The following is a 56087-nucleotide window of genomic DNA, read 5'->3' as shown; positions in this document are numbered from 1 at the left end:
CTTCGCCGACCACGCGGTCGAAGTGGCCAGGCGCGTCATTTTCCAGGCGACCGGCAGATTCCCCGAGGACGATGCGGCGTCCGCCGGGCATCAGCCGAAGCGGCCGGAGATGTAGTCCTCGGTGGCTTTCTGAGTGGGGTTGGAGAAGATCTTCTCGGTGTCGTCGATCTCGATCAGCCGGCCGGGCTTTCCTACGGCTTCCAAGTTGAAAAACGCCGTCTGATCGCTTACCCGGGCGGCCTGCTGCATGTTGTGCGTGACGATGACGATGGTGTAGTCCTGCTTCAACTCACTGATCAGGTCTTCGATGGCCATCGTCGAGATCGGGTCCAGCGAGGAGCACGGCTCATCCATCAGCAACACGTCGGGTTGGACGGCGATGGCGCGCGCGATGCACAAGCGCTGCTGCTGGCCACCAGACAACCCGCCGCCCGGCCTGTCCATCCGGTCCTTGACCTCGTCCCACAGGTTCGCGCCGCGCAGTGAGTACTCGGCGGTCTCGTCGAGCAGCTTGCGATTGCGTACGCCCTGTAGCTTCAGGCCGGCGACCACGTTGTCCCGAATCGACATGGCGGGGAATGGGTTTGGCCGCTGGAACACCATCCCGATCGCGCGGCGAACTCCCACCGGGTCGATATTGGCGGCATAGATGTTTTCGTCGTCGAGCAACACGCTGCCCTCGACCCGGGCGCCGGGGATCACCTCGTGCATCCGGTTGAGCGTGCGCAGCACGGTGGTCTTGCCGCAGCCGGACGGCCCGATGAAGGCGGTGACGCTGCGGGGCAGGATCGACAACGACACGTCCGAGACCGCGTGAAAAATCCCGTAGTAGATGTTGACGTCTTTCAGGTCCAATCGCTTGGCCACTAACTACTCCTGCCCACGGCCCGATATCCGCGATCATCAGAATGAGGGTTAACGCGGCACCCCACAACTGGGCCGACGAGTGACTCCGGAAAGGGCGCGGCGGCAACCACACCCGAACCCGCCGGGTGGGTTTCTGTCACTGTGATCCCGTCACAGTTCGCTCCTTAAGCCCATGGCTACTGCAGTGCGTCGATCGCGGCGACCAATCGCTCCTTGACATTATCGGGCAGCGGAACATAGCCGGCCGCCGAGAGCCCGGCCTGACCGTCCTTGGCGGCCACGGTGAGGAACGACTTGATCGCCCGCGCGGTGTCGGGATCGTAGCCTTTCGAGCACACGATTTCGTAGCTGGCCAGCTCGAGCGGGTAGGCGTGCGGGTCTTTGGCGTCGTACATCGGGTTCAGGTCCAGCACCAGGTCGTTGCCGTCGGTCACGAAGCGGGCCGCGTTGGTCGCGTTGCGTGCCGTGTCGGCGCTCAGCGCAACCACGCCGTTGCCGGTGTCGATCCGGGCGTACGGCAGGTGGGCCTGATCGGCGAACCCCTTCTCGACGTATCCGATGGCGCCCGGCGTGGCCAGGACCGCCTGAGTGACGCCATCCGACTTCGTGGCGCCTCTGCCGACACCGCCCTGGAAGTCGGTGCCGACGCCCCTGGTCCAGCTCTGCGGCGCGGCCGCCGTCAGATACTTCTGCACGTTGTCGGTGGTTCCCGACGAATCCGACCGATAGATCGGCGTGATCTTGGTGTCCGGCAGGGCCACGCCCGGATTGAGCGCAGCGAGTATCGGGTCGTTCCACGCCGAAATCCTGCCGCTGAAGATTCTCGCCAGCGCGTCGCTACTGAGGACCAGCCCGCCGACTCCCGGCAGGTTGTAGACCAGCGCAACAGGCCCGAAAACCAACGGCAGATCCCACGCCGGGTTTCCGGCGCAGCGTTTGGCCGCCGGACCGATTTGATCGGCTACCAACGGGGAATCGGCTCCGGCGAAGTCGACATGTCCGGCGATGAACTGATCCCGGCCCGCGCCCGAGCCGCTCGGGTTGTAGGCCACCCGCTTGCCGGGGCAGGACCGGCCCCACACCTGGCTGAACAACTCCATCGCGTGCTCCTGAGCGGTCGAGCCTTCCGCGGTCAGTCCGTCCTTGCCGGCACACCCCGCCGCGCCGGCCGATCCCGGGGTGGCCGCCGAGGCGCCCCGATTGCCGTCGCTGCCACACCCCGCCAGGGCCCCGCCACCGACCAGCACCGCCAACATCGCGGCCGCCAGCGCCCTCCCCACCCTGTCGAGCCTCACGGATCTCGCTTCCTCGCGCATCGCGGATGCTTGTGGCGCCGGCGGCCACTCCCCCAAAGGAAGTTTGCCAAGTCACCGCGAAAGTATGCGTCGCGGGCACCCATACGAGTGGCGAGCATGTGAACGTGCAGTGAATAGTCCGCGGCCGGCGCGGCGTGTACCTGCGCCTCCGGTCAGCCGGCGCGCGACGCGTAGGCAGTGTCGACACTGTAGGTGGTGAAACCCGAGCGCTCGTAGGTCCGCACGGCCGCGACGTTGTCGGACTCCACGTACAGCATCACCGTCGGTTCGGCCGAGTCGGCGAGCCGCCGCGCCAGCGATTCGATGCCGATGGCCGTCAACAGCTGCCCCAGGCCGCGGCCCTGCGCGGATGGGTCGACACCCAGGACGTACACCTCGCCCAGGCCCGGCTGATCGAGGTGCACTTTTGTCCAGTGGAAGCCCAGCAGCCTGCCCGCGTGCTCACTCGCGGCGTCGGCGAACGCCAGGAACAGCCCCGACGGGTCGAACCATGGTTCGCTGCGCCGCTCCGCCAACTCGACTTCGGTCCAGCCACCTTGCTCGGGATGTCCGACGAACGCGGCGTTGTTGACCCGCAGCAACTCGGCGTCGTCGCCGACGCCCGCGTACGTGCGCACCTTGACCCCCGCCACGGGGGCCACGGTGTCGGGGACATCGCGCAGCGAGCGCCGCATCTGAACGAGTTCGCGGACGGGGATCAAACCCAACGCCGACGCCGCTGCCTGCGCGGGCTCGAGGGTGCCGTGCGCCCAAAACTGGTTGCGCCCTGCGGTTTTGGCGAGGGCCGCGCGTGCCAGCGCCGCGCCAATTCCGCGCCGGCGGGCCTGCGGATGCACCACCAGCTCGGCCATCCCCGCGCCGCCATCGCGTGGCGGGCTGAGGTTGAGGTAGCCGAGGAGCGCGGTGTCCGAACCGACGACCAGCAGGTGGTCGGTGCGGTCGTGGCCGAGTTCTCGCAGCACCTGTTCGCCGACGGGTGCGACGCCGTCGAATTCGGTTGCCGCCGAGACGAGTTCGCGCACGCCGTGCTGCTCTTCGGGGGTGAGCGCCGAGCGCCATTCGGGCTCGCGGTCCGACGACGTCACTGAGTGTGTAGCCGGTCGCCCAGCGGGTTCCCCAGGCCGTCTGTGTCGGGCTGGCCCTCTTCGGTCTCCTCGGATTCGGCAACGGGCGCCCGCCCGCGCGCCGGCCGGACGGCCTTGTAGCCCACGTTGCGTACCGTGCCGATCAACGCCTCATACTCGGGGCCGAGTTTGGCCCGCAGTCGCCGCACGTGCACATCGACGGTCCGGGTGCCGCCGAAGAAGTCATAGCCCCACACCTCGTGCAGCAGTTGCGCACGGGTGAACACCCGGCCGGCATGCTGGGCCAGGTACTTCAACAGCTCGAATTCCTTGTAGGTGAGATCAAGCGGACGCCCGCGCAATCGCGCGGTGTAGGTGCCCTCGTCGATCACCAGCTCGCCCAGGCTGACCTTGCCCGCGCTTTCCTGGTCGGCCAGCCCGCCGCGGCGGCCGATGACCAGCCGCAGCCTGGCGTCGATCTCGGCCGGCCCGGTGCTGGGCAGCAGGATTTCGTCCAAACCCCAGTCGGCGCTGACCGCCACCAGGCCGCCCTCGCTGACGACCGCCAGGACCGGGACCGACCGGCCGGCCGTGCTCAGCAAACGGCACAGGCCGCGCGCCGACGACAGGTCCGTGCGCGCGTCGACGAGCACGGCGTCCGCGGTTCCGGCCTCCAACAACGAAGACGGTTCTGGCGGCGCCGTCCGGACGGTATGCGGCAGCAGCGACAACGACGGCAGGACCGGGTCGGGATGCAGCTCCGAGGTCAGCAGTAAAAGCTCCAACAAGCCCCTCCAGCTCGTGGGAAAGGCATCTCCCAAATAGGTAACGCAACGCAGCGTTAGTGGCCAGGTCATCTAACGATAACGTGCCACCAGGCAGTTGGCCCGGCGACGAAGCCCTTCGGAGCGGAGTGTGACGAAGCGCTCTGGCCGCAGCGGGAGCGGTCGGCGCCCGGCGGCTGCAGCGGCCCGCCGATGGACAGGCCACAATATGCGGATGCGCAGGGTGCTGATCTGGATGATCGCGGCCGCCGCGGTAGCCGTGATCGCCATCGGGGCCGTCGGCGTCGACTACGGGGCCAGCATCTACGCCGAATACCGGCTGTCGTGCAACGTGCGCAAAGCGGCGAATCTGGGGTCAGACCCGTTCGTCGCGATCCTGGCTTTTCCCTTTCTTCCGCAGGCGATGCGCGACCACTACGACCAGGTCGAGATCAAGGCCAACGCCGTCGATCACGCGAAGGTCGGCAAGGCCACCCTCGAAGCCACGATGTATTCGGTCGACCTGACCCATGCGTCGTGGCTGATCAGGCCCGATGCGAAGCTCCCGGTGGGCCGGCTCGAGAGCCGCATCATCGTCGACTCGACGCACCTGGGCCGGTATATGGGCATCAGCGACCTGATGGTCGAGGCGCCACCGAAGGAAACCAACACCGCCACCGGCGGCGTCACCGCCTCGGGCATCTCCGACAACCACGGCCTGGTGTTCAGCGGCACGCCGCATTCGGCCGGCTTCGAGCACCGGGTCAGCGTTTCGGTGGACCTTTCCATCGCCCCCGACGACCAGGCGACGCTGCTGATCACGCCGACTGGCGTCCTGACCGGCCCGGACACCGCCGACCAGGCCGTGCCCGACGACAAGCGGGATGCGGTGTTGCGCGCATTCAACACCAGGCTGCCCAACCAGCGGCTTCCGTTCGGCGTCGCACCCACCAGCGAAGGCGCACGTGGCTCCGACGTCATCATCGAGGGCGTCACCCGGGGAGTAACAGTCAGCCTCGACGGGTTCAAACAGTCATGACTCGACGGGTTCAAACAGTCATGAATTGCGCCGACGACGATGCAGAGCGCAGCGATGAGGTGGGGGCACCTCCCGCTTGCGGGGGAGAGTGGCGCACATGAACACCGTCATCGTCGCGATCGTGGCGGCGGTCGTGGTGGCAACCCTCGCGGGATGGTTGCTCAACCGGCGCTCCGGAAACATCCGCGAAGTTCAGTCGGAGTCGGTCGCCGGCGTGGACGCCGCTGACCTAGGCCTTTCTCGCAGCGGACCGACCGTCGTGCACTTCAGCGCGCCGTGGTGCGGGCCCTGTGATCGCGTCCGCCGGGTGGTCGACCAGGTCTGCGATGACCTCGGCGACGTGGCCCACGTCGAGGTTGATTTGGACGCCAATCCGCAGGCAGCAAGCCGATTTTCGGTCCTGTCGCTGCCCACCACGTTGATCTTCGATATCGACGGGCGACAGCGGTACCGGGCCTCGGGAGTGCCGAAGGCCGCCGAGCTGCGGTCGGCACTCGAACCGCTGTTGGCTTGATCACCATGTCATTGGGTAAGCTTGCCGACGTGTCAGCCCGCCTCGAGCCCATGCTCACCAAGCGTCGCGCAGTCGATCTGTGCCGCATCGCGGGTTGTTGTTGTTGCTGTAGCTGCTGAGTAGCCGCGCCCTTCCGCGTAGCTCTCGGAGCAGCCCGGAGCCCCACCGTGGCATGCCTCCACCGTTTCCGTGCAATAGGCGTACCTAGGAGTCGTTCGTGTCAAGCAGCAACACCAGCACCCAGCCGGACCGCGTCGACGTCCGCGGGCCCAGGTTCACCGCCTGGGTCACGACCGCGGTCCTGGTCGTCACGCTGATCGTCTCGGCGGTCAGCGCGCCGGCCGCCGCGCTCATCCTGGCTCTACAGGCCGTGGTTTTTGCCATCGGTGCCGCGGGCGGGCCGCGCCGTCATCCCTATGGGCGGATATTCGCCGCCATCGTGGCGCCCAGGCTGGGCCCGGTCACCGAGCGCGAACCGGTGCCGCCGCTGAAGTTCGCCCAACTCGTCGGACTGATCTTCGCGGGCGTCGGCGTCGCCGGATTCGCGGGCGGCGCGCCGCTGCTGGGCGTCATCGCCACCGCGGCGGCTCTGGTTGCCGCCTTCCTGAACGCGGCCTTCGGCATCTGCCTTGGCTGCCAGCTCTACCCCCTCGTCGCGCGTTTCCGGCCGACCGCCCGTTCCGCGCAACCCGGCTGACCACCTCGTTAGAAGAAACCGAAAGGAACCCCACCATGGCACGCTCCGACGTCCTGGTCTCCGCTGACTGGGCCGAGAGCAATCTCGACGCCGCGAACGTCGTCTTCGTCGAGGTCGACGAAGACACCAGCGCCTACGACGGCGGGCACATCCCGGGCGCGATCAAGCTGGATTGGCGCACCGACTTGCAGGACCCGGTCAAGCGCGACTTCGTCGACGCCCAGCAGTTCTCCAAGCTGCTCTCCGACCGCGGCATCTCCAACGACGACACCGTGATCCTTTACGGCGGCAACAACAATTGGTTCGCCGCCTACGCGTACTGGTACTTCAAGCTCTACGGCCACGACAAGGTCAAGCTGCTCGACGGCGGTCGCAAGAAGTGGGAGCTCGATCGGCGCCCGCTGTCCAGCGACACCGTCAGCAGACCCACGACCTCCTACACGGCGGCCGCGCCGGACAACAGCATCAGAGCATTCCGCGACGAGGTCATCGCCGCCATCAACACCAAGAACCTCGTCGACGTACGTTCGCCCGACGAGTTCTCCGGCAAGATCCTCGCGCCGGCGCACCTGCCGCAGGAGCAGAGCCAGCGGCCGGGCCACATCCCCGGCGCGATCAACGTCCCGTGGAGCAAGGCCGCCAACGAGGACGGCACCTTCAAGTCCGACGAGGAGCTGGCCAAGCTCTACGCCGACGCGGGGCTGGACGGCACGAAAGAAACGATCGCGTACTGCCGAATCGGGGAGCGTTCGTCGCACACCTGGTTCGTGCTGCAGGAATTGCTGGGACACAAGAACGTTAAGAACTACGACGGCAGTTGGACGGAATACGGCTCCCTGGTGGGTGCCCCGATCGAGTTGGGAAGTTGATATGTGCTCTGGACCGAAGCAAGGGCTGACATTGCCCGCGAGCGTCGACCTGGAGAAGGAAACGGTGATCACCGGCCGCGTCGTTGACCGCGACGGCCAGGCCGTCGGTGGTGCGTTCGTCCGCTTGCTGGACTCTTCGGACGAGTTCACGGCCGAGGTCGTCGCATCCGCCACGGGCGACTTCCGGTTCTTCGCCGCTCCGGGGTCCTGGACGGTGCGCGCGCTGTCGGCGGTCGGCAACGGCGACGCCGTGGTGACGCCGTCCGGCGCGGGCATCCACGAGGTGGACGTCAAGGTCGCCTGACGGCGGCCCCGACCGGAAGGTCCCGCACGCCGGGGGACGAATAGACTTGCCCCCGTGGTGCTCTTCTTCGAGATCATCCTGGTCGGGATGACGGTGTTCATCTCATGGTTCGCGCTGTACACGCTCTACCGGCTCATCACTGACGAGTCGTGACGTCCGAGGCCCCTGACGGACCGGCCGGTTCCGCGGGTTCCGGCGATCGTGCCGTGGCCGCCGCTGCCGAACGTGCCAAGGTCACCGCATCCCGCAACATCCCCGCCTTCGACGACTTGCCCGTCCCCGCCGATACCGCCAACCTGCGTGAGGGTGCCAACCTCAATGACACGCTGCTGGCACTGCTGCCGCTGGTCGGCGTGTGGCGTGGCGAAGGTGAGGGCCGCGCGGCCGACGGCGACTACCGATTCGGTCAGCAGATCGTGGTATCGCACGACGGCGGCGACTACCTGAATTGGGAAGCCCGCTCCTGGCGGCTCGACGACGCCGGCGAGTACCAGGAACCCGGCCTGCGCGAGACGGGATTCTGGCGTTTCGTCAACGATCCCGACGATCCGAGCGAGTCCCAGGCCATCGAGTTGCTGCTGGCCCATTCGGCCGGCTACGTCGAACTGTTCTACGGGCGCCCCCGCACCCAGTCGTCGTGGGAACTGGTGACCGACGCCTTGGCCCGGAGCCGATCCGGAGTCCTTGTCGGCGGGGCCAAGCGCCTCTACGGCATCGTCGAGGGCGGCGATCTGGCCTACGTCGAGGAACGCGTGGACGCCGATGGCGGTCTGGTGCCACACCTTTCGGCGCGGCTGTCGCGGTTCGCCGGGTAATTGCGGTTGGCGGCAGTGGATTCCGTAGCCGGCTAAGCCGACCGAGGCCTGACATGGAGCGGCCCCCGAGCGATGCTCCTGGTTGGACAGACCGGAAGCTCGGGGGCCGGGTGGCTACGGGGAATTCGCCAGCGCGCGTTGATCGCTAGCTCTTCCGAGCCAATGCAGCTAGCGCGTAGCCACCTCACATGTCCATGAAGCTATCAATTTCGCGGACCACCTCCTTCCTTGTGTACGGCCGACCGTACCCGCCATTGCGCGAGGCGACAACAGAATTCAGCGCTCAGCGATCGCTGACGATCGCCGCGTCCACCAGTTCGGCGAATTCGGCGGCCAGCGGGGACCGGGGCAGTGACCGGCCGTCAAGCGTGTGCACCCGGGCCGCCAGCGTCATGCTCGACACCAGCCAAATCCCTTGGGCAGCATGCAAATCCGCGACCCGCAGCGCCCGATAGTCGCAGTCGTAGCCCTTGGCCCGGGCGACCTCGAACAGGGCCTGTTGCGTCGTACCCCGCAGGATCGGGTACCACGGCGGCGGCGTCAGCAGGCACGGATCACCCGCCCCGGACTGGGTGGCGATGACCACCGTCGAGCGGGGGCCCTCCAGGATGAAGCCGTCCGAGCTGACGAAGATCACGTCGCCGGCACCCTGCCGGGCGGCATGGCGCAGGGCGGCCATGTTGACCGCGTACGACAGTGTTTTGGCGCCGGCCAGTAGCCACGGCATCGCGTCGGCGCCGGTGGCCGGCAATCCGCGGTCCAGCGTGAGCGCCGACAATCCGTCACGCCGGACCGCGGCGACTCGTTCCGGGACGGGAGTGACCATCACGTACGCCGTGGGAGCTGATCCGCTCTCGCGGCCCCGGCTGCAGATCAACCGCATCGCGCCCTCGTCGGCGGTGTTCGCGACCCACTGCCGCGTCGCCACCTCGATCGCGTGCCGCCAGCCCGTGAGATCGGGCGCGGGCAGATCCATGAATTTCGCCGACTGCGTCAGCCGCTGCAAATGGGATTCGACCAGACACGCGGTGCCGTCGCGGACCAATAGCGTCTCGAAGATGCCGTCGCCGCGAACGGCGGCGAGGTCGTCGGCGTGCAGCAGCGGGGCCTCTGGCGGATGTATCTCACCGTCCAGCGTGACGATCACACCCATGGTGGTGAAGCTTAGCCGCGAGCGTGCGGCTAGCCGCACCGTCGGGGTCGAGCGTGCGGCTAGCCGCACACTCGGCTCCGTAGAGTTGAGTCATGAACGCAGTCCCTGCGCCCGACCCCGGCCCCGACGCGGGTGCGATCTGGCATTACGGCGATCCGCTGGGCGAGCAGCGGGCGGCCGAAACCGATGCGGTGGTCGTGGACCGCTCGCATCGCGCGGTGCTCACCCTGACCGGAAGCGACCGGCAGATCTGGCTGCACAACATTTCGACCCAACACGTCAGCGACCTCGCCGAGGGCGCCAGCACCGAAAACCTCAGCCTCGACGGCCAGGGCCGGGTCGAGGACCACTGGATCCAGAGCGAGCTGGGCGGCACCACCTACCTCGATACCGAACCGTGGCGGGGCGAGCCGCTGCTGAGCTACCTGCGCAAGATGGTGTTCTGGTCCGACGTAACGGCAGCCGCCGCGGACATGGCGGTGCTGTCACTGCTCGGGCCGCGGCTGGCTGACCAGGCGGTGCTGAACGTGCTGGGGCTGGATAGCTTGCCCGCCGAGCTGACTGCGGTCCCGCTCGCCGGTGCCGGCTTTGCGCGGCGGATGCCCGCCGCCATTGCCGGCCACATCGAGCTGGACCTACTCGTAGCGCGTGGCGAGGCGGACGGGTGGAAGGCCCGCCTGCAGCAGGCGGGCGTGCGCCCGGCCGGAGTGTGGGCCTACGAGGCCCACCGAGTCGCGGCCCGTCGTCCCCGGCTCGGTGTCGACACCGACGAGCGCACCATCCCGCACGAGGTGGGCTGGATCGGCGGTCCGGGTGAAGGAGCGGTCCATCTGGACAAGGGCTGCTATCGCGGGCAGGAGACCGTCGCGCGGGTCCATAACCTCGGGAAACCGCCGCGGATGCTGGTGTTGTTGCACCTCGACGGTTCGGTGGAGCGACCCTCGACGGGCGACGCGGTGCTGGCCGGCGGTCGCACCGTCGGACGCCTCGGAACGGTCGTCGACCACGTGGACCTGGGGCCGGTGGCGCTAGCGCTGCTCAAGCGCGGGCTGCCCGCCGTCACCGAGCTCGCGATAGGCGACCAAGCCGCGGTCATCGACCCCGACTCGCTGCCGGCCGTCGAACAGATCGGCGCGGGCAGGCTGGCCGTTGAACGGTTGCGGGGAGGTACGCGATGATTGGCGATATGGTCCGCCACGGCGGGCAGGGGGCACCGGCGCCCAACCGTGCGGCACGGTAAACTGTCGGCAGGACAATAACGACACCAAGAGATCGGAGCCGCCTACTCGTTAGGCCGCTCCGTTATTGCGCGAGGGGGTTCCCCCATGGGCCGCGGCCGGGCTAAGGCAAAGCAGACCAAGGTTGCTCGAGAACTTAAGTACAGCTCCCCGCAGACCGACTTCCAGCGGCTCCAGCGCGAGCTGTCAGGGACGAGCGCAGACGATTCCGACGAGCCGAACGGCGAGGCCGCTGACGACTCGTGGGATCACGAGGACGACTGGCGCCGCTAGACCACTCTTGTATGCCGATGCGTTTCGCGTCGGCATCGTGCTTGTCGTAGTCCCTTAGAACCGCGGATGTTGTCCGACCAGCCGGGCCCGCGGGCCCGCTTTGCCACCCTTGCAAACGGTTCCCAACACCCAGCTGTCCAAGTGCCGTGCGGTCAGGATCGCCAGGGCGCGGTCGGTGTCTTCCGGGGCCACGACGGCGATCATGCCGACGCCCATGTTGAACGTCTTTTCCATCTCCTCGCGCGTAACCCGGCCCCGCTGGGCGATCATCGCGAACACCGGCGCGGGCGTCCACGTGCCGCGGTCGACCTCGGCGGTCAGGCCATGCGGGATGACGCGTTGCAGGTTTCCGGCCAGCCCGCCGCCGGTGACGTGGCAGAACGTACGGACGTGGGTTTCGGCGGCCAGCGCCAGGCAGTCTTTGGCGTAGATCCGGGTGGGCTCCAGCAGTTCCTCGCCCAGGGTGCGGCCGAACTCCTCGACATAGCCGGCGAGGTTCATCCGGTCGATTTCGAGCAGGACGGTGCGCGCCAGCGAGTACCCGTTGGAGTGCAGGCCCGATGAGCCCAGCGCGATGATGGCGTCGCCGGGCTTGACGCGGTCAGGCCCCAGCACGTCGTCGGCCTCGACGATGCCCACACCAGTGGCCGAGATGTCGTAGTGATCGGGTTCCATCAGACCGGGGTGTTCGGCGGTCTCACCGCCGAGCAGCGCGCATCCCGCCCGCACACATCCCTCGGCGATGCCGCTGACAATCGCGCTCAGTCGCTCCGGCACGGTCCGGCCGACGGCGATGTAGTCCTGCAGAAAAAGCGGTTCGGCGCCGCAGACCACGAGGTCGTCGACGACCATCGCCACCAGGTCGAGCCCGACGGTGTCGTGTTTGTCCATCGCCTGAGCGACGGCGAGCTTGGTGCCGACGCCGTCGGTGGAGGCCGCGAGCACCGGTTCGCGGTAGCCGCCGCGCAACGCGAACAGTCCGGCGAATCCGCCCAGCCCGCCGCGCACCTCGGGCCTGGTGGCCTTGGTGGCCAGCGGCTTGAACAATTCGACAGCGCGGTCGCCGGCCTCAATGTCCACCCCGGCCGTCGCGTAGGTGATGCCCTGGCCGCCCGGGCTGCGTCCGGGGCTCTTTCCGGGATCCGTCATCGCGATAAAGGCTACCGGGCGGCGCTCCCCGCCGGTATCAAACGTCGTCAGTGCGCGACCGGTAGTTCGGGTACGTCGCCGGGCGCCAGATCGTCGAGCCCGGACCCCCGCGCCGCGTTGGCGAGCATGTGCTCGATGACGTTCTTGCCGAGCGCGGTTTCGCTGGGCAGTTCGATCGGATACTTGCCGTCGAAGCAAGCGGTACACAGCCGCGAGGCCGGCTGCTCGGAAGCCGCGACCATGCCCCGCAGCGAGACGTAGCCGAGGGTGTCCGCCCCGATCGCGTGCCGCACCGCTTCGAGCATTTCCGCCTCGTCCTCGACGGCGTTGGCGATCAGCTCCGCCGGTGACGGGAAGTCGATGCCGTAGAAGCACGGCCACTTCACCGGCGGCGAGGCGATGCGCACGTGGACCTCGACGGCACCGGCCTCGCGCAGCATTCGCAGCAAGGCGCGCTGCGTGTTACCCCGAACGATCGAGTCGTCGACGACGATGAGCCGCTTGCCGCGGATCACCTCCCGGAGCGGGTTGAGCTTCAGCCGGATGCCGAGCTGGCGGATGGTCTGCGACGGCTGGATGAAGGTGCGCCCGACATAGGCGTTCTTCATCAGGCCCTGGCCATACGGGATGCCGGACTCCTGCGCGTATCCCACCGCGGCGGGCGTGCCGGATTCCGGCACACCGATCACCAGGTCGGCCTCGACCGGGCATTCGCGGGCCAGCCGGCGCCCGATCTCGACGCGGGTGGCGTGCACGGACCGGCCGGCGATCGTGCTGTCCGGACGCGCGAGGTAGACGTACTCGAACACGCAGCCCTTGGGCGTGGGGTTGGCGAAACGAGTGGAGCGCACCCCGTCGGCGTCGATGGCCAGCAGTTCACCCGGTTCGATGTCGCGCACGAACGAGGCACCGACGATGTCGAGCGCAGCGGTTTCGGAGGCCACCACCCAGCCGCGATCCAGCCGTCCGAGCGACAGCGGGCGCACCCCGTAGGGGTCGCGGCACGCATACAGCGTGTTCTCGTCCATGAACGTCAGGCAGAATGCGCCGCGCACGGTCGGCAGCAGTTCCAGCGCCGCCTGTTCCAGCGTGGAATCGGCCGCACCGTGGGCCAGCAGCGCGCCCAGGATGTCCGAGTCGGTGGTCGCCGGCGCGGGGCAGCGCTTGGCGATCAGCCCGGCATCGCGGGCGCGGGCCGCAAGCTCAGCGGTGTTGACCAGATTTCCGTTGTGCCCCAAAGCAACTCCGGTGCCCGCCGCGGTGTTGCGGAACACGGGCTGGGCGTTTTCCCACGTGGTGTCGCCCGTGGTGGAGTAGCGGCAGTGCCCGATGGCGACGTGGCCTTGCATGGCGCCCAGCGTCTGCTCGTCGAACACCTGACTGACCAGGCCGAGGTCTTTGAACACCAGCACCTGCGAACCGTCGGCGACTGCGATGCCCGCGGCCTCCTGGCCGCGATGTTGCAGCGCGTACAAGCCGTAGTACGTGAGCTTGGCGACTTCTTCACCGGGGGCCCAGACCCCGAATACGCCGCACTCTTCACGGGGCGAGTTCAGGTCCTGCTGGGGTTCCTGGACGGTCACGGGTTGGCGGCTCCCTGGGGAACGGTTGGTGACGTAACGGAGTCTACGGGCACGGTGGCCTCAGCGACGAATTCAGCACGCGTGTTGGGCACCGAAATATGCATGTTTAAGTCTAAACCTGCAGTTCAGGGTGATGTTCAGCCGACAGCTATCAGGGGCAGCCAGTGGTCGATTTCACCCGCCCGGGAGCCCGATAACGTCAGCGTGCCGGCGCTCTTCGCCTGCGCCAGCGACGCCATCCCGGTGGCGAGCAGCAGCCATGTCCGTGGATCGGCCTCCACCACATTGGGTGGGGTGCCGCGGGTGTGCCTGGGCCCGGCGACGCACTGCACCGCGACGAACGGCGGGATCCGGACCTCGACGCTGGCGCCGGGCGCCACAGCGGCCAGGGTGCGTGCGGTGAGGCGCACCGCGGTCGCCAGGGCATCGCGGTCGGGCGCCGGACGGGTTTCGTCGCGCAACCACTCGACGACGGCCAACACGGCCTGCCGGGTCTTGGCCGGATCGACTTTCTGACGGACGGCCATACCTCAGGGTGCCATCAAGCCCCCAGATCCTTCGCGCCGAGCGTGGGTTTGACGCGTTATCCGAAGAATCGCGGCAACACCGACTCGGAGGTCTCGCGCAGTTCCGCCAGCGAGACCGTGAACAGCCCCTGCACCTCCACGGAATCCGAGGCCTGATCGACGACGCCGATGCGGACGGCGGGCAGTCCCCGCACCTCACACATCGACCGGAATCGGCTCTCCTCGGTTCGCGGCACGGCCACCAGCGCCCGGCCGGCCGATTCGGAAAACAACGCGACGAACGGATCGGCGCCCTCGGGAAGTACTATGCGGCAACCGGTTTCACCGGCCAGGGCCGATTCGACGATGGCCTGCGCCAGGCCGCCCTCGGACAGGTCGTGCGCGGCGGACACCAGCCCGTCCCGCGACGCCGAGCTCAGCACCTCGGCCAGTAGCTTCTCGCGCGCCAGGTCAACCGCCGGCGGCCGCCCGCCGAGATGGTTGGCCGTCACCTGCGCCCAGATCGAACCGTCGAATTCGTCGCGCGTGTCGCCCAGCAGCAGCAGGGTCTCCCCCGGTTCGCTGCCGAAAGACGTGTGGAGACGTCGGCTCACGTCATCTAAGACACCCAGCACCCCGACGACCGGCGTGGGCAGGATTGCCGCCGTCCCGGTCTGGTTGTAGAAGCTCACGTTGCCGCCGGTGACCGGAATCCCCAGGGCCGCACAGCCATCCGCCAGACCCCGCACCGCCTGGGCGAATTGCCACATCACGCCGGGGTCCTCGGGTGAACCGAAGTTGAGGCAGTTGGTCACCGCGACCGGCGTCGCACCGGTGACCGCGACGTTGCGGTACGCCTCGGCCAGCGCCAGCTGGGCGCCGACGTAGGGATCCAGCAGCGTGTAGCGCCCCGACGCGTCGGTCGACACCGCGATGCCGCGGCCTGTCGTCTCGTCGATGCGCAGCACGCCGCCGTCGGCGTGCTCGGCCAGCACGGTGTTGCCCCGCACATAGCGGTCGTACTGCTCGGTGATGAACGCCCGGCTGCACAGGTGCGGGCTACCCAGCAGCGCAAGCAAAGTCGCGCGCAGCTCGTCGCCGGTTGCCGGCCGCGGCAGCCCGCTCGAGGTGTCGGCATTCAAGGCGTCCTGCGATTCGGGGCGGGCGACCGGGCGCTGATACACCGGACCTTCGTGGGCGACGGTGCGCGGTGGCACGTCGACGACCGTCTCGCCGTGCCAGGTGATCTGCAGCCGGTCGCCGTCGGTGACCTCGCCGATGACGGTGGCCAGCACCTCCCATTTGCGGCAGACCGCGAGGAAGGCATCGACATTCTCGGGCGCGACCACCGCGCACATCCGCTCCTGCGATTCGCTGGACAGGATCTCGGCGGGCGTCATGTTGGCGGCGCGCAGCGGCACGTTGTCCAGCTCGACCCGCATGCCGCCGTCGCCTGCCGACGCGAGTTCCGATGTGGCGCAGGACAATCCGGCCCCGCCGAGGTCTTGGATGCCGATCACCAACCCGCCCGCGTACAGCTCGAGGCAGCATTCGATGAGCACCTTCTCGGTGAACGGGTCGCCCACCTGCACCGAGGGCAGCTTCTTGCGGCCGGGGCCTCCGCCCTCGTCGCCGCCGAAGGTCTCCGAAGCCAACACCGACACGCCGCCGATGCCGTCGAGGCCGGTGCGCGCGCCGAACAGGATGATTTTGTTTCCGGTTCCGGACGCGAAGGCAAGGTGGAGATCCTCCTTGCGCAGCGCGCCGACACACAGCGCGTTGACCAGCGGGTTGCCCGCATACGAGGCGTCGAACACGGTCTCGCCGCCGATGTTGGGCAGTCCCAACGAGTTTCCGTAACCACCGATGCCGCGAACCACGCCGTCGAGCACGCGGCGGGTGTCGGGCGCGTCGGCCGCACCGAAGCGAAGCTGATCCATCACCGCAACGGGCCGCGCGCCCATGGCCATGATGTCGCGCACGATGCCCCCGACGCCGGTGGCGGCGCCCTGGTAGGGCTCCACGTACGACGGGTGGTTGTGCGATTCCACCTTGAAGGTCACCGCCCAGCCGTCGCCGATATCGACGACCCCGGCGTTCTCGCCGATCCCTGCCAGCATGCCGGCGCGCATCTCGTCGGTCGTGGTCTCACCGAAGTAGCGCAGGTGAACTTTGGAGGACTTATACGAGCAGTGCTCGCTCCACATCACCGAGTACATCGCCAGCTCGGTGTCGGTGGGCCGGCGGCCCAGGATCTCGCGTATCCGCTGGTACTCGTCGTCTTTGAGGCCGAGCTCGCGAAAGGGTTGCGGCTGGTCGGGAGTGGTCGCGGCGTGCTCGACGGTATCGATCACCTGGACGCGCTCGCCGGTTCCGGAGACGGTCACGCAGACAGTCTAGGGTGGCCCCGCCTCCGACGCCGCGACGTGCGTTTGTGCCCCGAATCGGGGGGTAGCCGACTGTCGTCCGGCAAGTGACGACAGGGAGGAACGAGATGACCGCCGAAACGGGAAACGTCACCGGCACCAAAGACAAGAACTACAACCTCATTTGGTACACCGAGAAGTGCCTCGACAACGCACTGCGGCTGGAAACCTACATTCAGGATGCGGAACGCGACGGCGACGACGAAGTCGCCGACCTTTTCCGCAAGGCGCAATCGGATAGCCGCAAGGGCGCCGAGATGGCCGAGCACCTGCTCGCCAAGCGTTTGTAGGCCAGCGAGCCGCGTGCGTGCTACCCGCGGAGCATGCGCGCGCTTTCCGTGTCCGCCGGGTAGAACAGTTCGACGGCGAGCTCGGCGAGGGTGACGTCGAGCGGGGTTCCGAACGTCGTGAGCGTCGTGAACATCGACAGCCGCTTCCCGCCGCCGGCGTCGAGCACCAAAGGAATCAGCAGCGAGGCGTTGTCGGCGGGCATGCCCCGCGCGGCCGCGGCGGCCGCGACTCCCGGGTAGCCGCGCACCTCCTCGTCGATCGCCAGCAACACCGGGTCGCCGGTGAGCGCGATCGTGCGCCGGAGCTGACTCAGCAGATAGCCCGCCCATTCGTCGAAATTCAGGGTCCGCGGGGCGAGGCCGTCGGGATGCAGGCACAGCCGGTACACGTTGGGCGGCGGGCCGAGCAGATGCTCGGGCAGACCGGCGGTCAGCGCGGACGCCGCCGCATTGGTCCCGACGATGTTCCAGCACCGGTCGATGACGATGCCCGGGTAGGGGTCGTGCGCGTCGAGCAGGCGCTGGATGGCATCGCGGGCCGGGGACAGCGCGGCATCCTCGAGCGGGCGCGACTGGTAGCGCGGCGCAAACCCGGCTGCGAGCAGCAGCGAGTTGCGCTCCCGCAACGGAACGTCGAGGCCCTCGGCGAGCGCGAGCACCATCTCGGGACTGGGCCGCGAACGCCCGGTCTCGATGAAGCTCAGATGCCGCGCCGACACACCCACGCTGAGCGACAGGTCGAGCTGACTCACCCGACGGCGAGCCCGCCATTCGCGCAACAGGACACCCACCGCGGCATCGCTCACGAAGCAACGGTAACCACGTCGCGCGCACCGCGGCGATGACCTCCGAGGTAATTGTGCCGCCGCACGGCGACGGACACGCTTGCCCTAACGCGCTCGATCGAAGCGCCTTACCCAGGGAGGAACCATGACCGACGTCAAGACCACTGCCCCGAAGTTCAGTGCGGAGCTGTGGGCCGCGTACTGGGCCGCGCCCACCATGTCGCGCGGCTTCGACATTCTGGCCGACGACATCGTCGGCTACTGGCCGGGTGACCCGGAGCCGGTGCGGGGAGTCGAGGCGTACACGGCGAAGATCGCCGAAATACTGGACGCCGCACCGGATCTGCGCCTCGAATTAGTCGACAGCGCAACCGTTCCCGGTCCCACCGAGGGCGAGGAACTGGTGTACTTGCACTACGTCGGTGAGGGCACCGGCCCCGCCGGACCGTTCCGGATTCGCGGCCTCGACCGGGTCCGCAGCCGCGACGGGTTGGTCGTGGAGAACGTCATCCGCTACGACCCGCTCTTCCTCGATCAGCGCTGACGCGCGGCGGCCCGCCTAGAGGGCGGGATTGCCGACGATGCAGAACACGTTGCCCTCGGGGTCGGCCAGCACCACCCAGCGGAAGTTCTCGCCGAAGTTGTGCCGGCCGACCTCCTTGGCCCCGGCGGCCGTCAGCCGCGACACCTCGGCGTCGATGTCGCCCGCACTCAAATCGAGGTGCACCCGGTTCTTTCCCGGGGTGGGATCGGGCACTTTCTGGAACCCGAGCCGCAGCCCTTCGGGGAAGGTCACGGCGGTGAACTCGTCGGCGAGGATGACGTGTGTCTTGCCACCGAACTGCTCGGCCCACCAGCCGGCCAGGCTCGCGGGGTCGCCGCAGTCGAAGGTGACCATTTCTACGTTGAAGGTCATGCCCGGATCGTAGGTCAGCGCGGCGACAAAAACGCTTGCAGTGCGGCCGAATACGCGGCCACGTCCTGCGCCCCCATCAACTCGCGCGCCGAGTGCATCGCGAGCTGGGCAGCGCCGACGTCGACGGTGGGGATGCCGGTCCGCGCCGACGCCAGCGGCCCGATGGTCGACCCGCACGGCAGGTCGGCGCGGTGCTCGTAGCGCTGCAGCCCCACACCGGCCTGCCGGCAAGCCAGTGCGAACACCGCGGCCGTGCGTCCGTCGGTGGCGTAGCGCAGGTTGGGATGCACTTTGAGCACCGGTCCACCGTTGACGTCGATCGGATGCCCCGGCTCGTGCCGCTCCGGGTAGTTGGGGTGGGTGGCGTGTGCCATGTCCGCCGAGGCCAGCAGCGACGCCGGCAGGCGCCGCAAGTAATCTTCCCGCCCGCCACCGGCGGCGAGCACGATCCGTTCCAGGACGGTGCTCAGCAGGTTGGATTGTGCGCCGCGGTCGGAGGACGAACCGACCTCCTCGTGGTCGAAGAGCACCAGCACCGGGAGGAAACCGCGCGGCTCCGCGGCCAGCAGGGCCTCCACTCCCGCATAGCAACTGGCCTGGTTGTCCAGCCGCGGCGCGCTCACCAGGTCACCATCCGCGCCGATGACCGCGGACGGGGTCAGATCGTGCGTCATCAGGTCGGCCGACAGCACGTCGACCGCAGCCACCCCCGAGCGGTCGGCGACGTAATCGACGAAGGACGCGGCGCCGTCGCCGACTCCCCATACCGCGTTGACGTGTCGTTGCGGGTCCAGCGTGAGCGACTTGCGGTCCTCGGCCAGGTGGATGGCCAGCTGCGGCACCCGCAGGATCGGATCGTCGATCCGCACCAGCCGCTGCACGGCCCGGTCGCCGTCGCGGACCGACAACCGCCCGCTGATGCCCAGGTCTCGGTCCAGCCAGGAATTGAGCCACGCGCCCCCGTACGGCTCCAGCGCCACCACCCGCCAGCCGGCGACCACGCGATCCGGATGCTGCTTGACCCGTAGGTTCGGGCTGTCGGTGTGGGCGCCAACGATCCGAAACGGCCCGTCGGCGCCGGCCGAGTTCCAGGCGGCTAGCGAGCCGGCGCGGACGATGAAGTAGCGACCGGGCTGCGCGGGCCAGCTGTCGGCTTCGCTCAGTTCGGTGTATCCGGCGTCGACCAGCCGTCCGGCCACCGTGGCGCAAACATGAAACGGCGACGGAGAGGCGTCGATGAATTCGCAGAGGCCTGCGGCGCTTGCCGACATATTGAACATCATGGCTGTCGGCGACGGCGCAGTTCCCGATAGGGTCGCCCATGTGCCTCCGGTACAGCCGCAGCCCATCCTCGCGCCGTTGACGCCCGCGGCAATCTTTCTCGTGGTCACCATCGACGACGGCGGCGAAGCGACCGTGCACGACGCGCTGCCGGATCTGTCCGGGCTGGTGCGCGCCATCGGCTTCCGCGATCCGACCAAACGCTTGTCGGTCATCGCCTCGATCGGCTCTGACGCCTGGGACCGCTTGTTTTCCGGGCCGCGACCCGCCGAGCTGCATACCTTCGTCGAGCTGACCGGCCCGCGGCACACCGCCCCGGCCACGCCCGGCGATCTGCTGTTTCACATTCGGGCCGAGACGATGGACGTGTGTTTCGAGCTGGCCGGGCGCATCCTCAAGTCGATGGCGGGTGCGGTCACCGTCGTCGACGAGGTGCACGGCTTCCGGTTCTTCGACAACCGCGACCTGCTCGGCTTCGTCGACGGCACCGAAAATCCGGATGGCCCAATTGCCGTCAGCGCCACCGCGATCGGCGACGAGGACCCCGACTTCGCCGGCTCGTGCTACGTCCACGTGCAGAAGTACGTGCACGACATGGCGTCGTGGGACTCGCTGTCGGTCACCGAGCAGGAGCACGTGATCGGGCGAACCAAGCTGGAAGACATCGAGCTCGACGATGACGTCAAGCCGCCGAACTCGCATATCGCGCTGAACGTGATTACCGACGACGGCACCGAACTGAAGATCGTGCGGCACAACATGCCGTTCGGTGAACTCGGCAAGGACGAGTACGGCACGTACTTCATCGGCTATTCGCGAACACCCGAGGTCACCGAACAGATGCTGCGCAACATGTTCCTCGGGGATCCGCCGGGCAACACCGACCGCATCCTGGATTTCTCCACCGCGGTGACCGGCGGCCTGTTCTTCTCTCCCACCGTGGATTTCCTCGACGACCCGCCCCCGCTGCCCACACCGCTGACAACGGAACGACCCGCCACATCTTTGCCCGACCCAGCCTCTAATGGCTCACTTTCGATCGGCAGCATGAAAGGACCCATCGGATGATCAACAACCTCTACCGCGATCTGGCACCGGTCACCGACGTCGCTTGGGCCGAAATCGAATTGGAGGCGACGCGCACGTTCAAACGGCATATCGCCGGGCGCCGGGTGGTCGATGTCAGCGAGCCCGGTGGGCCCGTCACCGCCGCGGTCAGCACCGGTCGGCTGATCGACGTCAAGGCACCCACCGACGGTGTTGTCGCCCACCTTCGGGCCAGCAAACCCCTTGTCCGGCTGCGGGTTCCGTTCACATTGTCTCGCTCCGAGATCGACGATGTGGAGCGCGGCGCCAACGACTCCGACTGGAACCCGGTCAAGGATGCCGCCAAGAAGCTGGCGTTCGTCGAGGACCGCACCATCTTCGAGGGCTACGCCGCCGCGTCGATCGAGGGCATCCGCAGCGCCAGCTCCAACAAGCCGCTGACATTGCCCGAGGACCCTCGAGACATGCCGGATGCCATCTCGCAGGCGTTGACCGAGCTGCGGCTTGCCGGTGTCGACGGCCCCTACTCGGTGCTGCTATCCGCCGGCGTTTACACGAAGGTCAGCGAGACCACCGAACACGGATATCCGATTCGCGAACACCTGAACCGGTTGGTGGATGGCGACATCATCTGGGCGCCGGCCATCGACGGCGCCTTCGTCTTGACCACTCGCGGTGGAGATTTCGACCTGCAACTGGGGACCGACGTCGCCATCGGCTACAGCAGTCACGACGCCGACACCGTGCAGCTCTACCTGCAGGAGACCCTGACGTTCCTGTGCTACACCGCCGAGGCATCGGTCGCGCTCGGCGCGTAATGGCACGCCAGCAACGCTATCCGATCCGGGTGCTGACGATCGGGAACGCGCCGGCTGGGCCCAACAGCCGCGGCGGGATGGCGACGGTGATGCGATTGCTGAGCGAAGACACGGACCAACGGTTTCTGATCACCCTCGTGCCCACCTATATCGACGCCGCACTGGGGGCGCGGCTGTGGACGGGAGTGACCGGCATCCTCAAGGCATCCGGGCTGCTACTGTTCGGCTTCGCCGACGTGCTGCACGCCCATTTTTCCTTGCGCGGCAGCGTCGTTCGCAAGGCCGTGCCGTTGTTCATCGCTCGGCTCCGCGGCGTCCCGACCATTGTCCACTGCCATAGCTCGCACTTTTTCACCTGGCTCGACGAGCTGCCGCCGCTCCTGCGCCGCGCCGTTCGCGCGGCGCTGCACGCCGACTATTCGGTGGTGCTCGGTCAATCCCATCTCAGGGAGTCGTGCGTGCGCCTCGGATTCGACGAGTCAAACACCCGAGTGCTCTACAACCCCGTGGTGATGCCCGCGATCGCACCGGCGCCGCGTCCCCGAGGGCCGCTACGAGTGGTGTCGCTCGGTAGGTTGGGCCCCAACAAGGGAAGCTACGACCTTGTTCGTGCGATCGGCATGCTGCCCAACGATATTCGGGCCAACTTGCGGGTCACGCTGGCCGGCGACGGGGAGGTAGACCAGGTGCGCGAGTTCGTCCGCACCAGCGCACTCGACGACACCGTGGACGTCGTCGGCTGGGTGGACTCGGTCGAGAGGGACCGGCTGCTGGCCGAATCGGCGATCTTCGTGTTGCCCAGCTACAGCGAGGGCCTTCCCATGGCGGTGCTGGAGGCGATGGCCAACGGCGTGGTCCCGGTGACCACGGCGGTGGGCGCGATTCCGGAGGTGATTGTCGACGGGCAAAACGGTGTGCTGGTCAGCCCCGGCGATCCGCGCCAGTTGGCCGAGGCGCTGCAATCCCTGATCGTCGATGCCGGGTTGCGCGACCGCCTCGCCGCGGCCGCCCACGCGCGTGCCGGCGAGTTCGACATCGTCCGCTGGCGGGAGGCGCTGCACGACTTATGGCTCGCCGCCGCGACACGGTGACGCCGGCCGCTCAGCCGGCGGCGGATATCCCGCTGCTGCCGACCCCGCGGCGCGGCAGCCCGCCGGAAACCATGAGCCGGAAATAGTCGAACGACGCATCACTGCCCACCGCCAACCGCGGCAAGGCCAGCGGGTCGGAGCGACGATCGGCGAATCCCGGTGTGGTCGACAAGGCAAAGCGCACGCCGCGGCGGCGCAGCACGTCTTTGGCGCGGTTGTCGAAATCCCGTGGCCGGCCGTTGGGGTAAGCGAAAATTGCTGGTGCCCAACCGGTCTCACGCTCCAGCGCCGCGCAGGACTCCGTGATCTCACGTTCGAGCTTGTCATCACCGCAGCGGGCGAGAATCGGGTGGGTCACCGAGTGCGGATACAGCGCCACCAGGCCGTCGCTGACCATCTCCCGTGCCTCGTGCCAGGAAAGCATCCGGAACGGACCGCCGTCGCCGTCGTGGTAGCCCAGCGCGTCGAGAATCTCCTCCAACACCGCGATCCGCTGCGTGTCGGGTAGGTCTTTCAACCTTTCGATCGCGGCCGCGTAGACCTTGCCGCGGTAGGTCGTGTCGGCGAGCGAACGAACGCCCAGACCCAGCGCGGCCAGATCGACCTCGCTCGCGGTGGTGCGGGCGATCGCCAGCCAAAGCCGGTCGGGCCACAGGGTTTCGTCACTGTCCATCGCGCCGGTCGCCAGAAACACCGCCGCGGGCAACTTCAACTCGCGCAGGACGGGGACCGCGTGGGTGGCAAGGTTGCGGGTGCCGTCGTCGAACGTGATCGCCATCGCGCGCGGCGGCAGCGTCCCCGCCCACAGGCGATCGAGGGCCTCCTCGAGCGCGAGGACGTTGAAGTGCTCGCGGAGGTATTCCAGTCGACGGCGGTACTGCGCCGCACCGAGCACATGCCAGCAGGCTGGCGAGAGCGGTTCGTCTTGCACGCCGTGGAACATCACGATGCCAAGCACGTCGCGGTGTCGCCGCCGGGTTAGCGCCGGGAGCCCCGCGGCGCACAGCAGCCAGGCCGCGATGTTCTTGAGTCTTGCCATTAACTGTCGAACTTTAGGCTTTCGTGGCTAAAGGTCGAGGACGAGGTCGCTTTCTGGAGCCGCCGAGCAAATAAGGACCGTTCCCCGCCCCGGCGCCTCCAACGGCGCCTGGACGTACGTTGTTGTCCCGGCGACAACTCCGGTCTCACACACATGACAGACGCCGCTTCGGCATGAGAATCGGCTTGGCACGTCGCAGGCCTCGGCCAAGTCGAGGATATTGGCGTAATCGGCGGACCAGTTGACGGTGAGCCCGCTGCGGGAGAAGGTGATCGACGGTCCGGTGCCTGGCGGTCCCGCGGGCGGGTGCGGCGGCGTGCGTGCGGCCCCCGCGACGATGCCGGGGTTGATCGGCGGTAGCGCACCGAACAATTCGCTGTGAATGCGCGCAGGGTCGAGCCCGGCTGCGGTGAGGGCGTCGCGCGTGTCCGACATGAATTGTATTGGGCCGCAGAGATACACCGCAGCATCGGTCGGCAACCCTAGCGATGCGATGGTCGCCGCATCCGGACGTCCCTGCGTCTGCGTGTAGAACACCAGCTGGCGGGCGTGCGGCAACGACTTGACGAGGGTCGTGACTTCCGTTGCAAAGGCCTGGGTTTCGTGGCTGCGGGTGGTGTGCAGCCACCAGATGTCGCGGTTGCTGTGGGCAGCCGACAGCGTATGCAACATCGCCAATACCGGTGTAATGCCGATTCCCGCCGAGACCAGGACCACCGGAGTGCGTTCCTCGCTCAGATAGAAGTCGCCGCGCGGGGCGGCGGCCTCGACGATGGATCCGGGTTCAGCGTGGGCGTGCAGCCAGCGGCTCACCAGGCCGTGATCTTCGCGCTTGACGCTGATGCGGTAGTCCCCCGCGCTGGGGTCACCCGACAGGGAGTAGCTACGCGTTGGCGTCGGCTTGGCGGCGCCGGGGATTCGCACGGTCAGGTACTGGCCGGGAAGCGGTCGGGGCAGCGAACTGCCATCGTCGGCTTGCAGGCGGATCGACATCACCTGCGGACTTTCCCGGGTTATCGCGCTGACTCGCAGCGGGCGAAAACCATTCCATCCCGGCTCGATTCCGACCGGCGGCGCGGTCTCGCTCGCTGAGCTGTCACGAAGCATGTCCCGGAATGACTGCTGCCAGCCGGGGCTGAGCGCCGGAACGTCAACCACCTTGCGCAGCTGTCCGATATTGCGGTTCGGCAGATACAACAGCGCGTCGACGTCGGCAACGCTGAGTTCGTGGCGGCCACGCCGGACCCGCACGATGTCGTCACCGGCACGGACATGGCCCTCGGTGATGACCCGGAAGTAGAATCCCGGGCGGTGCTGGGACACAAGCAGATTGGGCATTTCCGGTTCGTCGAGGCGCAGTCCGACCCGGAAGCATGTGACGCGCGGCTGGGTGACCTCGAACTCCCCCTCACCTATTCGGTAGCGGTCACCGATGCAGACTTCGTCGTCGGATAGCCCAGCAATGGTGAAATTCTCTCCGAAGTGACCGGGCGCCAGGTCTTCGCGATTCAGGTAGGTCTTCCAGAAGTCGTAGGACTCCGTCTGGTACACCATGATGGCGCGTTGCTCGCCGCCGTGGCCGGCCAAGTCACCCTGGCCGTCGCCGTCGATGTTGAGGCGACGCACCATGACGGGTCCTTCGACCGGGGTTTTCCATATCCCGGTGTACACGGTCTTATCCCGCCATTGCACGTTCTTGGGCATGCCCACGTTGACCGAAACAAGCTTGCCCACCGTGTCTCCTCTTGCTCACGCGGCGAAGCTGGCCACAGATTGGGATAACTGACCCAGAATATTCCCCACCGGTCGAGCGGTCAACTCTAATCGGGACTCTTGCGAGCGGCCCGTTTTGCGGCATACTGGGATGTGCATCCCAAAACTGTCGCGGGGTCCCGGTGGTACAGGAGGTATTTCATGCCGACCGTTCATCATCGATACACCACTGTCGACGGCCATCGGTTGTTCTTCCGCGAAGCTGGCGAGGCGGGCGCGCCGGTGCTGGTCCTGTTGCACGGATTTCCGACCAGTTCCTACATGTATCGGCACCTGATTCCGGCGCTCGCCGACCGCTATCGCGTGATCGCCCCGGACCACCTGGGCTTCGGGCTCTCGGACGCGCCCAGTGTCGAGGAGTTCGATTACACCTTCGATGCGCTCACCGACCTAACCGCGGGCCTGCTGCACAGCTTGGGCATCGATCGGTACGCAATGTACGTGCAGGACTATGGCGCCCCCATTGGCTGGCGACTGGCTCTTCGCGAACCGTCCGCCATCACCGCAATCATCAGCCAAAACGGCAACGCATACGACGCCGGGTTCGTCGAGAGCTTCTGGAAGGTCGTGCAGGCCTACCAACATGAACCGACGGCCGAGACCGAGGCCCCGGTACGGCAATTCCTCACCCTGGAAGCCACCCGATGGCAGTACGTCACCGGCGTACCCGACGAGACGCTGGTCGACCCGGAGTCCTGGTATCACGACTACGCGCTGATATCCCGGCCCGGCAACGACCTGGTGCAGCTAAAACTGCTGCGGGACTATGCGACCAATGCGCCGCTATACCCTCGCGTGCACGAATACTTCCGGGCCAGCCGCGTGCCGCTGCTGGCCGTGTGGGGTCGCGGTGACGAAATCTTCGGCCCGGCCGGCGCCGAGGCGTTCGCCGATGACCTCCCCGACGCCGAAATCCATCTGCTCGACGGCGGCCATTTCCTGCTGGAGTCCGCGCTGGACGACGTCGCCGAGCTGATCCGCAACTTCCTCGCCAAGCACCTGTCCACCTGACGAGGCGCGCTGACGGCGCACTCCAGCAATGGGCTGGATATCCCATAATTTAAGGCGCTCGCAAGTTAGCCTGACGCGATGGTCCCTCCCGATGTTCAAGACGAACAACGGTTGACCGCCAAGGGGCGTGCCACCCGCGACAGGATCGTGCAGGCCGCCGCCGAGCTGATCGTCGCCCAGGGGCTGTCGGCCTCGAACATGGAGAACGTGCGCAGGGCGGCGTCGGTCAGTGGTTCTCAGCTCGCGCACTATTTCGCCGACAAGAGCGCGCTGATTCGCGCGGTCGTCAGGCGGCAGATCGGCGTGGTGCTCGCCTTTCATCGGCAGCCCAAGCTCGGGGACCTGGACTCGTTCGACGACTTCGAACGGTGGATCGATCTCAACATGCGTTACCTACGCCGCATCGGAACCTCCGGTGGCACACCGACATACCATGCCCTGGCCGCGCAGCTGGTGAAGTCCGACGACACTATTCGAGCCACATTGGCGGCAGGCTACTGGCAGTGGGTCGAACAGCTCGAAGCAGCCATTCAGCGGATGAAAGATCATGGCGTTGTCGACGCGAACGCCGATCCGCGGCAGTTGGCGTTGGTCATCGTCAGCGCTCATCAGGGTGGGGGCACGTTGGCGTTTACCTATCGGGCGGAGTGGCCACACGCCGATGCCACGCGGTTCGCCGTTAACTATCTTCGGATGTTCGCCACCGATCCGGCTGAACGAGCGCCGCGTCCGGCACGACGTCCCCGTCGTCGGCGCCGCGCGACCTAGGCGCATCCGACCGATGCCAAGGCGCGCCGTGAACCAAGACAGCACACCGCGATTCACCCGCAAGGGACTGGCGACCCGGTCACGTATCGTCGGCGTCGCCGCCCGGCTCATGTTCGAGCGGGGCGTTGCCAATACCAGCATCGACGAGGTGCGCAACGCGGCCGGGGTCGGCGGGTCGCAGATCTCGCACTATTTTCGTGACAAACGCGATCTGACCCGCCAGGTCATCGCCGCGCGACGAGACGATGTGATGGCGTTTCACACCCGACCTCGGCTCGGCGCGCTCGACAGTTTCGAGGCGCTGCAAGCGTGGGCCGATGCATGTGTGGGCGACATCGACACCGTCTACCGGCGGGGCGGGTGCGTCTATGGTTCGCTGGCCGGCGAGCTGATCGACGCCGACGACGAGATTCGCGACGATGTCGCCGACGGGTACGACGTGTGGCTTGAGCTATTCCAGACGGGCCTGACGGCGATGCGGCGCCGTGGCGATCTGCACTCCGACGCAGACCCGCGACACCTGGCTGTGTCGCTGGTCGTCGCGCACCAGGGTGGCGCCATGCTCACGCATGCCACCGGTGACGCGGAACCGCTGCGGGTCGCCGTCAACGCCGCCGTCGACTACGTGCGCTCCTTCGCGGCTACTCCCGCGCCTCGTCACGGGCGATCGGCCTTGGCGCGGCGCGCACGCAAATCGTGAGCGACCACGCCACGCTCGCCGTGCGATATCAACGCCCTTCGCCCGCAGCCCTTTTCGGTGTGGGAATGTCCGGTCGTAGGTAGCCAACGAGACATAGGGAAATCAGGGCCATACCCGCCACCGGCCATCTCAGCGCGATCACCGCCGACGCGGTGAAGACACCGATCGTAATGACCGATCTCATTCGCAGCATCCGCCGCATGAGCTCCGAAACGTCCTCATGGGCGGGCCGATCGACGGCCTCCCAACAGAGTGCGACGTAGGTGACATTCACGAGGACGAAGACGCCCGCATACAGTGCCACGGGGGCCGCCGCCAGCCTGCTATCGGCGATCCACTCGGTGGTAAACGGGATCAGCGACACCGAGAAAAGATGCGCGAAGTTCGACCACACCAGTCGTGGGGTCGCGGTCTCCGCGTAGTTGAAGAGGTGATGGTGATTGACCCAGACGATCGCGATGAACAAATAGCTGACCACATAGCTCAGACCCGTGGGCCACAGCGGCAACAAGGCACTGAAGCTGTGGGCGGACGGCGGCTTGAGTTCGAGGACCAGGATGGTGATGAGCACCGCGAATACGCCGTCGGAAAACTGCCTCACCCGTTCCGGGGTGGTTTGTCGCACGGCCACCGTTTCCTCCCGCCTCGTTCGGGCCCCATTGCCTCATCCATTATGTTGGCCCCGCCCGGGAGGGCGGTACCGCTTCGGCAACTGTGACGAAGGGCCTAGACAAATCTGGGTGATTCCGCCCATAATATTGGGTTAGACGACCCATTAAGTTTTTGCCGACGATACTAAATTAACTGCCGCACTGCGGCTCGCTTTCCCAATATCCGAAGCCGGACTAACGATTTGGAAATGAGACAGGGTGATGGCCACACCGCATACGGCGCCCGCGGTAGTGCGCGAAGGGCCCGGCGGGGAAGGCATGCGGGCGATCATCCTGAAAGGGTTCGGCGGGCTTGACAGCCTGGTCTACGCCGACATTCCCAAGCCGTTGCCCAAGAACGGCGAGGTCGTGATTAAGGTGCAAGGGTTCGGCATCAACCACGCCGAGATGCACATGCGTCGGGGCGAATGGGCGGAAGCCGCGGAAGTCAGCGGCATCGAATGCGTCGGCACCGTCGACTCGTGCCCGGGAGGGGAATTTCCGGTCGGCGCCAAGGTGGCGGCGCTAATGGGCGGCCTGGGGCGAACCATCAATGGCAGCTATGCCGAATACACCCGAGTGCGCGCCGCCAACGTCGCCCTCATCGAATCCGACCTACCCTGGTCCGATTTGGCGGCACTACCCGAAACCTATGCGACCGCTTGGACGTGTCTGTTCCGCAACCTCAACCTCGCGGCGGGACAGACCCTCGTATTGCGCGGCGCCACGTCATCGTTCGGCCAGGCGGCCCTCAAGATGGCGGTCGCCGCAGAGGCGCGCGTCATCGCGACCACGCGCAGCTCCAAGCGCATTTCCATGCTGGAGAATTTGGGCGCCGCGCGCGTGGAATTGGAGCGGCCCGACCTGGCGGCTCACATCGCCGAATCAAAGCAGATCGACGCGGTCCTCGACTTGGTGGGCAACAGCACCATCCTCGACTCCCTCGACATGCTGCGCCGCGGCGGCTCGGCGTGCCTGGCGGGATGGTTGGGCGGACTGGATCCCATCGGGGACTTCAACCCGCTGCTACGCATGGCCAGCGGGGTGAACCTGAACTTCTTCGGAAGCTTTGTCTTCGGGACTCCCGGCTTCCCGCTTTCCGACGTGCCGCTACAAGACATCGCACGGCAGGTGGCCGAGGGCAGGCTCGACGCAAAGCCGGCGCGCGTCTTCACTTTCGATCAAATTCATGAAGCGCACCGAGTCATGGAGGCGGGGGAGGCCGGCGGAAAGATGGTCGTTGTCACGAACTGACGCCGACCACCGCTTTTGGGAAGTTTCGCGAGAGGGAGGACATGACGATGGGTTTGGCATGGCAACAAGGTCCACTGGCCACCAGTTCGATCGGACACTTTCTCACCGAGCTGCCCATGCCGCCGCGCCTGCTGTATGCGGAGCCGTTGCGCCGCCGCATGCGGGTGTGCTTCGCCGACAGATGGGTCGCCGACAGCGAGGATGTCATCCTGCTCCACGAGCCGGGCCGTTACCCGGTGGCCTATTTCCCGTCCATCGATGTCGAACCGGACATCCTTGTCAATGAGGACCGGGTCACTCAACACCAAGACCTCGGGGCCACAAAGTGGTTCACCGTGAAGGTTGCGCAGCGAGAGGCCAACCACGCTGCCTGGCAGCACACCGGCTTGCCACAACATGCGGCCATTCTCGATGGGCGACTGGCGTTCGCCTGGCGCGCCATGGACGCCTTCTATGAAGAGAACGACCGCATCGTCGGGCACGCCGCCGATGCCTATCACCGCATAGACATCCGCTCTACTTCACGGCATCTCGTCGTCCAGGATGGCGAGCAGGTGATCGCCGACACCAACCACCCACTGGCGCTGTATGAATCGGGCTTTGCACCCCGGTGGTATGTTCCACGCGAGGATATCGACGAAGCCGCCCTCAAACTCATTGATATACAGACGTTTTGCCCCTACAAGGGGATATGTTCCTATTACGACATCGGCGGCCACAAGCGCGCCGCGTGGTCCTACATCAACGCCTGGCCCGAAGTAGGGCGGGTAACCAATCTGGTGTCCTTCGAGCCCGACAAGATCGATGTCTATCTCGACGGAAAACAGCTGCAGCTCGAGCCGGGCCAAACTGTCATTCCCCATGGTGTTGACCGAGGCCTGGACACTGACGAGGTGCTCGGGAAGGCACACACCGGGATCAGGCAATGAAAGCGCTGCTCGAGGTTGTCATCCTGCCGGTATCAGATCCCGATCGCTCACTGCGCTTTTACCGCGACCAACTCGGCTTCGACCTCGACGTCGACTACGCACCCGCCCCCGGTTTCCGGGTCATCCAGTTGACGCCCCAGGGATCCCACACCTCTATCCAGTTCGGTGCAGGCCTGACTGACGCGCCTCCGGGCTCGGTGCAAGGTCTGTATCTGGTGGTCTCCGACATCGAGAGCTACCGCTCGGAACTGGCGGAGCGCGGGGTGACCGTCAGCGGCATCCGCCACAAGAACACCGACGGCGGCTGGCGAGGGGGATTCCTTCCCGGCCTTGATCCCGAACGCGCCGATTACGCCAGCTTTGCCGATTTCCGCGACCCCGATGGCAATGCGTGGGTGCTCCAAGAACGCAACCACCAGCCGGCATGAACCTAGAGCACCCGCCCTCTGTCCTCGTATTCGACGTGAACGAGACGCTGGTCGATATCAATTCCCTAGCACCGATTTTCACGGACGTGTTCGGCGATGAGCGGGTGCTGCGTGAATGGTTTGGACAGCTCGTCATGTACTCGATGGCCACGACGTTGGCGGAGAATTACGTGAACTTCTCCGCCCTGGCCCAGGGCGTGCTGCGCATGCTGGGTGACATCTACGAGGTGGAAGTCACCGACGACGATCTGCTCCGCCTGAAGTCGGGTCTGCTGTCGATGCCGCCACACCCAGATGCGGCCGAGGGCCTTGTCAGGTTGCGCGACAATGGTTTTCGACTGGTCACCCTGACCAATTCACCACCCAACCCGGACGGACCGACGGCGCTGCAGCATTCGGGGCTGGCGGGATTCTTCGAACGACAGCTGAGCGTGGACGCCCGCCGCGCCTTCAAGCCGTCGCCGGTGGTGTATCGGTACGTATGCGAAACGCTCGGGGTGGCGCCCGCGGATTGCATGATGGTGGCCGCCCACGTGTGGGATACCCTCGGCGCCCAAAACGTCGGGTTCAGCGGCGCCCTCATTGCGCGCCCGGGCAACCCACCGCTGCCGGTTGACGGCCTGCCGCAGCCAGACCTGGTGGTACGCGACATGCGCCAGCTCGCCGAGCGACTCACCACGAGGCCGCGCTGAGCCCGGCTGCCGCGGCATGCTCGAGAGGCAGAATGGAGCGATGATGGCGACATCGGACGGATTTCACCCCGACTTCGACGAGACGACGACGTCGGCCGCACGCAACCGGGTGCACCACATCAGGGCCTCGGACATCAGCTCCGACACCGCGCAGTCGGAAGGACTCAGGCGCTTCGCGGCGCTATCCGGCAAGTCGGTCGGTGCCGAAAAGCTGTGGATGGGTGAGACGCACGCCTTGCCCGAAGCCGTCTCGTCCAACCACCATCACGGCGAATCGGAGACCGCGATCTATGTGAGAAGCGGCAACCCGGAGTTCGTGTTTCACGACGGTGTTCAGGAAGTGCGCATCTCCGCCTCGCCCGGCGACTACGTCTTCACTCCGCCCTACCTGCCGCACCGGGAAGAGAACCCCGATCCGAACACAACGGCGGAAGTCGTGATTGCGCGCAGCACCCAGGAGGCCATCGTCATCAACCTGCCGACGCTCTATCCGCTCGAAGGTGCTCAGTAGACGGCGATTTCGATGAGGTTCCCGTCGACGTCACGGCAGTAGTGCGACGTCATCGGACCCAATGCGCCGACCTTGGTCACCGGTCCGGCGATCACTTCGACTCGGCAGTTCGCGAGGTGGGCCCGTACTTCGTCGGGCGTGGAGCGGGTGACGAAGCACAAGTCCGCGGAACCGGCCGCTTCGACGGATCCGGTTACCCAGTCGGGGTCGTCGGCCAGCGCGCCGACCGGTCGCAGGTTGATCTTCTGCTCTCCGAAACACAGGGCCGTTCTGTTGGACGGCCCGAACGTCTCGCGCGTCATGCCGAGCACCCGCTCGTACCACGATGCGGTGGCCTCGATGTCGCGGCAATTCAAGACAATGTGGTCGAACCGTTGCACCGCTAGTCCCACGGTCAACCCTCCTGATCGGTAACGCTGCGTCGAATTCGACGCTAGCGCGCGGCCTGCCTCGGCCTTGACCGCTGGGTACGCTTGATGCTAAGCAAGTGCTCAGCAACCCAGGTAGCCGCGGTGGAGGAGGAGACGATGGCGACTGCGCAGCTGGTCTTCGACCCGTTCTCGGAGGAGTTCTTCACCGACCCGTACCCGACCTACCGGCGGATGCGCGAGGAGGCGCCCGTCTATTACAGCGAGGAGCACGACTTCTACGCGCTGGCCCGACACAAGGATGTCGCCGCCGCGTTCAAGGACTACGAAACGTATTCGTCGGCGCGCGGGATCGAGCTGTCCATGATCAAGAAAGGCGGGGTCCCGGCGGAGAACAAGTCGATGATCTTCATGGATCCGCCGGAACATCGGCGGATGCGCAGCCTGGTCAACAAGGTATTTACGCCACGCGCGATCACCGCGCTGAAAGACACGGTCACCGAGCTGATCGAGTACCACCTCGGGCGGGTCGACGGCAGGCAATTCGATGTGGTCGCCGACTTCTCAGCGCTTTTCCCGGTCGAAGTGATCAGCACCGTGCTCGGGGTGCCCGCCGAACACCGCCAACAGATCCGGCACTGGGTCGACGCGTCGTTGCACCGCGAGCCCGGCCAGATCGAAATGAACGAAAGCAATTGGGAGGCGGTCACTTCGGTCGGGGCGTTCTACTACAACCTGATTCAGGAACGACGCAAGCAACCGCAGAACGACATGATCAGCGGCCTGATCGCCGCTGAGGTGGAACGTGACGACGGCGGCACCACGAAGCTGGATGATATCGAAATCACGGGGTTCGCAACCCTTTTGGGTGCCGCGGGTGCCGAGACCGTCACCAAGCTGGTCGGGAACGCGATCGTGCAGTTCGCTCGCAACCCCGACCAATGGCAGAAACTGCTCGACGATCGCTCGAAGGTTCCGGCCGCGGTCGAGGAGGTGTTGCGATTCGAGGCGCCGGCACAGTACAACGTCCGCTGTTCGCTCAAAGACGTTCACCTGCACGGGGTGACGATTCCGGCCGGCAAGCCGGTATTCCTGCTGGGCGGCTCAGCCAATCGCGATCCCGAGGCCTTCAGCGACGCCGACAAATTCGACATCGAGCGTGACCGCGGTGAGGCGCAGAACCTCGGTTTCGGCTATGGCGTGCACAGTTGTCTGGGTGCCGCGCTGGCCCGTCTGGAGAGCGCGGTTGCGCTGGAGAAACTGTTGGACCTGATGCCCCGCTACGAGGTGATCTGGGAGGGCTGCAAACGAGTGAGCATGACCAACGTGGCGGGCTGGTCCAACGTTCCGGTGCGAGTGCTGCCCTGACCGAGGCCGGCGCGCTCAGCGAATTCTCAACTGATTCTTCGGTCCCGCCTCGCTCGGCACAAGGATCCGCAAAGCCACCGTCCTCAGCATTGACTGCATGACGAGTGAGCCGCTCTGCGCAGACCTGATCGAACGCTATCTGTGCACGCGCGGCAGCCGCTATTTTCGCGGTGCGCACGATGGCGAATACTTCTACGTCGCCAACACCCGTCCGCGCCGCCTGCATGTGCACCTCGAGATCGCGGCCGGGCATCACGACGTGTTGCTCATCCGGGTTGCTCCCGCATGCTTCTTCCCCGCTTCCGACCGGCCCTGGCTGACGCATCTCGCCGACACGTGGAATCGGCAGGATCGCGACGTCACCGCGATCGTGCACAACTCATCCGATCCACAGCGCATCGGCGTCGTCGCACGCCGTTCGCACTGGATCCGGGGCAGCGTGGCCTTCGAAGATTTCGCGACTTTCGTCGATCGCGCGATCGCCGCGGCGATCGAATTCTTTGGCGGGTTGAGCCCGATCGTCGAGCAGTCATCGATGGAAGAGCCGCTGATGTTGGACGCCGGCTGACGTTCCGGCACCAACTAGTTCGTAGCGCCGCGCCTCTTCCCGTCGGGCCATGGCTCGCCGAACTCGGCCCGGAATGCTCCCCACGGGTCGGCGTACCGGCCGGGCGAATTCCGGTACGCGGCACGGCGTTTCAGCAACTGACGGGCGACCGGCGAGATAACCCGCAGCGGGTAGCGCTTCCACCCAGCGGCGGCGCGCATCTCGGCGAGCATGTCCGGCCAGGGGTGGCGCTGGAATTTCAAAACTTCCTGAGACCGGGTGGTGTCCATCCAGTCCGTGACGTACCAGTCCTCGTCACTGTCGGGGTCGCCGGGCCGCCCCGGCGGCAAGGCATTGACCAGTCCCCGCGCGGCGGCCAATGCCTTTCCGACGTCGCCCTGTCGGAGCAGGTGGGACTCGTCGCCTCCGATGAGCAGAATCTCACCGACAACATCGGCCGTGGTGGCGGTCGCGAACGCGAGCGCCACATCACGGACGTCGACGGTGTGAATGCGTCCGTCGGTCGGCAGCGCGCTTTCCAAGTACGGTGCATCCATATTCAGCGGCATGGCGTCGAGATCGACGCTCATCACGCCGGCGAGACGAAGGATCACCCACTCCAGACCCGAGTCCTGGACCAGGCGCTCGGCCTCGGCCTTGTGCGCTCCGTACACATCCGACGGCGCGATCGGGGTGTCAGCGCGGACCAGCTCCGGATGACGGTGCGGGTTGCGCGAGCCGTGCACGGCGTTGCTCGACGCCTGGATGAACCGCACCGGGTGGGGGCTGGACTGCGCGGCACGCAACAGCGCTGCGGTCGCGTCGACATTGACCCGACGAGCCAGCTCGTGATGACGGTAGATGGAGGGCGGGATCACCGCGGCCAGGTGGATGATCACCGTCGGCGCAGCCTCGGTGACCAGACGGGCGACCTCGTCCGGGTCGGTCAGGTCTGCCCAGCTCGCCTCGGCGCCCGAGGGTAGCGATCCCGCGGCTTTGCGTTGAGCGGGAGTTCCGAGGTCCGTAGCCACCACATCATGGCCATCGGCAACTAGCCGGCGCACTGTCTGCGAGCCGACGAGACCGAATCCCCCTGTGACAAGAACCTTTTCGGTCATTTTCTCCCGAGCCCCCCCAGGGCCAGCAAACGGATATGACATTCTCCAAAATAGAGAGTAGCATATGCCGCAAACGCGCTGAGGTTTGGGACCGCCATCGCGCTGGCAATAGCAAATAGCAGGACACGACCGGCGGAACTTGAGGGCGAACCATGAAGGGCAGCGACGGCGCGGCGGCGGACAATCGCGAGACCGCCAAGTGGGATCCGGCCTTCACCGAGCAGGTCTCCAAAGCCATCGGTCCGTGGATCAAGCGGTGGTATCGCGCCGAGGTGCGAAACATCGACAACGTCCCGTCGACCGGCGGGGCGCTCGTCGTGTCCAATCACTCCGGCGGCATGTTCACTCCCGACGTGTTGATCTTCTCGCCGGCCTTCTACGAGAGGTTCGGCTACGGCCGGCCCGTCTACACCCTGGGCCATTACGGGCTGTTCATGGGCCCGCTGGACGGGTGGCTGCGCCGCCTCGGGGTCATCGAGGCGAGCCGCGAAAACGCGGCCGCCGCTTTGCATTCGGGTGCGGTGGTGCTGGTCTTCCCGGGCGGCGACTACGACTCCTACCGGTCCACCTTCAGCGAAAACACCATCGACTTCGACGGTCGCACCGGCTACGTCAGGACGGCGATCGAAGCCGGGGTGCCGATCGTGCCCATCGTGTCCATCGGCGCCCAGGAGACGCAGTTGTTCCTGACCCGCGGCAACTGGCTGGCGCGCACGCTGCGACTGACGAAGGCCCGGATCAACATATTGCCGATCAGCTTCGGTTTTCCGTTCGGCCTGAGCGTGATCTTCCCGCCCAACCTGCCGCTGCCGGCCAAGATCGTCACGGAGGTCCTCGAGCCCATCGATATCGCCGCCCGCTTCGGCGACGATCCCGACATCGACGAAGTCGACGCCTACGTGCGTTCGATGATGCAGACCGCGCTCGACCGGCTCGCCGCCGAGCGCCGGTTCCCCATTCTGGGCTGACTCGTCTCCGGGAGCGAGGTGGCGTGTGAAGAGGCTCAACGGCATGGACGCCATGCTGCTGTACAGCGAGACGCCGAACCTGCACACGCACACGTTGAAAGTTGCGGTCCTCGACCCCTCCAGCTGCGAATCTGACTTCGGTTTCGAGGCGTTCCGGCACCACGTGCGCCGCCGGCTGCATCTGCTAGAACCGTTGCGCTACAAGCTCGTCGACATCCCGTGGAAACTGCATCACGCGATGTGGCTGGAGAACTGCGAGGTCGACCTGGACTACCACCTGCGGCGGGTGCGGGTGCCCGCGCCGGGCGGGCGACGGGAGCTCGACGCCGTCATCGGCGAGGTGGCGTCCACGCCGCTGGACCGCGGCCGCCCCCTGTGGGAATTCCACTTCGCCGAGGGCCTGACCGGCGGCCGATTCGCGCTGATCGGCAAGATCCACCACGCGCTGGCCGACGGCGTCGCCGCGGTCAACCTGCTGGCGCGCGCGATGGACCTCGAGGACGGGCCGACCGACGAGCGCGACGACGACGAACCCTGCGTCACCCCGTCGACGTCCGAGCTGCTGCGCGCCGCCGCGCGCGACCACGCCCGGCAAGCCGCCAAACTGCCGGGCCTGGTCAAAGACGCGGCCGTCGGGTGGTTCCGGGTCCGCCGCCGGTCCCGCCAGCGCGGGAAACACCCCGACCTGGCCGACCCGTTCGACGCACCGCCGACCTTCCTCAACCACGTCGTGTCACCCCGGCGGCAGTTCGCCAGCGCGACGCTGCCGCTGCCCGACGTCAAGGCGACCGCCAAGGCGTTGGGCATCACGATGAACGACATGGTGCTGGCGACCGCGGCCGGGGGCCTTCGGAAGCTGTTGTTGGCCTACGACGGAGCCGCCGACCGGCCCATCATCGCGTCGGTGCCCACCGCCACCGACAAGTCCGACCGGATCACGGGCAACGAGATCAGCGGCCTGATGGTTTCGCTGCCCGTGCACATCGCAGACGCGGCCGAACGGGCGCGGCTGGTCGCGCTGGCGACCCGAATCGCCAAGGAAGACCACGAAATTCTGGGCCCCCGCCTCTACGAGCGGATGATGACCTACCTGCCGACCGCGCTGGCCCCGCCCGCGTTTCGCTGGCTGGCACGGCGCGAGGCGCCGAACAAGGTGATGAACGTCGCGGTGTCCAGCGTCGTGGGCCCGCGCGAGCGTGGCCACTTCGGCGGCGCCACGGTCAGCGAGATCTACTCGACCGGCGTGCTGTCGCCGGGCGCGCCGGTCAACATCACCGTGTGGAGCTACGTCGACCAGCTCGGCATCGCGGTGCTCACCGACGACCGGACGTTCAACGACCCGCACGACGCGACCGACGCGCTCACCGCGGCCTTCCGCGAATTACGTTGCGCGGCTGAGCTTTACCGCTAAACGGCGAGCACGGCGTCCAGCGCCGAATAAAACAGGCCCAGCCCGTCGTCGGAGGGACCGGTCAGCGCCTCGATGGCGTGCTCGGGATGCGGCATCAGGCCGACGACGCGGCCGTTGGCCGAGCTGATGCCAGCGATGTCGTGCAGCGAGCCGTTGGGGTTGTCGTGGTAGCGAAACACCACCCGGCCCTCGCCCTCCAGTTCGTCGAGCACAGCCGCGGGTGCAACGTATCGGCCCTCGCCGGACTTCAGCGGCACCAGAAGATCGGCCTCGGGCTCGAAACGCGACGTCCATGCCGTCGCGGTCGAGGCCACCCGCAGCCACACGTCGCGGCAGACGAAGTGCAGACCCGCGTTGCGGGTGAGGGCGCCGGGCAACAACCCGGCCTCACACAGGACCTGAAAACCGTTGCAGATTCCCAACACCGGCATGCCGCGCCGCGCGGCGTCGACCACTTCCGCCATCACCGGGGCGAATCTGGCGATGGCGCCGGCCCGCAGGTAATCGCCGTAGGAAAAACCACCCGGCACCACCACGGCGTCGACTCCCTTGAGGTCGGCGTCGGCATGCCACAGGCTGACCGCCTCTCCGCCGACACGGCGCGCGGCCCGCGCGGCGTCGACGTCATCGAGTGTCCCGGGAAAGGTGATGATGCCGATTCGTGCCGTCACAGGGCTTCCCGGCTTATCGACCAGTCCTCGATCACCGTGTTCGCCAACAATGATTCCGCGATTTCGGCGAGCACCGAGTCATCGATGGTGTCGTCGACTTCGAGCTCAAACCTTTTGCCCTGGCGGACATTTGAGACCCCGCCGTGGCCGAGCCGGCCTAGCGCGCCGACAATCGCCTGGCCCTGCGGGTCGAGAATCTCCGCTTTGGGCATCACATGCACGACCACCCGAGCCACCGGCGCTCCTCCTCAGATCTTGCTCGGCGCTAACTCTACCGGCGAGGGGTACCGCACGCGGGTCACGGACACGAAGCGATGTACGCCTCGCACAGGGGCGCGGTCATGGCGTCCAGCACCGGATCGTCTGCCATCGAGGGCCAGGGTACCTCCGGCGGTCCCGATGACCACAGCGTGAGCTCGGTGATCGTGCTGCTCGCGACGTGTGCGACCAGGTAGGTGTGCATGACCACCGGCCCACTGATGACCGCGGCCATCCGATTCGGCTGGTCGGTGGTGATCGACGGCGACTGCTGCGGCGCCCCTTGCTGGCAGCCTCGCAGGGCGGCGACGGCAGTGCTGAACACCGCGGCCGCGGCCGAACCGCCGCGCGCCGTGTCACCGCGCCAGTGCAGGATCTGCGCTTGCAACTGCCACTGCCCGTCCGGGTGGACGACGGTTGCCCGGGCCGCCACCGCCGAATCGCGCGGGTCCTGCGGTATCGCCGGCGACCCGCACAGAGTCTCAAAGCGGAAGCGCGGCCCGGTCCCGGTCGCCGGCGCCGCCAGTCCGGCCAGCGCGGGCCAGTTGTACACGGAACTGAGCGGAATGGCGCGCTGCTGGATCCACGCGCTGTCTGGGATCTGGTCGCACACCGGCGGGCACGTCTGGGGCTCGGCGTGCGCCGGTACCACGACGACAAGGGCCACTGCGAGGCCACCGGCCACCAGCATCGTCGCCAGGATCACCCGCATCGGTATCACCCCCGTCAGGGCACAATCGTAAACATGCTACTGACGCATTTCGGTCATTCCTGCTTACTCGCCGAGTTCGATCAAACCCGCGTGCTCTTCGATCCTGGCACCTTCGCGCACGGTTTCGAGGGAATCACCGGCCTGACCGCCATCCTGATCACCCACCAACACCCCGACCACGTCGATGTCGCCCGGCTGCCGTCGCTGCTCGAGGGCAACCCGGACGCCGCGCTCTACGCCGATCCGCAAACCACCGCACAGCTCGGTGGGCCGTGCCAAGCGGTGCACGTCGGCGACGAGCTGCGCATCGGTGAGCTGACCGTCCGAGCCGTAGGTGGCCGGCACGCGGTCATCCACCCGGAAATCCCTGTGATAGAGAACATTTCGTATCTGGTCGGCGACGCTGACCACCCCGCACGGTTGATGCATCCCGGTGACGCACTATTCGTGCCCGACGAGCCGGTGGACGTTCTGGCAGCTCCGGCGGCGGCGCCGTGGATGAAGGTATCCGAGGCCGTCGATTACCTGCGTGCGGTGGCGCCGGCCCGCGCGGTACCCATTCACCAAGGGATCATCGCCCCGGACGCGAGAGGCATCTACTACGGCCGGCTCACCGAGATGACCGACACAGACTTTCAGGTGCTGCCCGAAGAAAGCGGGGTCACCTTCTAGCGCACACAGCCAAAGGCTAGGCGATGTCGGCGGCGGCGCCGCGGCCGGCGGCTCGGCCGGAGAATATGCAGCCGCCCAGGAACGTGCCCTCGAGCGCCCGGTAGCCGTGCACGCCGCCACCGCCGAACCCGGCCACCTCGCCGGCCGCGTAGAGACCGGGCAGCGACGTGCCGTCGGCCTTGAGAACCCGCGCGGCTAGGTCGGTCTCGATGCCGCCCAACGTCTTTCGCGTCAGGATGTGCAGTTTGACCGCGATCAGCGGCCCGGCCTTCGGATCGGTCAAGCGGTGCGGCGCCACCACCCGGCCCACCCGGTCACCCAGATAACCACGCGCGGCGCGGATCGCGGTGATCTGGCCGTCCTTGCTGAACCTGTTGGCCACCTCACGATCGCGGGCGGTCACCTCGGCTTCCACCGTCGCGTAGTCGAGCGGGACCACGTCGGGCAGCTTGTTCATCCCGGTCACCAACTCGCGCAACGAGTTTGCGGCGACGAAGTCCACGCCTCGGTCGACGAAGGCCTGCACTGGCCGCGGCGCGCCGGAGCTGGCCCGGTTGCGCAGCAGCTCTCTTACGCTCTGCCCGGTCAGATCGGGGTTCTGCTCCTGGCCGGACAGCGCGAATTCTTTCTCAATGATCTTGGCGTTCAACACAAACCAGGTGTAGTCGTATCCGGATTTGGTGATGTACTCCAGCGTGCCGAGGGTGTCGAACCCGGGATAGAGCGGAACCGGCAGCCGCTTGCCGGACGCATCCAGCCACAGCGGAGACGGGCCGGGGATGATCCGGATGCCGTGCAGCGGCCAGATCGGGTCGTAGTTGGTGATGCCCTCGGTGTAGTGCCACATCCGGTCGGGGTTGATCACCCGCGCGCCGGCCTGCTGCGAGATTCCGATCATCCTGCCGTCCACGTGGGCGGGCACCCCGCTCAGCAGCTGCCCGGGGACGCGGCCCATCCGCTTGGGCCAATTCTTGCGCACCAGATCGTGGTTTCCCCCGATGCCGCCGCTGGCCACGATCACCGCCGACGCACGGAACTCGAATTGCCCCACAGCTTTTCGTGACGAAGGCACCCCGCGTGGTTCAGGCGACGGTTCCAGCACGGTGCCGCGGATACCGGTCACCGCGCCGCCCTCGACGATCAGCTCGTCAACCTGGTGGCGGTGGGCGAATTGCACCGCCGAGCGATCCCGCAGCCGACGCGCGAAGATCTCGACCAAGGCGGGCCCGGTGCCCCACGTGATGTGAAAGCGGGGTACCGAATTGCCGTGCCCCTGTGCGCCGTAGCCGCCGCGCTCAGCCCAACCCACCAACGGAAAGACCTTCAGGCCTCGATCGCGCAGCCAGCTGCGTTTCTCCCCGGCCGCGAAATCGACGTAGGCATGCGCCCACTGACGCGGCCAATAGTCCTCTTCACGATCGAAAGCCGCCGTCCCCAACCAGTCCTGCAACGCAAGCTCGTGGCTATCGCGGATGCCCAGCCGCCGCTGCTCGGGGCTGTCGACGAAAAACAGACCGCCGAACGACCAGAAGGCCTGCCCACCCAAGTTGGCGCTGTTCTCCTGGTCGACGATCAGCACGCGCAGGCCGCGATCCACCAGTTCGCAGGCGGCGACCAGGCCCGCCAAGCCCGCCCCGACGACGATGGCATCGGCTGCGAAAGATTCGCTCATGTCGGAACAGGGTAGTGCCCCGCGCCGGTCGATTAAGCGGACGGCTTAGTCACGCCGCGTCGACATCGCGCCGGAGCAACAAGGTCATCGGCGGAGCCCCTGTGGCCCAACGGGATACGCTTCGCCGAACGCTCGGACGAGCCCGTACTCTCAACGAGTTTCCTCGGCCCACTGGCGAGCCCAGTGATCGAGCGGGTCGAGGGCCACGCCCAACTGTCGCCCGATCGGAGTCAATTGATAATGCCCCTCGTCGGATCTGGCGATCAGTCCGGCTGCGGCGAGTTCGCCGAGCCGGTCGTAAAGAACGCTCGGTGACATGCCGTCGCAGCGGCTACGGAGCGCACGAGCCCCCAACGGGCCGTCTCGCAGCTCCCACAGAATCCGTAGCGACCAGCGACGGCCGAGAAGGTCGAGGGCGGCCATGAGTGGCCGTCCGCTATCGGAGCCCCGAACCGGTTGACCCGGACGCGGGAGCTGTTGACGTTTCGGTTTCCGTAACATACGCTGCGAGGTCATGGTTACGGAAACAGTAACACCGAGGATCTCCCCGCTCGACCCGCCCTACGATTCCGAGGTCGACGCGCAGTTGCAGACGATGATGCCGGCCGGGGTTCCGCCGATAGGGCTCTTCCGCACCTTCGTCCGGAACCTTCCCATGGCGCAGGCAATGGGCCCGTGGGGTCGCTACGAACTCAGCCGCCAGCTGTCGCTGTCGATGCGCGACCGCGAGATCGTGATCAACCGGACCTGCGCGCGTTGCGGCTGCGAGTACGAGTGGGGCGTACACGTCGCATTCTTCGCCGAACGCGTGGGCCTCGATGCGCGGCAGGTCGCCTCGCTCGTCACCGGCGACGACGAGGACGACTGCTGGACCGAGAATCGCGATCGGCTACTGATCCGGGCGGTGGATGCCCTGCACGACAACGCCGATATCGACGATGCGCTGTGGCAACGACTCAGCGCGGAATTCGGCGATGCCAGCCTGCTCGATCTGCTCTTCTTGTGCGGCTGGTACCACGCCATTAGTTTCGTGGCCCGAGCCGCCAGGGTCAGCCTCGAGCCCGGCGCCCCCACCTTCGGCTCCATTGCCGACTTATGACGGCTTGATCAGGCGGCGTCGACAACGGCTTTGCCGGACCGCCATTGGTACACCGTCGGGGTGCAGCCGTGCATCGCGGCCAGGTCGACGGCGTCCAGCACCGCTTGCAGCGGCCCGGGCTTGCGCAACTGGCGGCCGGCGATCGCGATGCGCACGATCCCGCCCCGACGGGCGATCCGGTCGGCGGACAGCACAACCATGCGACACCACCACGGCTCGGTCAGGAAGCCCTCTCCGATGCCGAGCACGCGGGTGCGGACGGTGGTGTGACGGACCAGGTCGGTGATCCCGTGCAGGTCGGCCAGCAGTCGAAACCCGTTGCGCGGCAACACCTTGACCACGCCCGGTGACACTACCCAGCCCGGTGCCGCGAACAGCCGGGTGCGCAACCCGAGGTGTTCGAGCACCCGGTCGGCGGCCGTCAGCCGCAGGTTGGCCTCGTGCGCCCGCAGCATGGCGAACTCGCCACGCCGCTTCTTGGTGGCCGGGTCGTCGTAGCCGTGCAGCACGATGGCGTCGCCCGCGGCGCGCCGCGCGGTCAGCCACTCGACTGTGCGCGGATCGCGGTCGAGTCGGTAGTCGCCGGATAGCCGCGGGGCCACCAGCAACGACACCGGCACGTTGCGGGCATCCATTTGTGCGCAGAACGCCTCAACGTCGCCCAGGGTGCGCTCCCCTATCCCTGAGACCGAGACGATCAATTTTCCAGACACACCCGCAGTTTGACCATGTCAGGTGTCGGAATGGTGAAGGACACGCGGACAGCAGGCGTATATCGAGTCCGCGGCGACGCAGGCCAGGGACCCGGTAATCGATTCGATATGCTAAGCAACGCCATGGAGAAGGCCCGTTCCGCAGCGGCCGACACCCCGCTGACCACCACTCCCACGCGGCAGCCCGCCCCCGGCGTGCATGTCTATCCAGACAAGCTGGACGCCCGGCTGTTGCGGATCTCCGGCGTGTGCATCCTCGCCACGGTGATGGCGATACTCGACGTCACCGTCGTCAGCGTCGCGCAACGTACCTTCATCGCCGAATTCGGGTCGTCCCAAGCCGTCGTCGGATGGACGATGACCGGCTACACGCTCGCCTTGGCAACAGTAATTCCGGTAACGGGCTGGGCCGCCGACCGATTCGGCACCAAGCGGCTCTTCATGGGATCCGTGCTCGCCTTCGCGCTGGGCTCGCTGCTGTGCGCGGTGGCAGCAAACATCCTGCAGCTCATCGTGTTTCGCGTGGCGCAGGGCATCGGCGGCGGCATGCTGATGCCGCTGGGATTCATGATCATGACCCGCGAAGCGGGCCCCGGGCGGCTCGGCCGTCTCATGTCGATCCTGAGCATTCCCATGTTGCTCGCCCCCATCGGTGGGCCCATTCTGGGCGGCTGGCTCATCGACACCTCGAGCTGGAGGTGGATCTTCCTGATCAACCTCCCCATCGGCCTGGTGACCATCGTCCTCGCGGCGATCGTGTTCCCGCGAGATCACCCGGCGCGCTCGGAAACCTTCGACGTCGTCGGGGTATTGCTGCTGTCGCCGGGCCTAGCGATGTTCCTGTTCGCGGTGTCGTCGATTCCGCGCTGCGGCACCGTCGCCGATCGCCGCGTGCTGATACCGGCGGCGGTCGGCCTGGCGTTGATCGGAGCGTTCGTGCTGCACGCGTGGCACCGCGCGGACCACCCACTCATAGATTTGCGGCTGTTCCAGAACAAGGTGCTCACCCAGGCCAACGTGACGATGCTGGTCTTCGCCACCGCCTTCTTCGGCGCCGGCCTGCTGCTGCCGAGCTACTTCCAGCAGGTGCTGCATCAGTCGCCGATGCAGGCCGGCGCGCACATGATCCCGCAGGGACTCGGCGCCATGCTGACCATGCGCCTGACCGGGCCGCTCGTGGACCGGCAGGGACCGGGCAAGGTCGTCCTGGTGGGCATCGCGCTGATCACCGCCGGCCTGGGCACCTTCGCCTTCGGGGTGGCCAAGCAGGCGCAGTACCTACCCACGCTCCTGGTCGGATTGGCGATCATGGGCCTGGGCATGGGATGCACCATGATGCCGCTGTCGGTCGCGTCCGTGCAGGCGCTGGCGCCGCACCAGATCGCCCGCGGCACAACGCTGATAAGCGTCAGCCACCAGGTGGGCGGCTCGATGGGAACCGCGCTCATGTCGATGATTCTGACCAACCAGTTCAATCGAAGCGAGAACATCTCCGCGGCGAACAAACTCGCGTCGCTGCAACAGAAGGCCGCCGCCAGCGGGGCGCCACTCGATCCGGCCGCGATACCCCGCCAGGCCCTCGCCCCGGGCTTCGCGGACAATGTGCTGCACGATTTGTCGCACGCCTATACGGCGGTGTTCGTCGTCGCGGTCGCGTTGGTGGTGTCCACGGTCATCCCCGCGGTGTTTCTGCCGAAGCGGCCCGCAAGCCAAACAGCCGGATCGGACGTTTGAGATGGCTCCGTTGATCACCCTGCTGGTGGGCACCATCGCCGCTCGGTGCATCGGCTGGCTCGGCGTCGCCTACGTCAACAGCTGGGCGGCGGCGCTCGCAGTGGGACTGGCCGCGATGTTCCTGATGACCGGGTTCGCCCACTTCGCCCCGCAGCTGCGCCGCGACCTGATCGCGATTGTGCCGCCCCGGTTACCGGCACCCGGCTACCTGGTCACCATCACCGGCCTGCTCGAGCTGCTGGGCGCCGTGGGGTTATTGCTTCCCTTGACCCGAGTGGCCGCGGCCCTGTGCCTCCTGGTGCTGATGCTGGTCATGTTCCCCGCCAACGTCTACGCCGCCCGGATGCCCGATCCGCCTAAGTCGATGACGACGCAGCTACCCCTGCGCATCGCCATCGAGGTCGTCTTTCTGGGCGCGGCCGTAGCGGTCGCCGTCGGCAGCGGCTAGCAGCCACGCATACTGGAACGCGGCCTCTTCCCAGGCCCGGTAGCGACCGCTGACCCCGCCGTGGCCCGCCGCCATTTGGGTCTTGAGCAGCACCGGGTTGCCATTGGCGTTCGCGTGCCGCAACGCCGCGACCCACTTCGCAGGCTCGACGTAATAGACCCTGGTGTCGTTCAGGGACGTCATCGCCAGGATGGCGGGATACCGCTTGGTCTCGACGTTCTCGTAGGGCGAGTAGGACTTCATGTAGGCGTAGACTTCGCTGTCGCTCAACGGGTTTCCCCATTCGTCCCATTCGGTGACTGTGAGCGGCAGCGAGGGATCCAGGATGGTGGTCAGGGGGTCGACAAACGGGACTTGGGCGAGGATTCCGGCAAACAGATCCGGCGCCAGGTTGGCCACCGCGCCGACCAGCAGTCCACCCGCGCTGCCGCCCAGCGCCACCAACTCTCGCGGCCGGGTCAGGCCCGAGTCCACCAAATGCTTTGCCACCGCGACGAAGTCGGTGAAGGTGTTCTTCTTCTCGAGTAACTTGCCGTGCTCGTACCACAGCCGGCCCATCTCGCCGCCGCCGCGGACGTGGGCGATGACGAACACCATGCCCCGGTCCAGCAGCGACAGCCGCGCGATGGAAAAGCTTGGGTCCGTGCAAATCTCGTAGGCGCCATAACCGTAGAGCACCGTGGGCGCCGGGAATTCGAGGCCAGCGCGGTGCACGATCGACACGGGGATCCGAGCGCCGTCGTCTGCGCGCGCCCAGTCGCGTCGTTCCACGTAGTCCGCGTGCCGGTAATCGCCGAGCACGGGTTGCTCACGCAGTAAGACCCGTTCGCCGGTCGCCAGGTCGATGTCGTAAATGCGCGTCGGGATGACGAGCGACCCGGCCCGGATGCGCAGCCTGGGCGACTTCCAGTTCGGATTGCCGCCCAGGCCGGACGACATCAGCTCGGATTCGAATCCGATCTCTTCGGGCTCGCCGTAGCCGCCGCCGGAGTCGATGGGCCACAACTGGATCCGCGGCAACGCCTCGCGGCGGTAGCTGACCACCAGATGATCGGCGAAGGCGTCCACGCCGTCGAGCCGAACATCGTCGCGGTGCGGGATCAGGGTGCGCTGCAGCGCCGGGGCGTCGACGGGTGCCTCGGTGAGGGTGAAATTCACCGCGCCGTCGTTGTGCAGGATCAGGAAGCGATCCTGCCCCCCGATCACCGCGTGCTCCACTGAATACTCGACACCTTCGCGCCGCGGCAGCACCACGGTGAACTCCGCCTGGGGATCGGCGGCGTCCGCGTAGCGGATCTCCGACGTGATCGACGAACCCGAGGCGATGAACACGTAGGCTTCGCTGCGGGTGAGCCCCACCCCGAGCCAGAAGCGTTCGTCCGCTTCGTGATACACCAGCTCCGACGGCTCGCCGGAGCCCAAGCGATACCGCCATATCTTGTCGGGACGGTGCGCCGCGTCCAGCGTCGCGTAGTAGACGGTACGGTTGTCGGCCGCCCAGGTCACTCCGGCACCGATATCGGCGATCTCGTCTGGGAACATCTCGCCGGTCCGTAAATCCTTGAACCGCAGCGTATAGCGTTCGTCGCCAAGAACGTCGACGGAGTAGGCCAGCAGATTGGCATCCAGGCTGACCATCGCGGCGCCCAACGCGAAGAAATCGTGGCCTTCGGCCTCGATGTTCGAGTCGAGCAACACCTCTTCACCGGGTATCTCGGTGTTCTCATCGAGCGCCGGCGGGGTCCAATCATCGGGATCGGCTACCGGGCAACGGCATTGGGCGCGGTATTGCTTTCCCTCGAAGGTTCGCGAGTAGTACCACCAGTCGCCCTGACGAGTCGGCACCGAGAGGTCGGTTTCCTTGGTTCGTGCCTTGATCTCGTCGAAAATCTGCTGCCGCAACGGTTCAAGATGAGCGGTGGCCCGGTCGACGTAGTCGTTTTCGGCTTCGAGGTAGGCGATGACGTCAGGGTCGTCCTTCTCGCGCAGCCATTCATACGGGTCGACGAAGACGTCGCCGTGGTGCTCCCGCCGAGTCTCCACCCGCTTAGCGACCGGCGGCGCGGGCGTCTGCGCAATGGAATTCGTCATGCGCCGGGGCCGATCCAGTCGTCGAAGCTCATGCCGGAGATCCGTTCGTAGGCATTGATGTAACGGGCGCGGGTGGCGTCGATGATGTCCTCCGGAAGCGGCGGCGGGGGTTGTGAGCCGTTGCGGTCCCAGCCCGATTCGGGGCCGGTGAGCCAGTTGCGGACGAACTGCTTGTCGAAGCTGGTCTGCACCTCGCCCTCCCGGTAGTCGTTGGCCGGCCAGTACCGCGAGGAATCGGGCGTGAAGATTTCGTCTGCCAGCACCAGGTTGCCCTCGCCATCGGTGCCGAATTCGAATTTGGTGTCCGCGATGATGATTCCCTTCGTCAGGGCATGATCGGCGGCCTGGACATAGATCCGCAACGTGCGGTCGCGCAGCTGGTTGGCGCGCACCGCGCCCACCATCTCGATCACCTGGGCGAACGGAATGTTCTCGTCGTGGTCCCCCAGTGCGGCCTTCGTCGCCGGGGTGAACAGCGGCGTGGCGAACTTGCTGGCCTCGACCAGACCCGGCGGCAACGCGATCCCACACACCTTCCCGGTCGCCTGGTAGTCCAGCAACCCCGAGCCGGTCAGATAACCGCGTGCCACACATTCCACCGGGAGCATCTCGAGCTGCCGCACCACCAGCGCACGGCCCAGCACTTCGTCGGGGATACGCGGGTCATTCGGCGGCCCGGCCAGGTGGTTGGGGGCCTCCACGAGGTCGAAGAAAAACACGCTCATCGCGGTCAGGATGCGGCCCTTGTCCGGGATCGTGCTGTCCAGGACGTAGTCGTATGCGGAGATCCGGTCGGTCGCGACCAGCAGCAGGTGCTCGTCATCGACGCGGTACAGCTCACGGACCTTGCCGCTGGCCAGATGCTGGTAGTCGGACAGTGCGGGGCGCATCGGGCCAGCCTATCGGGCACCGCGCGGCCGACCCCGTGCCGGGAGCTGTGCTGGAATTTCGGTCATGACATCCCGGTTCGTGCCCTACTCCACCAGACCCGCCCGGCTGCTTGCCCAACTGTTCAGCGATGTCGCCGTCGTCGTGTGGACCGTCATCTGGCTGCTCGTCGGGGTCGCCGTGTACGACGCCATCTCGACAATCGCCGAAGCCGGCCGTCAAGTCGAAAGTGGCGCGCATGGCATCGGGGGCAATCTGGCGTCTGCCGGCCATGGCGCGCAGCACATTCCGCTGGTCGGCGACGCGGTCAGCAAACCGCTGACGGCTGCCAGCCACAGCGCCCTCGACATCGCGGACGCCGTCCACGACCTGGACACCACGACGAGCTGGCTCGCGGTGCTGCTCGCGATTTCTGTCGCCGCCCTCCCCATCCTGATCGCGGTCGTGCCGTGGTTCTGGCTCCGGCTCCGGTTCTTCCGGCGCAAACGAACGGTGACCGCCCTAGCCGCGACCCCGGCCGGCGAGCAACTGCTGGCGTTGCGGGCACTGACCAACCGGCCGCCACGCAAACTGACCTCCGTCAGCGCGGATCCGGTCGGTGGGTGGCGCCGTGAGGACCTCGTCACAATTCGCGCGCTGGCCGCACTCGAACTGCGCGCAGCCGGGATCACGATTCGTGCGGGCTGACAAACACGCGCCAAGCGCGCAATAGCCCGGCCGCGACGACAATCAGCCACGCCGCCAACGCGTCCCAGAAAAACACGAGCGACACGGTGATCAACGACCGCTGCCCTAGCTGGGCCGCCATGCTGTAGCTGGCCGCGGAGTACATGCCCAGCGGGAAGACGAACGCCCACCACACACCGGCGAAGTGCAGCATTTCGGGGCGGCGGCGGATGCGGTGCAGACCGAAGTAGATCAGCGGCGGAATCCACAGCGTGGCCGCCACCCAGGTCACCACCGTGAGGGCGAGCACCGGCCCGGCCAGCCACCCCGGAGCAAGGCCGTGGATCGTGTCGCCGGCCAATGTCGCAATTGCCAAGCCCCCCATCAGGATCCACGTATCGGGCTCGAACCCGTCGCGGTCCTGGCGCTGCGCGACACTGCGCCACAGGATGAGCCAGGTCATCAGGCCATAGATGCACAGCGCCGCCAGCCAAATCGGCACGGCCACCGCCAGCCACCAGCGCTCCGGGGTGTACCGGGCCGCCTTCGCGGCCACGATCGCCAGACCCGAGGTGCCCACGCTGGCCAGCTCCCACGCGCCGTGGGCACGGTCGCGCAACCGTGACCATGCAAACGCCGACATATTGCGCGCGCTGAGCGCGATCAGCACCAGCCAGGACACCAGCGCCACCACCCCCAGCGTCAGCGCCAGCACCGGCCGAGACGCCACCCGGCTGTCCAACACCGCGCAGGCGGCGACAAAGGTGAACAGCCGCAAGGTGACATCGGGATCCTTCAGATCCCACCGCGCATGGCGCCGCGTGAGGATCACCACGACGACGAGCACCACCAGGCCGAGCGAGGCCAAAACGCCCATCGTTTCGCTGATTTGGCGGTAGCCGTGATCGGCCGCGGCGATGGACAGGATTCCCGTCGCCATCACCGCGGCGAACACATCGGGTGACGGCTCGACATCGGCGAGCCGGGAAGACACCGTTACTCGGCCAGTTCCACGACGAGATGCCGGATGCCGGTATGCCGGTTGCTGCGAGTCCATTCGACCGGCCGCACCACCCGCACGGCGGAAAACCGCGTCAGCAGTTCCTCGTAGAGGACCCGCAGTTCCAGCCGGGCCAGATTGGCGCCCAGGCAATAGTGCACGCCCTGCCCGAAGCCCAGGTGCGGGTTGGGTTTTCGGGTGATATCGAATTCATCGGCGCGATCGAACACGCGGGCGTCGCGGTTGGCCGAGCCCTCCCATATCTGCACCTTCTGGCCCGCCTCGATCGACTGTCCGCCGAGCGTGACATCGCGCGTGGCGGTGCGCCGCTTGGACGGCGACGGTGACGTCCACCGCACAATCTCTTCGACTGCCGTCGGCAGCCCGTCGAGATCGGCACGCAGCGCATGCAATTGGTCGGGATGCTCGGCCAACGCCAGTAGCCCGCCGGCGACAGCGTTACGCGTCGTTTCCGCTCCGGCGCTGAACAGCAGGCTGAAGAACAGATACAACTCCAGGTCGGAAAGGGCCGGGGCGTCCGCGTCGTCGAGCATCGCATTGGCGACGACGGACAGCATGTCATCGGTCGGCTCGGCGCGCTTGGAGGCGATCAGCTGCTGGCCGTAGGAGTACATCCGCGAGCCGGCCTCCTCCACCGACAACTGCGACAGCGACGCCTTCCGCGAACCACCGAAGTCGAACTGCGGCTCGATGGCCTCGAAGAGCCAATGCCGTTCGGACTCCGGCACTCCCAGCAGGATGCAGATCATCTGCATCGGCAGCTCGGCCGCGATGTCGACCAGGAAGTCGAACGCTTCGCCGGGCACCACCGCATCCAGCAGCCGGCGCGCCCGGGCCCGCAGATCGTCTTCGACCAGACCGATCATCCGCGGCGTCAGCCCGGAGCTGACGAGCCGCCGGATTTGCGAATGCCTCGGGTCGTCCATCATGTTGAGCACCTGGCCCGCGATGGACAAGTCCTGCAACAGCGTCCCGCCGAATGGCCGCACGCCGCCGGTGACCGATGAATAGGTGACCGGATCGCGCAGCACCTCAAGGGTTTCGGCGTGCGTGGCGACCGACCAGAAGCCCTCCCCGTCGGGGGTGTTGTCGGTCGGCTGGTGCCAATACACCGGCGCCTCGCGCCGATGGACGGCGAACAGCTCGTGCGGGAATCCGTTGGCGAAGTTGTCCAGATCGGTGAAGTCGATCCCCGCGAGGGCGCCGGCGAGAGTCATAGGATCGCCCCCGGGGTGTATTTGGCGGCGTCCGGGTATCGGCTCACCAGGGTGTCCACCATCGCGACGACGCCGTCGACCTGGTCGCCGGCGGCACCGGTGAACGCCGTCTTGTCGGCGAGCGCGGCGTCCAGGGCCGCGCGGTCCAACGGCAACCGGTCGTCGGCGGCCAGCCGATCCAGCAGGTCGGGCTCCGCGCCGCGTTCCCGCATCGCCAGCGCCGTCGCCACCGCGTGTTCGCGGATCACATGGTGCGCGGCCTCGCGCCCCATGCCGGCGCGCACGGCCGCCATCAACACCTTGGTGGTGGCCAGGAACGGTAGGTAGCGGTCCAGTTCGCGCTGAATCACCGCCGGGTAGGCGCCGAACTCGTCGAGCACCGTCAAAAACGTCTCGATCTGCCCGTCGACGGCAAAGAAGCTGTCCGGCAAGGCAACTCGGCGTACCACCGAGCAGAACACGTCGCCCTCGTTCCACTGCGCGCCCGCCAGTTCGGCGGCCATCGACGCGTAGCCGCGCAGGACCACCTGCAGGCCGTTGACCCGTTCGCAACTGCGGGTGTTCATCTTGTGCGGCATGGCCGACGACCCGACCTGCCCCGGCGCGAAGCCCTCGGTGACGAGTTCGTGCCCGGCCATCAGCCGGATGGTGTGGGCCATCGACGACGGTCCGGCGCCGAGTTGCACGAGCGCGGAGATGACGTCGTGGTCCAGCGAACGCGGATACACCTGCCCGACACTGGTCAAAACCGTTGCAAAGCCCAAGAAGTCGGCGATGCGGCCTTCGAGGTCGGCCAGCTTGGCGGCGTCGCCGTCGAGCAAATCGAGCATGTCCTGCGCGGTTCCCATGGGACCCTTGATCCCGCGCAAGGGGTAGCGGTCGATCAACTCGCCCAGCCTGGTCAACGCGATCAGCGTCTCTTGCGCCGCGGAGGCGAATCGCTTGCCCAACGTGGTGGCTTGCGCGGCGACGTTGTGACTGCGTCCGGCCATCACCAGATCGCGATACGTGACCGCCCGTTCGGCGAGCCGCGCCACCACAGCAACCCCGTGGGAGAAAACCAATTCCAGCGATCGCCGGATCTGCAGCTGCTCCACGTTCTCGGTCAGGTCCCGACTGGTCATTCCCTTGTGCACATGCTCGTGACCGGCCAGCGCATTGAATTCCTCGATGCGGGCCTTGACGTCGTGGCGCAGCACTTTCTCCCGCGCCGCGATCGAGGACAGGTCCACATCGCCGAGCACCCGCTCGTAGTCGGCGATCGCTTCCGGAGGCACCGCGACACCGAGTTCCGCCTGTGCGCGTAGGACGGCCACCCACAGCTGCCGCTCCGCGACGATCTTGGCCTCCGGCGACCAGATCGCGACCATCTCGGCGCTGGCGTACCGGTCGGCCAGCACATTCGGAATGCTCACAAAGACACAGCTTACGGTTGCCCCCACCGACGGCCGGGCTTTCACCGCATCTATGGCCACAGTTGCCACATCCGTCTCTGCGCCAGGAGACGCACAAATTGCCCGCCTCACAGCGACAATTCGCCATCCGCGCAATCTGGCGTGCCATCCGATTGGCATTGTCGCTGTGAGGCGGGCACAACGGGCACCCACTTTCCCGCGGCGACCAATTTGGTCGATGTGACAGCGTCGCCGCGGCAATACTTGGCGGATGTTCTTCGCCGGCGTCGATCTCGCCTGGGCCGGCCGCAATCCGACCGGCGTGGCCGTCGTCGACGCCGCGGGCCGCCTCGTGTACATCGGCGCGGTCCGCGACGACGACGAGATCCTGGCCGCATTGCGGCCGTACGTAGGCGGCGATTGCCTGGTGGCTTTCGATGCCCCGCTGGTAGTGACCAACAGCACGGGCCAGCGGCCGGCCGAGACCGCGCTCAACCGCGACTTCCGCAGGTTCGAAGCCGGCGCCCACCCGGCCAACACCGGGAAGCCCGAGTTCGCCGACGTTCCCCGGGCCGCGCGATTGGCTCGGGCGCTGGAGCTCGATATGGACCCGCTGTCGTCGGCGACGCGGCGCGCCATCGAGGTGTACCCGCACCCGGCGACCGTGGTGCTGTTCCGGCTGGAGCGGACTTTGAAGTACAAAGCCAAGCCCGGGCGCAGCCTCGAGCGGCTCAGGTCGGAGCTGCTAGCGCTGATGGACGGCGTCGAGAAGCTCGCGCTCAGCGACGTCGCACTGGATGTCGCGTGTCACGAGGCCTGGGTCCAGCTGCGCCGTCGGGTGGTCGCCGCGCAACGCAAGAGCGATCTGCGCCGCGCCGAGGATCCCGTCGACGCCGTCGTTTGCGCCTACGTCGCGTTGTACGCGCAGCGCTGCCCGGCCGCTGTCACGGTCTATGGGGACTTCACCACCGGCTACATCGTGACGCCGACGCTGCCGCCGAACTCGCTTCGGCAGACGGGTCAGATCGGCACGGCCCGCTGATCGATCGGTGCCAGAACCTCGATCACTTCGACCACCGTCTGCTCTGCGGCGATGCGGGGATCGCGGCCCTCGACCATCGCGGACACCACCGAACCGTCGACCGCACAGAGCAGCGTGCGGACCAGCTCGATATGCACGGATCGGCCGGATCGCTCGAGCGCCTCGGCAACGGCCTCGGCGCGCTGGCGCAAGTTGCGGCGCATGGTCTCACGCAACGCGGGCAGGCGGGTGCAGGCGAGCAGCCGCTCGTACCGCGAAATCAACTGGTCGGCGAGTCCCGGACTGGATACGTCCTCCACGAGCAACTCGACCAGCATCTCGGCGGTGGTCTCGGGGCCGCGGCGCCGGCGCGACAGGCCGTTGACCCGCGCCCGTAGCTGCGCCACCTCGATCATGCCGATGTGTTCGACCGCGCGCGCGATCAAATCGTCGAGCGACGAGAAGTAGTAAGTCGTAGAGGCCAATGGCAGGCCGGCCCGCTGAGCGACCGCTCGGTGTCGCACCGCTTCGAAGCCGCCCTCGGCAAGCAGCTCGGCGGCCGCGCTCACGAGCGCGTACCGGCGGCGTTCTCCTTTTGGAGTAACTGCTGCTGTCACGAATAGCCATGGTGCCAGTAAAAGTGGTACTGCGATGCCATTTCGGCCAAACGGCCATGGCATGATTGCCGGATGCCCGACTTGAGCCGCCGCGCAGTGCTCGGTCTCGGCGTCGGCGTGGCCGCCGGGGCGGCCGGCGCAATCGGACTCGACATCCTGTTCCAGCCCCGCACATCTCAAGCCATGCCGGCATCGGGGGCCGGCACGCAGGTTCCGGTGGCGCCGGCGCCGCCGCTCGAACCCGCCCCGCCGGCTCAGGCTGCGCCGACGATGACGACCGGTTCCTTCGTGTCGGCAGCACGCGGCGGAATCTCGACCAACTGGGCGATCGCGCGCCCGCCGGGCCAGACGAAGGCGCTGCGACCGGTCATCGCGCTGCACGGCAAGGGCAGTGACGCGTCGACCGTGATGGCCGGCGGTGTCGAGCAGGGTCTGGCCCAGGCCGTCAACGCCGGCCTTCCGCCATTCGCGGTGGTCGCCGTCGACGGCGGCGGCGGCTATTGGCACAAGAGGGCGTCTGGCGACGACGCCGGCGCGATGGTGCTCAACGAACTGATCCCGATGCTGGATAGCCAGCACCTGGACACCTCGCGGGTCGCATTCCTGGGCTGGTCGATGGGTGGCTACGGCGCGCTGTTGCTCGGCGGGCGGCTCGGGCCCGCGCGCACCGCCGCGATCTGTGCGGTGAGCCCGGCGCTGTGGCTGTCCTCGGGCGCGGCCGCGCCCGGCGCGTTCGACGGCGCCGACGACTTCGCGGCGAACTCGGTGTTCGGAATGCCTGCGCTGGCATCGATCCCGATCCGGGTGGATTGCGGCGATAGCGACCCGTTCTACGCGGCGACCAAGCAATTCA

General features: G+C 66.9%; 62 protein-coding genes (2 of these 62 cut by a window edge). 33 read left to right on the top strand and 29 right to left on the bottom strand.

Annotation, left to right across the window (positions count from 1 at the left end):
- A protein-coding gene (gene phoU / locus A5744_RS21320) for a phosphate signaling complex protein PhoU (protein WP_076064338.1) crosses the window boundary here: on the top strand, positions 1-115 show its 3' portion. It extends 575 nt beyond the left edge of the window; 115 of the gene's 690 nt are visible here — the last part of the coding sequence; its start codon lies beyond the left edge, outside the window; its stop codon occupies positions 113-115.
- Here phoU and pstB read toward each other — a convergent pair.
- The 4 genes from pstB to A5744_RS21300 all read right to left on the bottom strand — a co-directional run bounded on the left by pstB (position 91) and on the right by A5744_RS21300 (position 4035).
- Complete coding sequence (gene pstB / locus A5744_RS21315) at positions 91-867, bottom strand: phosphate ABC transporter ATP-binding protein PstB (RefSeq protein ID WP_076064337.1); 777 nt, start codon at positions 865-867, stop codon at positions 91-93. The genes phoU and pstB overlap by 25 nt on opposite strands.
- A gap of 176 nt (positions 868-1043) precedes the next feature.
- The gene (gene pstS, locus A5744_RS21310) at positions 1044-2162 is read right to left on the bottom strand and encodes a phosphate ABC transporter substrate-binding protein PstS (RefSeq protein ID WP_076064369.1); all 1119 of its coding nucleotides are present in this window, start codon (positions 2160-2162) and stop codon (positions 1044-1046) included.
- Positions 2163-2335: 173 nt separating this feature from the next.
- Complete coding sequence (mshD, locus tag A5744_RS21305; protein ID WP_076064336.1) at positions 2336-3268, bottom strand: mycothiol synthase; 933 nt, start codon at positions 3266-3268, stop codon at positions 2336-2338.
- A complete protein-coding gene (locus tag A5744_RS21300; protein ID WP_139329555.1) occupies positions 3265-4035 on the bottom strand; it encodes a response regulator transcription factor in 771 nt (256 codons plus the stop codon). The genes mshD and A5744_RS21300 overlap by 4 nt, the downstream gene beginning before the upstream one ends.
- 205 nt (positions 4036-4240) lie before the next feature.
- On the opposite strand from A5744_RS21300, the gene lmeA reads away from it, so the two are divergent.
- From lmeA to A5744_RS21270, 6 genes are all read left to right on the top strand, one after another.
- The gene (gene lmeA / locus A5744_RS21295; protein ID WP_076064335.1) at positions 4241-5050 is read left to right on the top strand and encodes a mannan chain length control protein LmeA; all 810 of its coding nucleotides are present in this window, start codon (positions 4241-4243) and stop codon (positions 5048-5050) included.
- 97 nt (positions 5051-5147) lie between these two features.
- Positions 5148-5564, top strand: a complete 417-nt coding sequence (locus tag A5744_RS21290) for a thioredoxin family protein (protein ID WP_076064367.1) — start codon at positions 5148-5150, stop codon at positions 5562-5564.
- Between the two features lie 217 nt (positions 5565-5781).
- The gene (locus A5744_RS21285; RefSeq protein WP_076064334.1) at positions 5782-6261 is read left to right on the top strand and encodes a DUF4395 domain-containing protein; all 480 of its coding nucleotides are present in this window, start codon (positions 5782-5784) and stop codon (positions 6259-6261) included.
- Positions 6262-6296: 35 nt separating this feature from the next.
- Complete coding sequence (locus A5744_RS21280; RefSeq protein ID WP_076064333.1) at positions 6297-7130, top strand: sulfurtransferase; 834 nt, start codon at positions 6297-6299, stop codon at positions 7128-7130.
- A gap of 1 nt (position 7131) precedes the next feature.
- Positions 7132-7434, top strand: coding sequence for a DUF1416 domain-containing protein (locus tag A5744_RS21275; RefSeq protein WP_076064332.1), 303 nt, complete (start codon positions 7132-7134; stop codon positions 7432-7434).
- A 149-nt stretch (positions 7435-7583) separates the two neighbouring features.
- Entirely contained in the window at positions 7584-8249 is a 666-nt protein-coding gene (locus A5744_RS21270; RefSeq protein WP_076064331.1) for an FABP family protein, read from the top strand.
- A 283-nt stretch (positions 8250-8532) separates the two neighbouring features.
- Here the strand turns inward: A5744_RS21270 and A5744_RS21265 are convergent, their stop codons facing one another.
- Positions 8533-9396 (bottom strand): aminodeoxychorismate lyase, encoded by an 864-nt coding sequence (locus tag A5744_RS21265; RefSeq protein WP_139331443.1) that lies wholly within the window; start codon positions 9394-9396, stop codon positions 8533-8535.
- A gap of 98 nt (positions 9397-9494) precedes the next feature.
- Here A5744_RS21265 and A5744_RS21260 point away from each other — a divergent pair, with 98 nt between their 5' ends.
- Both A5744_RS21260 and A5744_RS21255 read left to right on the top strand, forming a co-directional pair.
- Positions 9495-10580, top strand: a complete 1086-nt coding sequence (locus tag A5744_RS21260; RefSeq protein WP_076064329.1) for a folate-binding protein YgfZ — start codon at positions 9495-9497, stop codon at positions 10578-10580.
- A gap of 147 nt (positions 10581-10727) precedes the next feature.
- A complete protein-coding gene (locus A5744_RS21255; protein WP_076064328.1) occupies positions 10728-10913 on the top strand; it encodes a DUF3073 domain-containing protein in 186 nt (61 codons plus the stop codon).
- 54 nt (positions 10914-10967) lie between these two features.
- Here A5744_RS21255 and purM read toward each other — a convergent pair whose 3' ends face one another.
- The 4 genes from purM to purL all read right to left on the bottom strand — a co-directional run bounded on the left by purM (position 10968) and on the right by purL (position 16505).
- Positions 10968-12062: a phosphoribosylformylglycinamidine cyclo-ligase gene (gene purM, locus A5744_RS21250; protein ID WP_076064327.1), complete on the bottom strand. Its 1095-nt coding sequence runs from the start codon at positions 12060-12062 to the stop codon at positions 10968-10970.
- 47 nt (positions 12063-12109) lie between these two features.
- A complete protein-coding gene (gene purF / locus A5744_RS21245; RefSeq protein ID WP_076064326.1) occupies positions 12110-13645 on the bottom strand; it encodes an amidophosphoribosyltransferase in 1536 nt (511 codons plus the stop codon).
- Between the two features lie 137 nt (positions 13646-13782).
- Positions 13783-14172, bottom strand: a complete 390-nt coding sequence (locus A5744_RS21240) for a sterol carrier family protein (RefSeq protein WP_076064325.1) — start codon at positions 14170-14172, stop codon at positions 13783-13785.
- Between the two features lie 56 nt (positions 14173-14228).
- Positions 14229-16505: a phosphoribosylformylglycinamidine synthase subunit PurL gene (gene purL, locus A5744_RS21235; RefSeq protein WP_139331442.1), complete on the bottom strand. Its 2277-nt coding sequence runs from the start codon at positions 16503-16505 to the stop codon at positions 14229-14231.
- 140 nt (positions 16506-16645) lie between these two features.
- On the opposite strand from purL, the gene A5744_RS21230 reads away from it, so the two are divergent.
- A complete protein-coding gene (locus A5744_RS21230) occupies positions 16646-16867 on the top strand; it encodes a hypothetical protein (RefSeq protein WP_076064323.1) in 222 nt (73 codons plus the stop codon).
- Between the two features lie 20 nt (positions 16868-16887).
- Here the strand turns inward: A5744_RS21230 and A5744_RS21225 are convergent, their stop codons facing one another.
- Positions 16888-17673 (bottom strand): helix-turn-helix transcriptional regulator, encoded by a 786-nt coding sequence (locus A5744_RS21225; RefSeq protein WP_076064322.1) that lies wholly within the window; start codon positions 17671-17673, stop codon positions 16888-16890.
- A gap of 124 nt (positions 17674-17797) precedes the next feature.
- Here A5744_RS21225 and A5744_RS21220 point away from each other — a divergent pair, with 124 nt between their 5' ends.
- Positions 17798-18196, top strand: a complete 399-nt coding sequence (locus A5744_RS21220) for a nuclear transport factor 2 family protein (protein ID WP_076064321.1) — start codon at positions 17798-17800, stop codon at positions 18194-18196.
- Positions 18197-18211: 15 nt separating this feature from the next.
- On the opposite strand, the gene A5744_RS21215 is transcribed toward A5744_RS21220, so the two are convergent.
- On the bottom strand, positions 18212-18568 hold the full coding sequence (locus A5744_RS21215; RefSeq protein ID WP_076064320.1) for a VOC family protein: 357 nt from the start codon (positions 18566-18568) through the stop codon (positions 18212-18214).
- 14 nt (positions 18569-18582) lie between these two features.
- Positions 18583-19839 carry a M18 family aminopeptidase gene (locus tag A5744_RS21210; protein WP_170874552.1) on the bottom strand — a complete coding sequence of 419 codons (1257 nt, stop codon included), beginning with the start codon at positions 19837-19839 and terminating at the stop codon, positions 18583-18585.
- Between the two features lie 10 nt (positions 19840-19849).
- Between A5744_RS21210 and A5744_RS21205 the strand changes: the two genes are divergently transcribed.
- From A5744_RS21205 to A5744_RS21195, 3 genes are read left to right on the top strand one after another with little or no spacing between them, the layout of a single operon-like run.
- The gene (locus A5744_RS21205) at positions 19850-20917 is read left to right on the top strand and encodes a Dyp-type peroxidase (RefSeq protein WP_170874551.1); all 1068 of its coding nucleotides are present in this window, start codon (positions 19850-19852) and stop codon (positions 20915-20917) included.
- The gene (locus A5744_RS21200) at positions 20917-21714 is read left to right on the top strand and encodes a family 1 encapsulin nanocompartment shell protein (protein ID WP_076064366.1); all 798 of its coding nucleotides are present in this window, start codon (positions 20917-20919) and stop codon (positions 21712-21714) included. Before A5744_RS21205 ends, A5744_RS21200 begins: the two co-directional genes overlap by 1 nt.
- On the top strand, positions 21714-22805 hold the full coding sequence (locus tag A5744_RS21195) for a glycosyltransferase family 4 protein (RefSeq protein WP_076064318.1): 1092 nt from the start codon (positions 21714-21716) through the stop codon (positions 22803-22805). The genes A5744_RS21200 and A5744_RS21195 overlap by 1 nt, the downstream gene beginning before the upstream one ends.
- Before the next feature lie 10 nt (positions 22806-22815).
- Here A5744_RS21195 and A5744_RS21190 read toward each other — a convergent pair whose 3' ends face one another.
- Positions 22816-23844: a polysaccharide deacetylase family protein gene (locus A5744_RS21190; protein ID WP_076064317.1), complete on the bottom strand. Its 1029-nt coding sequence runs from the start codon at positions 23842-23844 to the stop codon at positions 22816-22818.
- 27 nt (positions 23845-23871) lie between these two features.
- Positions 23872-25578: an MOSC and FAD-binding oxidoreductase domain-containing protein gene (locus A5744_RS21185; protein WP_076064316.1), complete on the bottom strand. Its 1707-nt coding sequence runs from the start codon at positions 25576-25578 to the stop codon at positions 23872-23874.
- Between the two features lie 180 nt (positions 25579-25758).
- On the opposite strand from A5744_RS21185, the gene A5744_RS21180 reads away from it, so the two are divergent.
- The 3 genes from A5744_RS21180 to A5744_RS25130 all read left to right on the top strand — a co-directional run bounded on the left by A5744_RS21180 (position 25759) and on the right by A5744_RS25130 (position 28096).
- On the top strand, positions 25759-26628 hold the full coding sequence (locus A5744_RS21180; protein WP_076064315.1) for an alpha/beta hydrolase: 870 nt from the start codon (positions 25759-25761) through the stop codon (positions 26626-26628).
- A 78-nt stretch (positions 26629-26706) separates the two neighbouring features.
- Entirely contained in the window at positions 26707-27396 is a 690-nt protein-coding gene (locus tag A5744_RS25135) for a helix-turn-helix domain-containing protein (protein WP_076064314.1), read from the top strand.
- Positions 27397-27424: 28 nt separating this feature from the next.
- A complete protein-coding gene (locus tag A5744_RS25130) occupies positions 27425-28096 on the top strand; it encodes a TetR/AcrR family transcriptional regulator (protein ID WP_240563134.1) in 672 nt (223 codons plus the stop codon).
- A gap of 28 nt (positions 28097-28124) precedes the next feature.
- On the opposite strand, the gene A5744_RS21165 is transcribed toward A5744_RS25130, so the two are convergent.
- Entirely contained in the window at positions 28125-28727 is a 603-nt protein-coding gene (locus A5744_RS21165; protein WP_240563133.1) for a TMEM175 family protein, read from the bottom strand.
- Between the two features lie 241 nt (positions 28728-28968).
- Between A5744_RS21165 and A5744_RS21160 the strand changes: the two genes are divergently transcribed.
- The 5 genes from A5744_RS21160 to A5744_RS21140 are packed head-to-tail and all read left to right on the top strand — an operon-like array spanning position 28969 to position 32560.
- Positions 28969-30000: a zinc-binding alcohol dehydrogenase family protein gene (locus A5744_RS21160; protein WP_076064311.1), complete on the top strand. Its 1032-nt coding sequence runs from the start codon at positions 28969-28971 to the stop codon at positions 29998-30000.
- Between the two features lie 47 nt (positions 30001-30047).
- On the top strand, positions 30048-30929 hold the full coding sequence (locus A5744_RS21155) for a DUF427 domain-containing protein (protein WP_076064364.1): 882 nt from the start codon (positions 30048-30050) through the stop codon (positions 30927-30929).
- Positions 30926-31357: a VOC family protein gene (locus tag A5744_RS21150; RefSeq protein ID WP_076064310.1), complete on the top strand. Its 432-nt coding sequence runs from the start codon at positions 30926-30928 to the stop codon at positions 31355-31357. The genes A5744_RS21155 and A5744_RS21150 overlap by 4 nt, the downstream gene beginning before the upstream one ends.
- On the top strand, positions 31354-32049 hold the full coding sequence (locus A5744_RS21145; RefSeq protein ID WP_076064309.1) for a haloacid dehalogenase type II: 696 nt from the start codon (positions 31354-31356) through the stop codon (positions 32047-32049). Before A5744_RS21150 ends, A5744_RS21145 begins: the two co-directional genes overlap by 4 nt.
- 43 nt (positions 32050-32092) lie before the next feature.
- Entirely contained in the window at positions 32093-32560 is a 468-nt protein-coding gene (locus A5744_RS21140; protein WP_076064308.1) for a cupin domain-containing protein, read from the top strand.
- On the opposite strand, the gene A5744_RS21135 is transcribed toward A5744_RS21140, so the two are convergent.
- The gene (locus A5744_RS21135) at positions 32554-32952 is read right to left on the bottom strand and encodes a VOC family protein (RefSeq protein WP_076064363.1); all 399 of its coding nucleotides are present in this window, start codon (positions 32950-32952) and stop codon (positions 32554-32556) included. The genes A5744_RS21140 and A5744_RS21135 overlap by 7 nt on opposite strands.
- Positions 32953-33087: 135 nt before the next feature.
- Between A5744_RS21135 and A5744_RS21130 the strand changes: the two genes are divergently transcribed.
- Both A5744_RS21130 and A5744_RS21125 read left to right on the top strand, forming a co-directional pair.
- Complete coding sequence (locus A5744_RS21130; protein ID WP_076064362.1) at positions 33088-34296, top strand: cytochrome P450; 1209 nt, start codon at positions 33088-33090, stop codon at positions 34294-34296.
- A gap of 97 nt (positions 34297-34393) precedes the next feature.
- On the top strand, positions 34394-34864 hold the full coding sequence (locus A5744_RS21125) for a YbjN domain-containing protein (RefSeq protein ID WP_076064307.1): 471 nt from the start codon (positions 34394-34396) through the stop codon (positions 34862-34864).
- A gap of 14 nt (positions 34865-34878) precedes the next feature.
- On the opposite strand, the gene A5744_RS21120 is transcribed toward A5744_RS21125, so the two are convergent.
- On the bottom strand, positions 34879-35961 hold the full coding sequence (locus tag A5744_RS21120; protein WP_076064306.1) for an NAD(P)-dependent oxidoreductase: 1083 nt from the start codon (positions 35959-35961) through the stop codon (positions 34879-34881).
- A gap of 152 nt (positions 35962-36113) precedes the next feature.
- Between A5744_RS21120 and A5744_RS21115 the strand changes: the two genes are divergently transcribed.
- Positions 36114-36929, top strand: a complete 816-nt coding sequence (locus A5744_RS21115) for a lysophospholipid acyltransferase family protein (protein WP_076064305.1) — start codon at positions 36114-36116, stop codon at positions 36927-36929.
- 25 nt (positions 36930-36954) lie between these two features.
- Positions 36955-38340, top strand: coding sequence for a wax ester/triacylglycerol synthase family O-acyltransferase (locus tag A5744_RS21110; protein ID WP_205866329.1), 1386 nt, complete (start codon positions 36955-36957; stop codon positions 38338-38340).
- On the opposite strand, the gene purQ is transcribed toward A5744_RS21110, so the two are convergent.
- From purQ to A5744_RS21095, 3 genes are all read right to left on the bottom strand, one after another.
- Positions 38337-39011: a phosphoribosylformylglycinamidine synthase subunit PurQ gene (purQ, locus tag A5744_RS21105; RefSeq protein ID WP_076064303.1), complete on the bottom strand. Its 675-nt coding sequence runs from the start codon at positions 39009-39011 to the stop codon at positions 38337-38339. The two genes, A5744_RS21110 and purQ, sit on opposite strands and share 4 nt — an antisense overlap.
- Positions 39008-39247, bottom strand: coding sequence for a phosphoribosylformylglycinamidine synthase subunit PurS (gene purS / locus A5744_RS21100; protein WP_076064302.1), 240 nt, complete (start codon positions 39245-39247; stop codon positions 39008-39010). Before purS ends, purQ begins: the two co-directional genes overlap by 4 nt.
- Before the next feature lie 62 nt (positions 39248-39309).
- Complete coding sequence (locus A5744_RS21095) at positions 39310-39981, bottom strand: ATPase (protein WP_076064301.1); 672 nt, start codon at positions 39979-39981, stop codon at positions 39310-39312.
- Positions 39982-40014: 33 nt separating this feature from the next.
- Here A5744_RS21095 and A5744_RS21090 point away from each other — a divergent pair, with 33 nt between their 5' ends.
- Entirely contained in the window at positions 40015-40653 is a 639-nt protein-coding gene (locus A5744_RS21090; RefSeq protein WP_076064300.1) for an MBL fold metallo-hydrolase, read from the top strand.
- Between the two features lie 16 nt (positions 40654-40669).
- Here the strand turns inward: A5744_RS21090 and A5744_RS21085 are convergent, their stop codons facing one another.
- Together A5744_RS21085 and A5744_RS21080 are read right to left on the bottom strand one after the other, a co-directional pair.
- Positions 40670-42325 carry an FAD-binding dehydrogenase gene (locus tag A5744_RS21085; protein ID WP_076064299.1) on the bottom strand — a complete coding sequence of 552 codons (1656 nt, stop codon included), beginning with the start codon at positions 42323-42325 and terminating at the stop codon, positions 40670-40672.
- A gap of 150 nt (positions 42326-42475) precedes the next feature.
- On the bottom strand, positions 42476-42748 hold the full coding sequence (locus A5744_RS21080) for a helix-turn-helix domain-containing protein (protein ID WP_240563131.1): 273 nt from the start codon (positions 42746-42748) through the stop codon (positions 42476-42478).
- A 91-nt stretch (positions 42749-42839) separates the two neighbouring features.
- Here A5744_RS21080 and A5744_RS21075 point away from each other — a divergent pair, with 91 nt between their 5' ends.
- Complete coding sequence (locus A5744_RS21075) at positions 42840-43424, top strand: carboxymuconolactone decarboxylase family protein (protein WP_076064298.1); 585 nt, start codon at positions 42840-42842, stop codon at positions 43422-43424.
- Between the two features lie 8 nt (positions 43425-43432).
- Here the strand turns inward: A5744_RS21075 and A5744_RS21070 are convergent, their stop codons facing one another.
- A complete protein-coding gene (locus tag A5744_RS21070; protein ID WP_076064297.1) occupies positions 43433-44137 on the bottom strand; it encodes a DUF2334 domain-containing protein in 705 nt (234 codons plus the stop codon).
- 108 nt (positions 44138-44245) lie between these two features.
- Here A5744_RS21070 and A5744_RS21065 point away from each other — a divergent pair, with 108 nt between their 5' ends.
- Both A5744_RS21065 and A5744_RS21060 read left to right on the top strand, forming a co-directional pair.
- Positions 44246-45871, top strand: coding sequence for a DHA2 family efflux MFS transporter permease subunit (locus A5744_RS21065; RefSeq protein ID WP_170874550.1), 1626 nt, complete (start codon positions 44246-44248; stop codon positions 45869-45871).
- 1 nt (position 45872) lies between these two features.
- Positions 45873-46319, top strand: coding sequence for a DoxX family protein (locus tag A5744_RS21060; protein WP_076064295.1), 447 nt, complete (start codon positions 45873-45875; stop codon positions 46317-46319).
- Here A5744_RS21060 and A5744_RS21055 read toward each other — a convergent pair.
- A complete protein-coding gene (locus A5744_RS21055; RefSeq protein ID WP_076064294.1) occupies positions 46248-48410 on the bottom strand; it encodes a S9 family peptidase in 2163 nt (720 codons plus the stop codon). The two genes, A5744_RS21060 and A5744_RS21055, sit on opposite strands and share 72 nt — an antisense overlap.
- Positions 48407-49300, bottom strand: coding sequence for a phosphoribosylaminoimidazolesuccinocarboxamide synthase (locus tag A5744_RS21050; RefSeq protein ID WP_076064293.1), 894 nt, complete (start codon positions 49298-49300; stop codon positions 48407-48409). Before A5744_RS21050 ends, A5744_RS21055 begins: the two co-directional genes overlap by 4 nt.
- Before the next feature lie 64 nt (positions 49301-49364).
- Here A5744_RS21050 and A5744_RS21045 point away from each other — a divergent pair, with 64 nt between their 5' ends.
- Complete coding sequence (locus A5744_RS21045) at positions 49365-49985, top strand: hypothetical protein (protein WP_076064292.1); 621 nt, start codon at positions 49365-49367, stop codon at positions 49983-49985.
- On the opposite strand, the gene A5744_RS21040 is transcribed toward A5744_RS21045, so the two are convergent.
- From A5744_RS21040 to purB, 3 genes are read right to left on the bottom strand one after another with little or no spacing between them, the layout of a single operon-like run.
- Positions 49966-50958 (bottom strand): tellurite resistance/C4-dicarboxylate transporter family protein, encoded by a 993-nt coding sequence (locus A5744_RS21040; RefSeq protein ID WP_076064291.1) that lies wholly within the window; start codon positions 50956-50958, stop codon positions 49966-49968. The two genes, A5744_RS21045 and A5744_RS21040, sit on opposite strands and share 20 nt — an antisense overlap.
- A 2-nt stretch (positions 50959-50960) precedes the next feature.
- Positions 50961-52202 (bottom strand): cytochrome P450, encoded by a 1242-nt coding sequence (locus A5744_RS21035; RefSeq protein ID WP_076064290.1) that lies wholly within the window; start codon positions 52200-52202, stop codon positions 50961-50963.
- The gene (gene purB, locus A5744_RS21030; RefSeq protein ID WP_076064289.1) at positions 52199-53617 is read right to left on the bottom strand and encodes an adenylosuccinate lyase; all 1419 of its coding nucleotides are present in this window, start codon (positions 53615-53617) and stop codon (positions 52199-52201) included. Before purB ends, A5744_RS21035 begins: the two co-directional genes overlap by 4 nt.
- 250 nt (positions 53618-53867) lie before the next feature.
- On the opposite strand from purB, the gene A5744_RS21025 reads away from it, so the two are divergent.
- Positions 53868-54638, top strand: a complete 771-nt coding sequence (locus tag A5744_RS21025; RefSeq protein ID WP_076064288.1) for a DUF429 domain-containing protein — start codon at positions 53868-53870, stop codon at positions 54636-54638.
- On the opposite strand, the gene A5744_RS21020 is transcribed toward A5744_RS21025, so the two are convergent.
- Positions 54617-55297 (bottom strand): TetR family transcriptional regulator, encoded by a 681-nt coding sequence (locus tag A5744_RS21020; protein WP_083662892.1) that lies wholly within the window; start codon positions 55295-55297, stop codon positions 54617-54619. The two genes, A5744_RS21025 and A5744_RS21020, sit on opposite strands and share 22 nt — an antisense overlap.
- A 9-nt stretch (positions 55298-55306) precedes the next feature.
- Between A5744_RS21020 and A5744_RS21015 the strand changes: the two genes are divergently transcribed.
- A protein-coding gene (locus A5744_RS21015) for an alpha/beta hydrolase-fold protein (RefSeq protein ID WP_076064286.1) crosses the window boundary here: on the top strand, positions 55307-56087 show its 5' portion. The gene runs 119 nt beyond the window's last position; 781 of the gene's 900 nt are visible here — the first part of the coding sequence; the start codon lies at positions 55307-55309; its stop codon lies off the right edge, out of view.

Origin of the sequence: Mycobacterium sp. IS-1264 (assembly GCF_001954195.1) — a bacterium.
Classification (GTDB): domain Bacteria; phylum Actinomycetota; class Actinomycetes; order Mycobacteriales; family Mycobacteriaceae; genus Mycobacterium.
Note: the sequence above shows the minus strand (reverse complement) of the source record. Positions and strands in the feature narration are given on the sequence as shown.

Bases quoted from the DNA above. Each gene is read 5' to 3' on its own strand.
- A5744_RS21095 (WP_076064301.1), bottom strand. From the start codon at position 39,981: ATGCGGGTGATCCTGGCGACGATGCTGGTGGCCGGTGGCCTCGCAGTG.
- A5744_RS21255 (WP_076064328.1), top strand. From the start codon at position 10,728: ATGGGCCGCGGCCGGGCTAAGGCAAAGCAGACCAAGGTTGCTCGAGAA.
- A5744_RS21215 (WP_076064320.1), bottom strand. From the start codon at position 18,568: ATGACCTTCAACGTAGAAATGGTCACCTTCGACTGCGGCGACCCCGCG.
- A5744_RS21275 (WP_076064332.1), top strand. From the start codon at position 7,132: ATGTGCTCTGGACCGAAGCAAGGGCTGACATTGCCCGCGAGCGTCGAC.
- A5744_RS21220 (WP_076064321.1), top strand. From the start codon at position 17,798: ATGACCGACGTCAAGACCACTGCCCCGAAGTTCAGTGCGGAGCTGTGG.
- A5744_RS21130 (WP_076064362.1), top strand. From the start codon at position 33,088: ATGGCGACTGCGCAGCTGGTCTTCGACCCGTTCTCGGAGGAGTTCTTC.
- A5744_RS21085 (WP_076064299.1), bottom strand. From the start codon at position 42,325: ATGAGCGAATCTTTCGCAGCCGATGCCATCGTCGTCGGGGCGGGCTTG.
- A5744_RS21045 (WP_076064292.1), top strand. From the start codon at position 49,365: ATGACATCCCGGTTCGTGCCCTACTCCACCAGACCCGCCCGGCTGCTT.
- A5744_RS25135 (WP_076064314.1), top strand. From the start codon at position 26,707: ATGGTCCCTCCCGATGTTCAAGACGAACAACGGTTGACCGCCAAGGGG.
- A5744_RS21035 (WP_076064290.1), bottom strand. From the start codon at position 52,202: ATGACTCTCGCCGGCGCCCTCGCGGGGATCGACTTCACCGATCTGGAC.
- A5744_RS21060 (WP_076064295.1), top strand. From the start codon at position 45,873: ATGGCTCCGTTGATCACCCTGCTGGTGGGCACCATCGCCGCTCGGTGC.
- A5744_RS21025 (WP_076064288.1), top strand. From the start codon at position 53,868: ATGTTCTTCGCCGGCGTCGATCTCGCCTGGGCCGGCCGCAATCCGACC.
- A5744_RS21055 (WP_076064294.1), bottom strand. From the start codon at position 48,410: ATGACGAATTCCATTGCGCAGACGCCCGCGCCGCCGGTCGCTAAGCGG.
- A5744_RS21050 (WP_076064293.1), bottom strand. From the start codon at position 49,300: ATGCGCCCCGCACTGTCCGACTACCAGCATCTGGCCAGCGGCAAGGTC.
- A5744_RS21240 (WP_076064325.1), bottom strand. From the start codon at position 14,172: ATGGCCGTCCGTCAGAAAGTCGATCCGGCCAAGACCCGGCAGGCCGTG.
- A5744_RS21065 (WP_170874550.1), top strand. From the start codon at position 44,246: ATGCTAAGCAACGCCATGGAGAAGGCCCGTTCCGCAGCGGCCGACACC.
- A5744_RS21290 (WP_076064367.1), top strand. From the start codon at position 5,148: ATGAACACCGTCATCGTCGCGATCGTGGCGGCGGTCGTGGTGGCAACC.
- A5744_RS21190 (WP_076064317.1), bottom strand. From the start codon at position 23,844: ATGGCAAGACTCAAGAACATCGCGGCCTGGCTGCTGTGCGCCGCGGGG.
- A5744_RS21140 (WP_076064308.1), top strand. From the start codon at position 32,093: ATGGCGACATCGGACGGATTTCACCCCGACTTCGACGAGACGACGACG.
- A5744_RS21180 (WP_076064315.1), top strand. From the start codon at position 25,759: ATGCCGACCGTTCATCATCGATACACCACTGTCGACGGCCATCGGTTG.
- purM (WP_076064327.1), bottom strand. From the start codon at position 12,062: ATGACGGATCCCGGAAAGAGCCCCGGACGCAGCCCGGGCGGCCAGGGC.
- A5744_RS21115 (WP_076064305.1), top strand. From the start codon at position 36,114: ATGAAGGGCAGCGACGGCGCGGCGGCGGACAATCGCGAGACCGCCAAG.
- A5744_RS21145 (WP_076064309.1), top strand. From the start codon at position 31,354: ATGAACCTAGAGCACCCGCCCTCTGTCCTCGTATTCGACGTGAACGAG.
- A5744_RS21090 (WP_076064300.1), top strand. From the start codon at position 40,015: ATGCTACTGACGCATTTCGGTCATTCCTGCTTACTCGCCGAGTTCGAT.
- A5744_RS21120 (WP_076064306.1), bottom strand. From the start codon at position 35,961: ATGACCGAAAAGGTTCTTGTCACAGGGGGATTCGGTCTCGTCGGCTCG.
- A5744_RS21125 (WP_076064307.1), top strand. From the start codon at position 34,394: ATGACGAGTGAGCCGCTCTGCGCAGACCTGATCGAACGCTATCTGTGC.
- A5744_RS21195 (WP_076064318.1), top strand. From the start codon at position 21,714: ATGGCACGCCAGCAACGCTATCCGATCCGGGTGCTGACGATCGGGAAC.
- lmeA (WP_076064335.1), top strand. From the start codon at position 4,241: ATGCGGATGCGCAGGGTGCTGATCTGGATGATCGCGGCCGCCGCGGTA.
- A5744_RS21280 (WP_076064333.1), top strand. From the start codon at position 6,297: ATGGCACGCTCCGACGTCCTGGTCTCCGCTGACTGGGCCGAGAGCAAT.
- A5744_RS21020 (WP_083662892.1), bottom strand. From the start codon at position 55,297: ATGCCATGGCCGTTTGGCCGAAATGGCATCGCAGTACCACTTTTACTG.
- A5744_RS21260 (WP_076064329.1), top strand. From the start codon at position 9,495: ATGAACGCAGTCCCTGCGCCCGACCCCGGCCCCGACGCGGGTGCGATC.
- A5744_RS21160 (WP_076064311.1), top strand. From the start codon at position 28,969: ATGGCCACACCGCATACGGCGCCCGCGGTAGTGCGCGAAGGGCCCGGC.
- A5744_RS21080 (WP_240563131.1), bottom strand. From the start codon at position 42,748: ATGGCCGCCCTCGACCTTCTCGGCCGTCGCTGGTCGCTACGGATTCTG.
- A5744_RS21210 (WP_170874552.1), bottom strand. From the start codon at position 19,839: ATGTCGGCAAGCGCCGCAGGCCTCTGCGAATTCATCGACGCCTCTCCG.
- A5744_RS21075 (WP_076064298.1), top strand. From the start codon at position 42,840: ATGGTTACGGAAACAGTAACACCGAGGATCTCCCCGCTCGACCCGCCC.
- A5744_RS21205 (WP_170874551.1), top strand. From the start codon at position 19,850: ATGGCTGTCGGCGACGGCGCAGTTCCCGATAGGGTCGCCCATGTGCCT.
- A5744_RS21155 (WP_076064364.1), top strand. From the start codon at position 30,048: ATGGGTTTGGCATGGCAACAAGGTCCACTGGCCACCAGTTCGATCGGA.
- A5744_RS21230 (WP_076064323.1), top strand. From the start codon at position 16,646: ATGACCGCCGAAACGGGAAACGTCACCGGCACCAAAGACAAGAACTAC.
- A5744_RS21150 (WP_076064310.1), top strand. From the start codon at position 30,926: ATGAAAGCGCTGCTCGAGGTTGTCATCCTGCCGGTATCAGATCCCGAT.